This is a genomic window from Xanthomonas sp. WHRI 10207 (genome assembly GCF_040202975.1).
GTDB lineage: Bacteria > Pseudomonadota > Gammaproteobacteria > Xanthomonadales > Xanthomonadaceae > Xanthomonas.
The window spans coordinates 1-57,671 of the sequence record NZ_JBEGDX010000009.1 but is presented as its reverse complement, the minus strand read 5'-3'; the positions used below and the strand labels follow the sequence as shown (position 1 = coordinate 57,671).

The following is a 57,671-nucleotide window of genomic DNA, read 5'->3' as shown; positions in this document are numbered from 1 at the left end:
CATCGACGCGGCTCATGGTGTGGGCAGGTCCGTATCGAGCAGGCCGCCATCGCGCAAGCGCTGCCACAGTGCGGGCGGGATCGATGCCTGCAAGCGCGTGGCGGCCGATTGCACCTCGGCCAGGGTGCGCATGCCGGCCACCACGGTGGTCACCGCCGGATGCGCCAGCGGGAACTGCAGGGCGGCCGCGCCGATATCCACCTCGAACGCCGCGCACGCCGCATACAGCCGCTGCGCATGCTGCAAGGTGGCGGTGTCCACCGGGGCGTAGTTATAGGTGGCGCCGGGGCCGCGTGCATCGCTGAGCAGGCCGGAACTGTACGGGCCGGCCGACAGGATCGACACGCCGTGTTGCTGCGCCTGGTCGAGCAGCGCACGCGCGCCGTGCTGTTCCAGCAGGGTGTAGCGCCCGGCCAGCATCACGCAGTCGATCGGGAAGCGTGCCAGCACGTCCAGTGCCACGTCCTGCTCGTTGACGCCCAGCCCGATCGCCCCGCACGCACCGGACGCTTTCAACTCCGCCATGGCCGGCAAGGCCTCCTCCAAGGCCTGCTGCAGCACATGGGCGTGGTTGTCGCCGTGGGTCAGCGCACCGATGTCGTGCAATAGCAGCACGTCGATGTAGTCGGTGCCCAGGCGCTCCAGGCTGGAGGCGAACGCGCGCCGCACGCCGTCGGCGCTGTAGTCGAATGCGGCGCGGCGGCCGGCCACCGCAAAACCGTCGCGGCCGGCAACGGCCTGTGCGTCGTCGTAGACGCAGCGGCCGACCTTGGTCGACAGCGTGTAGGCAGCGCGCGGCACGCCGGCCAGGCCGCGGCCCAGGCGTGTCTCGCTGAGTCCGTAGCCGTAGTAAGGCGCGGTGTCGAAGTGGCGGATGCCGGCCTCGAACGCGCCTGCCACCGCCGCCAGTGCGTCTGCCTCGGCGACTTCGGTGTACAGGTTGCCGATCGGCGCAGCGCCGAAGCCCAGCGCCGACAGCTGCACGTCGGTGCGGCCCAGACGTTGCCGCGCCACGGCGCTCATGCGCCACGCTCCGCAAGGGTGGCGCAGGCGCGAAGGGAATCTGGAGGGCAGCTGGGCATCGCAACGTCCACCAGCCGGCAGGTGCCCGGCTGTTCGCATATGAATATCGCAATCATCAATGAACAGATCACGCTGCAGTGCAGCATGGCGAGCCAGGGCGGCTGACGGATTGAGCAATCGGCGCCGTGCGCGTCGCTTTCTCTCTGTTCGTGCGCGCATCGCTTGTGGCCGTCTGGTCCATTGGCCATCGGCTAACGGCTAACGGCAACACCGCATTCCGCTGGCTACTCGGATCTCTCGTGCGGCAGCGCCGTTGCGGCTGGTGGCACGGCAAGCGTGTGGAATCCATGACCCGGACACGCATGGTCTTCGCCCGTGCCCCCATTGCGAACTCGGTTGTCCGCGCGCGCTGGATAGATCGCCCTGCGGCTCTCCAGGCCAAGGGTAGCGCCGCGCTGATCGCGCGAGCACGCCTGCTTTCGCCGTCTGGATACCCGCACTACAGCGCAGCGGCGTGACCCCTCGCGTTGCAACGCACTCCATCCCGGCTATTTCAAAATCCGGGCCCCGCATCACTAGTTCCTATAACGCAGCCTGCGCGGTTGCCTCGCACCGGCGGCTAGGGCTAGATACCAGCCTTGATCCGATGAAACTGATGCATGCCAGACACGACACGGCGGGAGTTGTTCAAGGTGCTGGCCGCAGGCGCATTGGTCGCGCCGTTGCCTGCTGCCGCGCAGGCATCAGCCGTGCCATGCGCCGCGCAACCGCCGCCGTGGGCGCGCGGCATCGAGGGCCAGCGCAAGGCCGACCTGGGCAACGGCACCTATCTCAACCCCATCGTGGCCGGCGATCACCCGGACCCCACCATCCTCAAGGATGGCGACGACTACTACATGACGTTTTCGTCGTTCTTTTCGTACCCGGGCATCGTGCTGTGGCACTCCACCGACCTGGTCAACTGGACCCCGATCGGCCCGGCGCTGCGCCAGGAACTGGGCACGATCTGGGCGCTGGATCTGTGCAAGCACGACGGCCGTTACTTCATCTACATCCCGGCCAATCCGGACGACAAGGGCTGGTCGATCTTCGTGATCTGGGCCGATGACATCCGCGGGCCATGGAGCGCGCCGATCGATCTGAACATCGCCGGCTGCATCGACCCCGGCCATGTCGTCGGCGAGGACGGCAAGCGCTATCTGTTCGTCAACGGCATCCGCAAGATTGGCCTGCGCGACGACGGCCTGGCCACCGATGGGCAACTCGAACCGGCCTACGCGCCGTGGCGCTATCCCGACGACTGGGTGGTGGAGAACTTCGCGCCCGAAGGCCCCAAGCTCACCTGGCACAACGGCTGGCTGTATCTGGTCACCGCCGTCGGTGGTACGGCCGGGCCGGTGACCGGGCATATGGTCATCGCCGCGCGGTCGCGCTCGGTGCACGGGCCTTGGGAACACTGCCCGCGCAACCCGCTGGTGCGCACGCTGTCCGAACAGGAGCCGTGGTGGTCGCGCGGCCATGCCACGCTGGTGCAAGGCCCACGCGGCGACTGGTGGCTGGTCTATCACGGCTACGAAAACGGCTTCCGCACCCTGGGGCGCCAGACCCTGCTGGAGCCGATCGAGTGGACCGCCGACGGCTGGTTTCGCGCCACTGGCGGCGACCTGTCCAAGCCGTTGCGCACGCCGGCACGCGCTGCCACCGGCAGTGCGAATGTGGCCGCCGGCTTCGCGTTGTTCGATGACTTTTCCACTGACCGATTCGGCACCCAGTGGAGCCTGCACGCGCCCAAGCCCGGCGAGCAGGCGCGCGTGCGGCGGGCCAACAAGGCATTGACGCTGACCTGCGCAGGCACATCGCCGATAGATAGCGCACCGTTGACCTGCGGCGTACCCGACCGCGCCTACGCGGCTGAGGTGACGCTGGAGCTGGTCGGCAATGCCGAAGGCGGCCTCCTGCTGTTCTACAACCACAAGGCCTTCGTCGGCATCGGTTTCACCGCCGACACCATGAAGACCTACGAATATTCCGAAGAACTGGTGTGGGCACGCGCGCCCAACACGCATCGCCGCATCCGCGTGCGGCTGACCAACGATCGCCACATCGTGAGCTTTGCGTATTCGTTCGACGACGGCCGGCAGTGGACGCGTCATCCCACGCGCATGGAGGTGTCCGGATTCCACCACAACGTGTTCGGCGGCTTCTTGAGCCTGCAGCTGGGCGTGTATGCCGCGCAGCAGGGCGAGGTGGTGTTGCGCGATTTCAGCTATCGCGCGCTGGGCTGAGCGTGGCTGAGCACTGACGACTGACGCTGCGTGTTGTCAGTGTTTCGGTTTCAGGACGGCTGTCGGAGATACCGTCAGCCCGATCCGATGCTTGAAAGCAGAGGCCTTCGGAGACCTCTCAAGGCAATCCCGGCACCTGCCAAAACACATCGTGGAGACACCGGGTGTGTCTGCCACGTGGGGCCTTGTGTTGCCTTGCATGCCTGCGGCTTTCAATGCCGCGACGATGTGGGATTCACGCTATACCGTCATGGACCACAGAAACGGTCGATTGACGCATCCTAATTTGCAAGCGCAGTCAGCACGCTGACAGCGCCGCTGCGTATGCCGTGCAAGATGCCGAAGAGAAGCAGTGAGAAACCTCGTCAACTGATCCGCGACGCCGCACTGCACGCGGATTCGAGTGCATCAACGAGCAGATCGCGCTGGTCTTCCAGCAGTAACTTCAGCGGTTCTAAGCCGAGCTGGGCGCGTGCACGTCACCGCAGGGGGCGGGGCCTTGAGGGCCCCGCCGCTGGACTCAACCGCAGCAGTAGCAGACGTTGCCTTGCCCGAGGTCGCCACCGAACTCCGGACACTCGGCCTTGCAGGCCCATGCACTACACGACTCGGCTTTCGGCTGTGCGCCGTCCACGGCCATCACCTGGAACGCACCGAAGCCGGTGCTGGCCAGAAACGTCGCTGCCATCAACGCACTGCGCAAGCTTACCCAACGCTTTTTCATGCATTACTCCCTCAACGTTGCAAAAGCCGCTGGCGCATCCGTGCGGCCCAAGGCGGCGACCAGGTCCTGCACCCGCTCCGTGGTATCGAATACGCCAACATGGGAATGGCGCACGCGCCCGTCCCCATCGATGGCCATCAGCAGCGGCACGTTGCGCGCACGGAACAGCATCAGCGCGCGACGATCGGTCAACGTGACCACCGGAAAATCGAAGCCATGCACATGCGCATAGCGCGCGGCCTGCACCGCATCGCAATGGCACACACCCAGCAATTGCGGTCGGCCCGGCAGGTTGGCCTGCAACTGCCTCGCCGCGCGCAGCACGGTCGGTGCCGAGCGCTGGCAGTACGGACACGTGGTCGTAAAAAAGAACAGCACCTGCGCCGGCCCCTGCGGCGCACCCAGCAGATGGCGCTGACCGTCGGCGTCCATCGCCTCGATGCGCGGCACGTACATGCCCTCGTACGGCGTGCTGATGCGCGTCTGCAGCCATTGCTGTTGCACGCGCAGTTGTCGGTTTTGCCACGCCAGCGCCGCAATCAATGCACAGGCCATCAGCAGGCCGATCCATAGCCAGGGAAAACGTCGCGCCATGCCAGCTCCAAAGCGTCCTTGATGCCCGAGCCTTGCCCAGGCATCAGCTCATGGTCAATGGTGATATCTACAACTGCGATGTCGCGCGGTGCGCAGGTGTGGATGCGATCACGCCGGTGCGCTTGGGCTTGCCACCGTCGGGCAACGACATGCGTGCGGTTTGCGCAAGTAGTGCGGCAGGCAGGCCTTGCGACAGTAATGCACGCGGTAGTCGCGCCTTGTCATCTGCCGATGCGATCAGGCCGGTGCGCTTGGCCTTGCCATCGTTGGGCGATGACACACGGACGGTTTGCGCAAATAGTGCTGCAGCCAGGCCTTGCGACCGGTAACGCATGCGGCAGTCGCGCCATGTCATCTGCCGGTGCGATCAGGCTGTTTCGCTTGGGCTTGCCACCGTCGGGCGATGACATGCGGGCGGTTTGTGCAAGCGCGATTGCAGGCAGGCCTTGCGACCGGTAACGCACGCAGCAGTCGCGCCATGCCATCTACCGAAGCGATCAGGCTGTTGCGCTTGGGCTTGCCACCGTTGGGCGATGACATGCGGGTGGTTTGTGCAAGCGCGATTGCAGGCAGGCCTTGCGACCGGTAACGCACGCGGCAGTAGTGCCATGCCATCTACCGATGCGATCACGCCGGTGCGCTTGGGCTTGCCATTGGTGTGCGCTGACATGCGGACGGTTCGCGCAAACGCGGCTGCAGGCAGGTCTTGCGACAAGTGCGCGGCGTAGCTGTCGCGCGCTGCCATCTGCCAGTGCGCGGTGCATGGCATGCTGTGCAGTGCGGCGCGTCGGTACGTGCCGGTTTTGGGGGAGCGATGCACAAGGATTCAATGGCGCGCCGGCTGCTGCTGGCGGTGTTCGTCTGTGCGACAGCGCACGCCAACGACAGCAGTTTTGGCGACGACAACGGCACCATCCGGCTGCTGCATCAGCCCGACATCAGCATGGACAAGGAGGCGCTGCTGCTCAGCGAAGAACGCGTGCAGGTGGACTATGTGTTCACCAACAACAGCGAGCGCGACCTCAGCGTGCCGGTGGCCTTCCCGATGCCGCCAATGTATTTCGGCATGGCCGACCACAGCGAACTCACCGACTTCAAATTGTGGGTGGACGGCAAGCCGATCGCCACCACGCGCAAGCTGGTGGTGTTGCTGGACGACGGCAGCGACATCTCCAAGGCGTTTGCTGCCACCGGGTGGACCCAGGACGATGTGGAGGCCTTCACCGAATCCGGCACCCCGCCCAAGGCCCGCAAGCCACTGCCCGCGCGCTGGGTCGATGCCGACGCGCAGCCGCGCTTCACCCTCAACGAGTACTTCGTCTGGCAACAGCTATTTCCGGCGCGCCGCAGCGTGCAGATCAGGCATGCGTATGTGCCCAGCCTGTCCACGGGCGTACCGCAGCCCAGCACGTATCTGCTGGAGTCCTATGCAAAGGACACCTGTATCGAACCGGCCACCAAGACCAGCATGCAGCGCCGCGAAGGCCAGTCCGGTCTGGCCTGGGCCAACTTGCGCTACGTGCTCACCACCGGCAAGAACTGGAACGGCCCGATCAAGGACTTCCAGCTGACCATCCGCAAGCAGGCCGCCAGCGACATCCTGAGTCTGTGCTTCGACGGCGAGCTGAAAAAGATCGACCCGTTGACCTTCCAGTTCAAGCAGGCCAACTTCGTCCCGATGCGCGATCTGAACGTCTTGTTCGTGCGCGCGCCGGAGTAAACGCTACAAGCCCCACACGTAGGAGCGCACCCGGGCGCGATGGAGCTTTCCCGGTAACGCCCATCACAGTCGCACGTGCCAGTGCGCGTCAGGTTTCTGTTGCAAAACAAGCTTTACCGGTAACGCCTATCGCGCCCAGGTGCGCTCCTACGCTCGTGTCGTGTCGTGTCGTGTCGTGTTGCTTCGCGTTGCACGGCATAGCAAATCTATCGTGCCCACCAACGACGAAGGCAGACGTGGTGGGATCACACGTAGGAGCGCACCCGGGCGCGATGGAGCTTTCCCGGTAACGCCCATCACAGTCGCACGTGCCAGTGCGCGTCAGGTTTCTGTTGCAAAACAAGCTTTACCGGTAACGCCTATCGCGCCCAGGTGCGCTCCTACGCTCGTGTCGTGTCGTGTCGTGTCGTGTTGCTTCGCGTTGCACGGCATAGCAAATCTATCGTGCCCACCAACGACGAAGGCAGACGTGGTGGGATCACACGTAGGAGCGCACCCGGGCGCGATGGAGCTTTCCCGGTAACGCCCATCACAGTCGCACGTGCCAGTGCGCGTCAGGTTTCTGTTGCAAAACAAGCTTTACCGGTAACGCCCATCGCGCCCAGGTGCGCTCCTACGCTCGTGTCGTGTCGTGTCGTGTCGTGTTGCTTCGCGTTGCACGGCATAGCAAATCTATCGTGCCCACCAACGACGAAGGCAGACGTGGTGGGATCACACGTAGGAGCGCACCCGGGCGCGATGGAGCTTTCCCGGTAACGCCCATCACAGTCGCACGTGCCAGTGCGCGTCAGGTTTCTGTTGCAAAACAAGCTTTACCGGTAACGCCCATCGCGCCCAGGTGCGCTCCTACGCTCGTGTCGTGTCGTGTCGTGTCGTGTTGCTTCGCGTTGCACGGCATAGCAAATCTATCGTGCCCACCAACGACGAAGGCAGACGTGGTGGGATCACACGTAGGAACGCACCCGGGCGCGATGGAGCTTTCCCGGTAACGCCCATCACAGTCGTACGTGCCAGTGCGCGTCAGGTTTCTTCTGCAAACCAAGTTTTACCGGTAACGCCCATCGCGCCCAGGTGCGCTCCTACGCTGGTGCCGTGCCGTGCCGTGTTGCTTCGCGTTGCACGGCATAGCAAATGTATTGATTGCCCACCAACGGCGACGGCAAACGTAGCGGGATCACTCGCGGGATCACACGTAGGAGCGCACCCGGGCGCGACCGGGCTTTCCCGACCAACCCCAACTCCCGCAGACACACCGCTGCGCGCGTCAGTCGTCTTCCGGCGGCGGCAACACGATGCCGTCGGAGTCGATGGCGAGCTTGCCGGCCATCAGCACGGCCTGGGTACGGTTGGTGACGCCGAGCTTGCGCAGGATTGCGGTGACGTGCGCCTTGATGGTGGCTTCGGACACGCCCAGATCGTAGGCGATCTGCTTGTTGAGCCGGCCCGCGCCGAGCATCTGCAGTACGCGGAACTGTTGCGGGGTGAGATCGCGCAACCGCTGGCCAACCTCGCGCTCTTCGCTATCGGTGGGCGGCAGGTTCTGCGCTTCGGCCGGAATCCAGCGCTCGCCATCCAGCACCGTGGCCAGCGCGCGGCCGATGGTGTCGGAGTCGGCGGATTTGGGAATGAAACCGAACGCGCCATGGTCGATGGCACGCCGCATCACCGTGGGTTCTTCGCGTGCGGACACCACCACCACCGGCAACTGCGGATGCAGCGAGCGCATATGCACCAGGGCACTGAAGCCCTGTGCGCCCGGCATGTTGAGATCCATCAACAGCAGGTCCGCGTCCGGTTGCGCATCGGCCAGCGTGTACAACGCATCCACGTTGTCGGCTTCGAACAATTGCACGCCCGGCATGACCCGCTGCACCGCCCCGCGCAAGGCCTCGCGAAACAGGGGATGGTCATCGGCAATCAGCAGGGTGGTCATTGAGGGGCCGGGAGTGGGGAATCGGGAATCGGGAATCGCAAAGGCAACAGCAAACAGCAACAGCAACAGCAACAGCAAACAGCAACAGCAACAGCAAACAGCAACAGCAAACAGCAACAGCAAACAGCAACAGCAAACAGCAACGGCAAACAGCAACGGCAAACAGCAACGGCAAACAGCAACGGCAAACAGCAACGGCAAACAGCAACAGCAACAGCAACAGCAAACAACAACAGCAAACAACAACAGCAAACAACAACAGCAAACAGCAACAGCGTCGATGCGGTGACGTTGAAGATGAGAATTGGCAGCGATGAATAAATGTAGGGGTCGGGAACCCGCTTTTACGAATTCCCAATCCGACGATTTATTTCCCACTCCTCAGGGAACCGCTCTAACGATTCCCCAATCCCGATTCCCCATTCCCAACGCGCGTCAGCGCGTCAGCCGCTCATTGACCAGCGAATCCACCACCGACGGGTCGGCCAGGGTGGAGGTGTCGCCGAGTTGATCAGGTGCGTTTTCGGCGATCTTGCGCAGGATGCGGCGCATGATCTTGCCCGAGCGCGTCTTCGGCAGGCCGGGGGCCCACTGCAGGTGATCGGGCGAGGCGATCGGGCCGATCTCCTTGCGCACCCAACTCACCAGCTCCTTGTGCAGCTCTTCGCTGGGGTTCTCGCCGGCGATCAAGGTGACGTAGGCATAGATGCCCTGGCCCTTGACGTCGTGCGGGAAGCCGACCACCGCCGCTTCGGCGACCTTGGGGTGCGAGACCAGCGCGCTTTCCACTTCGGCAGTGCCGATGCGATGGCCGGAGACGTTGATCACGTCGTCCACGCGGCCGGTGATCCAGTAATAGCCATCGGCATCACGGCGGCAGCCGTCACCGGTGAAGTAGCTGCCTGGATAGGTGCGGAAGTAGGTGTCGATGAACCGCTGGTGGTCGCCGTAGACGCTGCGCATCTGGCCCGGCCACGAATCCAGCAGCACCAGGTTGCCTTCGGTGGCGCCGTCCAGGATCTTGCCTTCGGCATCGACCAGCGCCGGCTGCACGCCGAAGAACGGCAGCGTGGCCGACCCAGGCTTGAGGTCGACCGCGCCGGCCAGCGGCGAAATCAAAATGCCGCCGGTTTCGGTCTGCCACCAGGTGTCCACGATCGGGCAGCGGCTGTCGCCGACCACTTCGTAATACCAGCGCCAGGCTTCCGGGTTGATCGGCTCACCGACGCTGCCGAGCAGGCGCAGGCTCTTGCGCGAGGTCCGCTTGACCGGCGCTTCGCCATCGCGCATCAGCGCGCGGATCGCGGTGGGCGCGGTGTAGAACAAGGTGACCTGGTGCTTGTCGATCACGTCCCAGAAGCGCGAGACGTTGGGGTAGTTGGGCACGCCTTCAAACATCACCGCAGTGGCGCCATTGGCGAGCGGGCCGTAGACGATGTAGCTGTGGCCGGTGACCCAGCCCACGTCGGCGGTGCACCAGTAGATGTCGTCTTCGCGCAGGTCGAACACCACTTCGTGCGTGTAGCTGGCAAACAGCAGATAGCCGCCAGTGGTGTGCAGCACGCCCTTGGGCTTGCCGGTGGAACCGGAGGTGTAGAGGATGAACAACGGATCTTCCGCGTTCATGCGCTCGGGTTCGCACTCGGCCGGCTGGCCATCGACCACGTCATGGAACCAGCGATCGCGCGGCGCCTGCATGTCCACCGCGCCACCGGTATGGCGCACCACCAGCACGGTTTCGACCGTGTTGGTGCCGGGAATCTTCAGCGCCGCATCCACGTTGGCCTTGAGCGGAATCTTCTTGCCGCCGCGCAGGCCTTCGTCGGCGGTGATGATCAGCTTGCTCTGGCAGTCGATCACGCGGTCGGCGATCGAGTTGGCGGCAAAACCGCCGAACACCACCGAGTGCACCGCACCGATGCGCGCGCAGGCGAGCATGGCCACGGCCGCATCGACGATCATCGGCAGGTAGATGGTGACCCGGTCGCCCTTCTTGACGCCGAGGTTGCGCAGCGCGTTGCCGAGCTTGCAGACGCGCTCGTACAACTCGCGGTAGGTGACCGGGTAGGACGCCGCATCCGGGCTGTCGGGCTCGAACAGCAGCGCGGTCTTGTCGCCGCGCGTGGCGAGCTGGCGGTCCAGGCAGTTGACGCTGGCGTTGAGCTCGCCGTCGCCGAACCAGCGGATATGGAAGTCGTCCAGCGCAAAGCTGACGTCCTTGACCTGGGTGGGTTGCTTGAACCAGTCCAGCCGCTGCGCGGCCTTGCCCCAGAACTGCTCGGGATGCTCGATCGATTCGCGGTACAGCGTTGCGTACTGCTCGCCATTGACGCGTGCGCCCTTGGCGAACGCGGGATCGACGGGATAAACATCAGCCATGGCACCCTCACTTGCGATGAACTTGTTGGGAGAGGGCACGGCAGCTGCCCTCGGTAGGCGATCAGTGTGCCGCATCCATTCTGTCCCGGCGGTCAACGGCGCGTTAGACCATGGTCGTAACCTAAGGCGTGCGCTGGCGCACATCCATTGCGGGTCCTGGTGCGACCATCGGTCACCTTGTGGAATGCTGCGTTGCAGCTACGACCAAAGGCGAATAGGCTGCAAACCGCGGACTGCCTCACGCTCCGCACAGCATCGCCATCAAGCGCGAGGCCTTCATTGGGGAGAGGGTTCCATGAAACACCGTACTGCACCGTTGGTGCGCCATCCGTTGGCGGCCGCATTGTTCGTGGCCAGCATTCTGCCGGGCGTTGCGTTCGCGCAGACGGCAAAGGAAAAGGCGCTGGAAACACGTATTGCCGAGCTCGAGCGTCAGGTCCAGCTATTGGTGACCGCGCAACAACAACAACAGGGCCAGATTGCCCAGACGCAGACGCAGGTCACCGAGGTGCGCACCTTGCAGGCGCAGACTCCGCCCGCGCCAGCGCTCCCGGCCGGCAAAAAGCCGATCCAGCTGACCAGCATCACGCCGAACGCGTTGCCGGGGACAACGTTTCGTTACGGTGGTTTCATCAAGGCCGACTTCATGACCACCCGCACCAGCGACGGCGCCTTGCCTGAAGGTGCGGTGGGACGTTACCTGTACATCCCGACGCAGACGCCTGTCGGGGGACAGGCGTCGAGCACCGACACCGACTTCCATGCCAAGTTCTCGCGCTTCAACCTGGGCGTGGACACGGTGACCGAAAACGGCGACAAGCTGACTGGGTTCATCGAACTGGACTTCTTCGGCAACGCGCTGGCCAACCAGGTCAACAATCTGTACGGCGGCACCTTGCGGCACGCCTACATGAGCTGGAACAACTGGCTGGCCGGCCAGACCTGGTCCAACTTCGTCGACGCCACGATCCTGCCGGAAGCGGCCGACATCGTCGGGCCGACCGACGGCGCGCTGTTCAGCCGACAGACCCAGATCCGCTACACCCGCGGCGCTTTCAGCGTGTCGGCAGAAAACACCGAAACGCTGACCACGCCATACCGGGGCGGCAACACCATCCTGGCCTCGGACCATGGCGCGATGCCGGATCTGACCGCGCGGTACAACTGGAAGGGCACCTGGGGCACGTTCGGCCTGTCGGCGATCGCACGCCAGTACCGCACCCGCAGCGCGCTGACCAACGACACCGACTTCGGCGGCGCCATCGCCGGCGGCGGCCGCTGGATCATCAACTCCAGCAACGACCTGCGCTACCAGCTGGCCTACGGCGAAGGCCTTGGCCGCTATCTGGGCCTGGGCAACGGCTCGGACGTGGAAATCGACATCGACGGCAACATCCAGACCGTCAGCACGGTGGCCGGCTGGGTGGCTTGGCGGCACGACTACAACGCCAAGTTGCGCAGCACCATCATGTATTCGCGCGTGGATTACGACCATTCGCTGGCCAACACCGGCGGGCTGGCGAGCAAGTCGCAGCAGAGCATCCGCGCCAACGTCTTCTATTCGCCGCTACCCAAGGTGGATGTGGGCGCAGAGCTGATGTACGGCCGCCGCGAAGCCGAAAACGGCGATTCCGGCGACATCTCGCGCCTGCAGTTCACCACCAAGTACAGCTTCTAAAGGTTCACCCATCGGCCGCCCGCCACGCATGTGGGCGGGCCGTGCTGCCCGCACTCCAGGAGACAGACCATGACCGTCTCGAATGACGCATTGATCGCCAAGATCGATGCCAATCCGAAGTACCACGCGCTCAAGCGCCAGCGCAACACGCTCGGCTGGACGCTCACCGTGCTGATGTTGTTGGCCTATTTCGGCTATATCGGCCTGATCGCTTTCGACAAGGCATTTTTGGCCAAACCCATCGGCGATGGAGTGACTTCGATCGGCATTCCGATCGCGATCGGGGTGATGGTGTTCACCATCGTCATCACCGCCATCTACGTGCGTCGTGCCAACAGCACCTACGACCAGCTGACCGCGCAGATCCTGGAGGAAGCCCGCAAATGAGCAAGACTTCGCGCCTTCTTCTGATTTTGGCCGGCTTGCTGCCGGCAGGCCTCGCGCTGGCCGCCGGTGGCGACATGGGCCAGGTCGACAAGCAGCCCACCAACTGGGTGGCGATCGGCATGTTCGGCTTCTTCGTGCTGGGCACCTTGTGGATCACCAAATGGGCGGCGGCCAAGACCAAGTCGGCCGCTGACTTCTACACCGCCGGCGGCGGCATCACCGGCTTCCAGAACGGCCTGGCGATCGCGGGCGACTTCATGTCGGCGGCGTCGTTCCTGGGCATTACCGCGGCGGTGATGGCCAACGGCTACGACGGCTTGATCTATGCCATCGGCTTTCTGGTCGGTTGGCCGATCCTGACCTTCCTGATGGCCGAACGGCTGCGCAACCTCGGCAAGTACACCTTCGCCGACGTGGCCGGCTACCGCTTCGCGCCCACCGCCATCCGCAGCTTTGCCGCTTCCGGCACGCTGGTGGTGGTGCTGTTCTATCTGATCGCACAGATGGTCGGTGCCGGTGCGTTGATCAAGCTGCTGTTCGGGCTGGATTACTGGGTGGCAGTGACCCTGGTCGGCGTGCTGATGATGGTCTACGTGCTGTTCGGCGGCATGACCGCCACCACCTGGGTGCAGATCATCAAGGCAGTGTTGCTGCTGACCGGCGTGACCTTCATGGCCGTGGCGATCATGTGGCACTTCAACTTCAGCTTCGAGGCGTTGTTCGCCGAGGGCGTGCGGGTGAAGACCGCGATTGCGGCCAATGGCGGTGCATCGCCAGACGACGCGGCCAAGGCCGGCCTGTCGATCATGGGGCCGGGCGGTTTTGTGAAGGACCCGATCTCGGCGATCTCGTTCGGCATGGCGCTGATGTTCGGTACCGCCGGCTTGCCGCACATCCTGATGCGTTTCTTCACCGTTCCCGATGCCAAGCAGGCGCGTAAGTCGGTGCTGTGGGCCACCACCTGGATCGGCTACTTCTACATCCTGATCTTCATCATCGGCTTCGGTGCGATCGCCCTGGTGCTGACCAACCCGCAGTTTGCGGACGTCGCCACCGGCACCATCCACGGCGGCAAGGGTGCGGCCAACATGGCGGCGGTGTTGGTCGGCAATGCAGTCGGCGGCAACGTGTTCATGGGCTTCATCTCGGCTGTGGCCTTCGCCACCATCCTGGCGGTGGTTGCAGGGTTGACCCTGTCCGGTGCCTCGGCGGTGTCGCACGACCTGTACGCCACTGTGATCAAGAAGGGCAACCCGGCGCCGGGTTCGGAGCTGAAGGTCTCGCGTGCCACCACCCTGGTGCTGGGCGTGATCGCAGTGCTGCTGGGCATCGTGTTCGAGAAGCAGAACGTGGCCTTCATGGTGTCGCTGGCCTTCGCCATCGCCGCTTCGGCCAACTTCCCGGTGCTGATCCTGTCCTTGCTGTGGAAGAACTGCACCACGCGCGGCGCGGTGACCGGCGGTTTCCTGGGCCTGATCTCCTCGCTGGTGCTCACGGTGCTGTCGCCGTCGGTGTGGGTGGACACGCTGGGTAACGCGGCCGGGTCGGCGCCGTTCCCGTACACCTCGCCGGCACTGTTCTCGATGACCATTGGTTTTGTCGGCATCTGGCTGTTCTCGGTGCTGGATCGCAGCCCGCAGGCGGCCAACGAACGCGCGGCGTTCAAGGCGCAGCAGATCCGTGCCGAAACCGGCCTGGGTGCCAGCGGTGCGTCGGGTCACTGACCCATCGCGTAACCCACCGCTGTCAACGCAGAACGCCGGCCTTGTGCCGGCGTTCTGCGTTTTGGCAGAGGGTGAGACCGCGCAGCGAGGCGAGTCCGCCAGCGCCAGGGCCGGTCCGCAGCGATCGACGCTTGGCAGAGCGCAGAGGCAGGCAGCGATCCAACGCGGTGCTCACCAAGATGCGAGCGGCTTCAGATGTCGATACGCAGGACCCACCGTGCTGCGCGCGCATGCCGCCATCGCGGCGGCGTTGCGTGCCACTGCGCGATTGCGGTCGTCCACTTCGTTTTTCACGCAACGCCTGCGCGATCGCGAACAACCGCAACACCAGCGAAGAAATTAAGTCATGGAGAGTGACTAAATTGGCCCGCAAGCCGAACACTGATCACGCACGGCTTGGCCTCTCCCCGGTATCGACCGGCTGGCGAGTGCGCTGCAAGCGAGTTCGCCGGTTGCGTCGACCCATCGGCTCTCGTCCATCCCTTGCCCTTCCTGCACCTACGAACCGGGACACAGACACCATGCCTACCACCCTCGCTCCACATCCGCTGGCCCGCGCCTGCCGCCTGCTCGGCGCACTGGCCCTGCTGGCGGCACTGCCGCAGCTGGCACTAGCTGCCTGCAGCGACAGCTCCGACGTCAAGATGCAACGCATCTTGTTCAACTCCTCCAATACCGTCGTGCTGGCGCACCGTGGCTTATGGGGCAACTACGCCGGCATCGCCGACATGCCGGAAAACTCGCGTGGTTCGCTGCAGACTGCCAACGACCAATGCATGGATGGCGTGGAGCTGGACGTCAAGCTCACCAGCGATGGCGTGCCGGTGTTGCTGCATGACTACAACCTGGGGCGCACCACCACGGTGTGGCAGCACCATCCGGGGGTGAAGTACGACCCGATCACCAATCAGGGCGTCAACCCATCCGTGTTGGTCACCCCGTGGTCGGAAGTCAGCCAGTTGTTCCTGCTGGCGCCGAATCGTCGTACCACCACCGGCTATCACGTGCCGCGTGTGGATGAGCTGTTCGCCTATTACAAACAGCGCCAGCTGCGCACACCGATGGTGTTCGATATCAAGGACGCCAAAACCGTGCGTGCGGTCAGCAGTGCAGCCAATAAGGTGTTTGGCATCGCTTCCGGCAGCTACGTCGCCGCCAAGGTCAATGCAACGCTGTACACCAGTCGCGATGCTTACCGTGCCGATGGCAGCGGCATGGTCGGCATTCCGGTGTTCACCACCAACATGCTGGGCAAGATCAATGTGCGCCAGACGATCTCGGCATGGATGAACTCGGGTAACCAGACGATGGAGATCAACGTCAAGCAACTCGGCGGCTTGCTGCAGAGCGATGCCGATTTCATTCGCGAGCGTGGTTATCGCGTGGGCGTGTTCCAGGCAATTCCGGATGGCCCGTCTGCCGGCAAGTTCTATCAGAACAGCGGCGCTTGTTGCTACGCGCTGTCGGATCTGTATTTCTCTTACGGCGGTGGCCGCGACACGGCCGACAATCGCGGCAATCTGGATTTCATCGTGCGCGACGAGGCCTTCGGCCTGATCACCAGCGACAACCCGAAAGCGGCCATCGCCTACCTGCGTGCGCGCGGCAAGCACGACTAAGAGCGACTCACAACACCACTGCGCGGCCGCCAGGCGGGCGCGGACGGTGCTATGAATCGGCATGTACCACTCATACACGCCGGTTCTGAGCGCGCCGTCCACGCCCACCTGACGACCGCTCACTACGTTGTGTTAGCTGCTTCAAGCAGCTGTTACCGGCCCGCGCGGGCCGGCTGTCCTGGCGGCGGCACCTGCCGCCGCCGGGTTCATGCCATCACGGAGATTGCCCATGTTTTCCACACCGCATTTTTTCAAAGTGCTTTCGCTGAGCCTTGCCTGCTGCACGCCGCTGGCGCATGCCGCCACGGCCGATGCACACCTGCAGACTGGCCCGGCTTCCGTAAAGGTGCTGCAGATCGGGCAGCAGGCGTTCAGTGCGCCGGAATATCGCGCGCTGGCCCTGGCCGATTTGCCGCAAAACGCCAATCCGGCCGTTGCGGCCGACCCGAGTTTCGTTCGCGAATTCGCCGACCGGCTGCTGCTGGTGGACCAGGCGCGTCAGACGCATCTGCAAGACGACCCGGTGGTGGCCGCGCACATCCGTCAGGCCACCGATGCGATTCTTGCCGAGGCGATGCAGCGGCGCGCACGCGATGCCGCAGCGATCGACGCGACCCAAGTGCAAGCGCAGTTCGATGCGCATCCGCACGATTACGACGAGGTGCGCCTGAGCCATCTGTTCGTCGCGTTGCAGCCACAAGGCGATGCGCGGCGTGGCACACCGTTGACCGATGCGCAGGCGCTTGCACGCGCACAGCAGCTCAAGCAGCAGCTGGATGCCGGGACGCCCTTCGAAGAACTGGCGATGCGCGAATCCGACGATGGCAGCACCGCGGCCGAGGGCGGCCAGTTGTCATCGATTTTCCTGCGTAACGTGGCCGATGCCTTTGTTGCGCCGGTGGAGGGAATGGGCGTGGGGGAGGTGTCGGCCCCGGTGCGCGGGCCGGAGGGGTATCACTTGATCCGTATGGATGCGCGTAGTCCCGCCACGCTGGAGACAGCGCGCGGGCAGATCGAAGTGCAATTGCGCGACCAGGCCGCCACCGCTGCGCTGGAACGTCTGCGCCAGGCCCATCCGTTGCAGTTCGATCGTGCCGCGCTGGAAGCGGCGCTGCGTTGATGCCGGCGCCTGCGCTGAACGTGGGCACGCAGCCATGCCATCGGCCCCGGCTGCTCTGGCCGGTGGCGGGGGCGGTGTGTGTGATTGCAGCGGTGTTGGCAGCAGGGATCTGGAGCGTGCGCACGCCGGCTGCATCGCCTCTGCAGCGCAGCGTTGCTGCGCCCCAGTTGCTGCCTGCCGGCGTTGCGTCCACGCAGCCGCCTGCGCACGCCGCGCAGGGCCTGTTCGACAGCGCCATGCAACAGCTGGCCTGTCGCGAGCAGGGTGAGCAACGCGCGGCGCAGATCGCGCACGGCAGAGCGCCCAGGCCGTCGTTGGACGCGCGTCGCTGCGTCGCCGGCACGCCGTTGCAGATCGAGGCGCTGCTGCGCACGGCCGCAGCGCACGGCGATGCCGACGCGCAACGCTATCTGCTTGCCCAGCGCGTGAGCGAGTTGCTGCAACGTGCGGTGGCCGCCGCACCCGCCGGGATGCCCGCGCAACTGTCGGCGAACGACGAACAGGAGGTGGCCGCGACGGTGGCCGAGCTGGAAACGCTGGCGCTGGCAGGCCATCGCGATGCCATCGAGACCCTGGCGCAGGTGGTGGAATCACCGCTGTTGCACGCACCCGACCCGGTGTATGCGGCGGCCTGGCGGCTGGCCGCGCGGCAACCGCCGGGCCGCGCGCTGGATGCAGCTGCACCGTTGCAGGCAGAAGACGAGTTGCTGGAGTCGATGCCGCAACAACAGCAGCAACAGGCACGTGCGCTGGCGGTGGAATTATTCGGCTATTGCTGCCGAATGCCGGTTGCGGCAGCACGGTGATGCGCCCTCTCCAGCGCGGTCGCCGAGGGGGTGCGCGGTCGACGGCCAGGCAGCGTGCCTGCCAGCGCCAGCGCCGCTGTATCGCTGCCACCACTCAACGAAAGTAACGCGCCTTCAACGGCAGCGTAGCCGCGCCGATCGCACATGCATCGGCCGGTGCTTCGGCCGGCAGCAGCAGCGGCATCGGGCGGCCCTGGCCACGGCGCGGCTGGTTGTCGATCTGCACGGCGGCGATCAGCCGTTGCGCCAGATCCGCCGGCAGGCGACCGCCGAAGACGATGGCTTCCGGGTCGCACACCGCGGTGATCGCCGAGACGATCAGCGACACGCCCGGCGCGCTGCGTGCGATCCAGCGCTCGATTGCCGGCCATGCCGGGTCGTAGGCGGCCAGCAACGCACGCACGTCCGGCAGCGCGATGCCGTCTTCGGCCACAAGTTCGCGTAGCAACTCCAGCGTGGCGCGTTCGAGCTGCTGCGCGGGCAGCATGCCGGCGAACTCACCGGCGTTGCCGCGGGCGCCGCGCAGCACCTGGCCATCGACCACCAGCCCGCCGCCAAAGCCGTAACTGAGGTAGAGATAGGCAAAATCGCGATGCCGCCGGCCCACGCCCAGCATCGCTTCGCCTGCCGCTGCCACGCTGCCGTCGTTGTCCATCCACACCGGCTGGGTAAAGGCGTCGGCCAGCCACGGACACAGCGCGATCTGGCCCAGGGCGCGCAGCGGCTCGGGCGGATTGATGAAGGTGTCCACGCCGGTAAAAAAGCCGCTCATCGCCACCCCGATGCCCAGGCGCGGGCCGGCATCGTCGACGCTCGCCAGCAGCGCGGCATCGGCGGCCTGCAGCTGGGTCAGCACGCCGTACAAGGTGGTATCGGTCAGCGCGACCTCGTTGCCAGCCAGCACCGCACCGGAAAAGTCCATCAGCGCCAGGCTCAGCGCATCGGTGGCGATGGAGATGCCCAAGGTGTGGCCGTGCCCCGGGTTCAACGACACCGCCACGCCCGGCTTGCCACGCCCGGCGCGCGCGATGCTGCTGCCCATGTGCACCATGCCGCGCGCCTGCAGACCTTCGATCAGGCGCACCGCGGTCTGCACGGTCAGCCCGGTGCCGCGGCTCAGGTCGGCGCGGGTCAGCACCCCGGCCAGCCGCAAGCGGTCGAGCATGTCGCGCTCGTTGAGGCTCAAGCCGGGCAAGGTGGGCGTGTGTGGAGGCAGCGCAAAGGCGGCAGTGGAGGACATGGCGCGCGGTGTCACGGGGGAACCGCAAGCTTACCCGCACCGGACTGAAATAATTAATTCACAGGAAGTTATTAAATTAGCGGTCTCATCTTCGACTGGCCGCCCCATGTCCCGCTTCACTACCCGCCCGTGCCCCCGCCTGTGTCTGCTGGCCCTGTGCGTCAGCGCCAGCCTGAGCGCCCATGCCGCCGACGAGCCGGCGCCGTCCGCGGCGGCTCCCGCCAGCGACGTACCAGTGCAGCTGGATGCGGTACAGGTCTCCGGCCAGCATCTGTCGATCCGCCAGGCCATCGGTGCCAAGCGCGAGGCCGCAGTGGTGTCCGATGGCGTGGCCGCCGACGATATCGGCTCGATCCCCGACTTCGGGCTGGGCGAGGCGTTGCAGCGCGTGCCGGGCGTGTCGATGGTGGTCAACAACGGCCGCGGCGAGGCGCAGTTCATGAGCCTGCGCGGCTTCAATCCCGACTACAACACGGTGCTGATCGACGGGGTGGCGCTGCCGTCCACCGAAACCAGCCGGCGCGTGCAGTCGCTGGATCTGATTCCTGCATCGCTGGCGCAGCAGGTGGACATCTACAAGACCTTCAACGCCGACATGGACAGCAATGCCATCGGCGGCATCGCGTCGCTGCGCACGCGCAGCGCGTTCGATCACGACGGCCCGTTCTCCACCGTGCGCGCGAATCTGGCCGATTGGGAAAACCGCAGGCAGCTGCAGGGCAGCGGTCCGTCCGGGCAGGTGCAGGGCAGTTTCAGCAACACCTTCGGGCCGGACCATCGCTTCGGTGTGGTGCTGTCGGCCGATTATTTTCGTCGCGATTCGTCGTCGTTGAACACCGCCATCGACAGCTACAGCTACTACGCCAATGGCGCGCGGCAGACCCTGGTCCCCACGCTGGACACCAACGGCATGGCGATCGCCCCGGACCGCTTCCGCCCGCTCAGCTACGACAACGTGCGTCAGCGTCGCAGCGTGTTCGGCAAGCTGGAATACGACGATGGCGACGCGCTGAAACTGGCGTTGAGCGCCGGCTCCTTCGAACACGGCAACGACGAACAACGCCGCTCGCAGTGGATCAACCGCGTTGGCAACGCACTGGTGACCGATGCCGACGACGGCCGCTATGCACAGGGCAGCGCACAGACCGATGCCAACCGCTTCGACCAGACCCGCACGCTGCGCTATGCGCAAGTCAACGGCAGCTTCCGCCTCAATCCGCAGGGCCACATCGATGTGTTGTTCAACCGTGCCACCGGCAAGTATCGACAAGACACGCGCGAAGATGTGTTCACTGCGGCCGCCTCCGCACGGCTGGGATTCGGCTACGCGCTGGGCAACGACACGCGCCCGACCATCGCCCTGGTCGACCCCGGCTACTACAGCAACCCGGCCAACTACCTGCAGTCGTACTTTCTGACCCGGGTGGAAAAGAGCAGCACCGATACCACCACGGTCAAGGTCGACTACAGCCAGAACGCCGATGCCGATGCGCAGGGATGGGGGCTGCGTACCGGCCTGCAGTACCGCGATCTGCAGCAGCGCTACAACCTGGACGAAGTGCGTCGCAATCCGGTCGGGCGGGTCAGCCTGGCGACGGTAGGGACCGACGATGCGCGCATCTGTCCGTATGCCGATTTCAGCTGCCTGCTGCTGATCGACCCGGCGCGGGTGGCCGCGTTTGCGGCCGCTTCGCCAGGCGCCTACGTGCTGGCCAACACCAATGCGCGCAATAGCGCGATTGGCGATTTCCGTATCGACGAACGCAATGGCGCGGCCTACCTGATGGGTACCTGGCATGGCGAACGCACGCAGGCCACCTTCGGCCTGCGCAACGAGTACCTGCAGCGCGAGGTGCTCAGTGCGGTGCCGCAGCCGCTGAGCAGCACCACCAATTATCTGCAGCAATCCGACGCCAGCGACCGGCGCTTTCTGCTGCCATCGGCCAACCTTGCCTGGGACATCACTCCGGCGCTGAAACTGCGCATGGCCGGCAGCCGCACCATCGGTCTGCCCACCTACGGCGATATCGGCCAGAACAGCAGCCCGGTGGTCGATACCACAGGCTTGACCATCAACCGCAGCATCGCCAACCCGCAATTGCGTCCGCGCCGCGCCGACAATCTGGATCTGTCGCTGGAGTGGTACCCGGACCAGGATTCGCAACTGTCGATGGCCGTGTTCCACAAGCGCATCGACGACGAGATCGTGCGCGTCACCAATACCGATCTGCAGCGCGATCCCGGTGGGCTGGTCGGCACCTATCAGGTCACCACCACCCAGGCGATCAATACCGGCGCGGCCAGCGTGCGCGGCGTCGAGTTCACCGCCATCGATACGCGGTTCGATTTTCTGCCAGGTGTGTGGTCGCATCTGGGCGCGATGGCCAATCTGACCGTGCTCGACCCGCGCACCGCCGACGTGCAGATGAGCGATGGCAGCCTGCGCGCGCTGCCCGGCCTGATGGAATCGCCCAAGCGCAGCGCCAATGCCTCGCTGCTGTATGACATTGGCCGCTTCAGTGCACGCGTCAGCGCCAATTACACCGGTCTGCAATTGCTGTCCGCAGCCACCGACAATCGCGTCAATGACCGTTACTACGATGCCATCACCAGCTACGACGCACAGCTGGCATGGCGCTTCAGCAGCAAGCTGCGCATGACCGTGCAGGGCCGCAATCTCAGCAACGCGCGGCTGACCCGTGTCATCGGCGCCGATCAGCAATTGATGCGCGAGCAACTGGATAACGGCCGCGCGTATTACCTGGGAGTGGACTATGCGTTCTGATCGACGCAGCGCAGCGGCGCTGGGTATCTGTCTGATGGCCGCATGCATCGGCAATGCGTGTGCCGACCAAGCGGCCACGCCCGCAGCAACACCGCCGTTCGTGGCGATGGAGACCATCGTCAGCGGTGATTGCTGGGGCCAATGGCCCGGCGACGTGCTGGCGGCGGTAACCCGCTGCAAACCGGCCGAGCACAATCGTATTGCGTTGCAGGTGCTCGACGATGCCGACGGCCCGGCACGCGTGGGCAGCGACACTGCATCCTGCAGCGGTGCGCGCTGCGTCGGCCTGGCACAGCTGCTGCAGTCGGCACCGGCGCAAGCGCTGCTTTTGCGCACACCGCCGGCACGCATCGATGCGGTGCTGGCCGCGTTGGATCACGCGCAGGCGCGTGCGCGCGTGACCATCGAGCCGCTGGTGCAACCGGTGCCCGCACCTGCCGCGCCGGTCACCCTGGCGCCGGGCGTGCGCTATTGGCGCCAGCGCGTGGATGGGCCGCAGCAGGTGATGCTGCACATCGCCCAGATCGACCTGACCACGCCGGGCCTGCAACTGGTCGGCACGCACGGCGACCGCAGCGGCGGTGGCGAATTTCTCGCCAATCCCACCACTGCCTTCGTGCGCGATAACGGGTTGGCGCTGGCGATCAATGCCGACTATTTCCTGCCGTTCGATGGTGGTCATTTGTTCGACAAGGCGTTCGTCCCGGCAGCCGGGCAGGGCGTCACTGCCGAAGGCCTGGCCATCGACGATGGCCATCTCGATTCGGCCGCCGCAACCAGTGATGCGCGCGTCGATGCCGCTTTTTGCGTAAGCGCGCGCAACGCCGTGCGCATCGTGCGCGGCAGTTGCCCGTCCGGCACACGTGTCGGTGTGGGCGCCGGCCCGCTGCTGTTGCTCGATGGCAAGCGCCAACCACGCGAAGCCAGCCGCGCCGACTACTACGACGGCCCCGAACCGCGCAGCGCGCTGGGCCTGGACCGTGCCGGCAAGACACTGTGGATGGTGGTGGCCGACGGCCGCCAGCCCGGCTACAGCGCCGGCATGTCGCTGGACGTGCTGACCGCCGTGCTGCAGCAGCTCGGTGCCAACGCCGCCATCAACCTGGACGGCGGCGGCTCCAGCACCCTGGCCGCCCGCGTGGACGGTCGCGTGCGCACGCTCAACCGCCCTATCCATACCGGCATTCCGGGGCGCGAGCGCCCGGTCGCCAACCAGTTGGGTGTGCGGATCGCACCTGCCAATTGAGAGCAGCGAACAAAACGACGGTGCGCACCGCCAGCTGGGCGCGGCCGGTGCTCGGTGCGCATGTACCACGCGTACACACCGGTAACTGCGTGCCGTCCACACCCACCCGACGACTGCTCGCTATGTGTTGTTAGCCGCTCCAACAGCGACCGACACCTCTGCTGCGCGCCCGCCAGCCGGGCGCTGGTTTCCGGACGCGGCATGCGCGAGGTACACGCCGGTGTGCTTGCGTCGTACAGACGCTCTAGGTCTTCGCTCGCCACGCGCGGTGAGTCTCTCTGATGCATTCTTCCGCTACACGGCGGCGGCGTCGCATCGGTCTGCCGAGACGGCTATACCTGTGAAATCAGGCACTCGCCCGCTTGTCAGGCCGCTGGTCTGCGCTATGCTGCGCATGTCAGTATCGCTTGCATTCGCCGATCCATCGATTCGCCATCGCGGGTCGGCGGCAGAAACGCGCGGTACGGCGATCACCCTCACCGCGTCCGGACTGCGGACACGGCGCAACGGAGGCGCGCGTGAAGCCATCGCATTTGTTCATTCGGTTCTGCTGCATGGTGCTGCTGGTCATCACCGGCTGCTCGCCAGCGGCGCAATCGCGCTATCGGCCCGATCGTAACTTCACCGACCCCAAGGCCTTGGCGTTGGCGCTGGCGGCCGAGCAGGGCGATGCCGACGAAGTGCAGCGGCTGATGAAGGTGGAGGGCGTGAACCCGGACACGATCTTCTCCAAGGACGGATATCCATTGTTGTTCTGGCCGATCTTTACCCACAACCCGGCCGGATTGAAGGCGATGCTGGACAACGGGGCTGATCCCAACGCAGGACAGTTGCATCCTTTGCAAGAGACTACGCGGTTTAAAGGGCGTTACCGGAACCGCGCAATGGTGTGGGCCGCCGAGCAAGATGATCCTGTTTATCTCAAGCTGCTGCTCGATCACGGCGGGGATCCGAACACCTACAATTCAAACGGCGAGACACTGCTTTTTCATGCACTGATCAAACAGGACAAGTGGCCAAACATCCAGTTGTTAGTGGAGCGCGGCGCCGATGTGAATGCATTGGCGGGCATGGGAGGAACCCTTGTGGAGAATTACGCTGGCTCCGGTGGATTCGAGCGGGTTTTCTGGTTGATGGAACACAGTGCGGACCCGCGGATTGAGTATTCCGGAGGTGCCGCGACGAAGAAACTGGATTCACGCACGATCACATCGATCTATTGGCATCCTGGAAATCCCAAGGATCCAAGCTGGCAGCGCCAATGCCAGCAATGGTTGCTCACGCGTGGATACACGCGGCCTGCGATGCCGGACCACTACAAACGTATGCGTAAGGCCTTTCACTTCACCAACTGAAGAAAAAGAGATCCCGTTGCTTTGACCTCCATGCACAAGGATTGATCGCATGCAAACGCCCAACCAGCACGTACGCCGCTTCTGCCAGCCAGGAGTGCGAGCAAAGTGCAGAGCATGTCGCCGGAGCCAGGTAGCAAAATGCCCTACCATCCAATCCCTATGCATTCAGCCGCAACAGAGGCGCGCGTGAAGCCATCGCATTTTTTCATTCGGTTCTGCTGCATCGTGCTGCTGGCCGTCACCGGCTGCTCGCCAGCGGCGCAATCGCGCTATCGGCCCGATCGTAACTTCACCGACCCCAAGGCCTTGGCGTTGGCGCTGGCGGCCGAGCAGGGCGATGCCGAAGAAGTACAGCGGCTGATGAAAATCGAGGGCGTGAACCCGGACACGATCTTCTCCAAGGACGGATATCCATTGTTGTTCTGGCCGATCTTCACCCACAACCCGGCAGGGTTGAAGGCGATGCTGGACAACGGGGCCGATCCGAATGTGGCGCTGCCTTATCAAACGCTGGATCGAGGAGTTCGCAATAACTCGAATGCCATGGTCTGGGCAGCCGAGCAGGACGATCCGATCTATCTCAAGTTGCTGCTGGATCATGGCGGTGATCCGAATACGCGCAATGCAAACAACGAGAGCTTGTTGTTCCACGCATTTATCAAGCAAAACAAATGGGAGAACGTAAAGCTGCTTGTTGAGCGCGGCGCAGATGTAAACGCGCTTGCGGGAATGCTAAATAGCATCACAGCCGCCTACGCAATCCGCGGTGGCTTCGACTTCGTCTACTGGCTTCTGCAGCATGGAGCAGATCCAACCATCGAGTTCGCTTATGGAAAACCTGTCCATCTCAAAGACTCTGGAATAATTGAGGCCATATTTTGGCATCCAGGCAACCCCAAGGATCCGCATTGGCAGCGACAGTGTCAGCAATGGCTGTTGAAGCGGGGGTATGAACGCCCTCCATTGCCAGAGAATTATCGCAGTATGCGCAAGGCGTTCCATTTCCCGACGGAAGAGAAAGATATTCCGCTGCTTTGACCTGCATTCGCAAGGATTGATCGCATGCAAACGCCAGATTTGCACAGACAACGCGAGCAACTGTTGGAAGATCTGCGCGCTAGTGGCACTGCGGAGGCCGCATCGCGTGCTGCCGAGCTGCAACAGCTCTATCACGCGCATGAGATGGCTTCGTTGGCAGATGACGTTTACGACTCTGCGAAGGGAGATGGCCGGGCGCCGCATGGTTGGGCTCGCGGTAGCGAAGATTCTGACCGACTCCGTGGCAGCGTCCCACATGTGTCGAAGATAAGCGACGAGGAGCTGCGAAATCTTCTCCGACCGGAAAAATCCGGCTTCCGCGCCGAAATCTATCTCCCAGATCCGGCAATCCTCGGACCCGGCTACAAGCCCACCGTGGTCTATAAAGGTTCTGCAGGGGAAGTAAAAACCGCCAATGGCCTGCGTGACACCAGCGCCGAAGATTTTCTGGCCAACAACTTCCCGCAGTCGGTTGGCATGCAGACCGATTACTACGACCGTGCCATGCAGTTGGCAGCGACCTTGAAAGAGCAGAGAGTCGATTTCGAGATCGCCGGACATTCTCTCGGCGGTGGGATGGGCTCTGCTGCTTCGGCCGTCAGTGGCGCACCGGCCACCACCTTCAATGCAGCGGGCCTGCACCCGGCCACTGCGCAGCGATTCGCACTGGCAAATGGGTTGCCTACCTACGACACCGCCGACACCGTAGTGGCCTATCAAGTCCAGGGCGAGATGCTCAACAACGGCATCCAGGACAACATCCACCGGCTGGATGCGGCGCGGCGCCAGCAACTGGCGGCGGTGATGGGCGACACTGCCACCCTGCTGCGCACCTTGCCGGAGGGGCAGGCCTTGCTCGATAGCGCACTCACCCAGGATGTACCGGTGAATGCGCAGCCGGCGGTGCATGCGTTCGTGGACCGGCTGGCGCAGGGCGACACCGCCCACCTTCTGCAGCAGCTGCCGCTGGCCGCCGGCCGTATCGAGCCGGTGCTGCCGGCCAAGATGCAGGGCCAGGATGGCGCCTTGGTGGACCGTGCGCAGGCGCTGACCTTGCAGGAGAGCCTGTACCTGGCCGGCCCGGCGCTGGATGTGTTGCGGTCCGGTGCTACCGGCGCGCAGATCGGGCGCGGCCTGGGCGAGCAAAGTGCTGCACTCGGGCGGGCGGGCGATGCGGCGCTGGATGCGGCCGGCGACGGCGTGGCGCGCGGCCTGCAGATGGGTGGCGCGGCCGTGCGCCATGGCGGTAGCGCGACGGGTGCGGCACTCGAAGCCAGTGGCGACAGCCTGGGCCGTGGGTTGGCCGCAGGCCGTGCGGTTGCCGGCGAGCTGGATGCCAGCGCGCAACGCTGGGCGTTGCAGGCCCAGGCGCAAGCGCAGGACACCGCCGCCGACGCACTGCGCGGTGCCGCACGCTGGTTGCCCGATTCCGCACAGGCCACCCTGCTGGAGCAGGCCCAGGCCTTGGAACGCCAGGCCCAGGCGGACCGCCAGCAGGCCGAGCAGCAGGCCGCACAATTGCGCGAAGACAGCGCGCGCCAGGCCGAGGCCTTGATGCGCACCACCGCAGGCGCCGCAACGGCGGCCGCAGACCAGGTACGCAGCGCCGCGGCGCTGCCGCAGCAACTGCTGGACACGGTCGGCACGCGCCTGCAGCGCAGCCTGGATGCCAGCGGCGATGCGCTGGCCGCCCTCACCGCAAACGCGCCCAGCGCCGGTGCGCTGGAAGGTGCGGTACTGGGCGCCGGTGCCGCCACGCAACTTCGGTTTACGCCGAGCAACCCGTACAACCTGGGCAATGTCGCGCAGACGGCCACCTTGTCCGTGCACGGCCAACGCTCGCTGCACGAAGCGCTGGAACGCCACCTGATGACCGAGACGGTGGTGCCGAGCCTGCAGGCGCGGATCGATGCGGAAGAACAGCAGGCCCGTCAGGTCCTGGGCCAGGGCCGCACGGCCGCGCAGCAGCAGGACCCGCACACGCCGACGGCGCTGCGCACCGGCGACCCGGATATCGACGCAATGCTGCAGGCGCTGCGCAATCACGACGAAACGGCGGTGTTCAAGGCGGCCGAGCGGATCCGGCATTCGCCCGAAGGGCAGGCGCTGCTGCAGGAGGGACAGGTCTTGATGCAGCAACGCGAGCAGGAGGCGGTGACCAATCAGTTGGCCTGGACCCCGGCCGACATGCAGCCGGCCGATGTGCAGATGGCGCATGGACCGGTACGCGTGATGAGCCTGATGCAGCAGGGGCCGGCGATGGCCGCCGCGGATGCAGGGGGCGGTGGTGGCGATGGCGGAGGAGGGGGCGGTGGTGGTGGCGGAGGCGGGTAAGCGCCTGCGTGTTTTGCCAAGCGGAATGCACGGTGGGAATGCGCGGTGACGGAGACGACGGATGCGCGAAGAAGAGCTGAAAGACCTGGCCAGGGCGTTGGGCACGCTGGCCGCCACGATCGACGCGCGCGATCAGCGCCAGCACGCCGCGCTGGAGCAGGACATGGCAGCGTTGCGCACGCTAGCCGCGCGCAACGGGGATGAAATCAACCGCCTGATCGGCGGCGCGGTGCCGCAGCTGCAGCAGGCCTGGCAACAGGCGCTCGACAGCAGTCTCGCCCCCGCTTCGCGTCGGCTGGACGCGGTGATCTCACGTTCCGGCACGGCATTGCAGGCGGTGGAAACCGCGCACGAAGCGCTACGCAGCCGTTGGCTTACCCGCGCCTGGATCACCTGCGCCGGGCTGATCGTCGCGACGGTGCTGGCCTGTGCTTCGAGTGTTTACCTGCTGACCGAAGCGCGCCGCGACCTGACCCGATACCGGATCGACGCCAAGGTGCTGCAGGCCGTGGCCAACAGCGACGTGGTCCTGTGCGGAGACCGCTTGTGCGCCAATGTCGATCCGCGCGGAGCACGCAGCGGCACACGCAACCAATATCGGGTGGTCAGGCCGCGGCCCTGACGGGGCGCCCTGAGCGCCATGGCGGCGCAGGCGCGTCGGACCGACCGGCGAGGCCACGGTACCATTGGCGGTTTGGACCACGGCCCCCGCCATGAAGATCGCCTCCTGGAACGTCAACTCGCTCAACGTGCGCCTGCCGCACCTGCAACAGTGGCTCACCGACGTCGCGCCGGACGTGGTGGGTATCCAGGAAACCAAGCTGGAAGACCACAAGTTCCCGGACGCGGCGCTGGCCGCGCTTGGGTATCGCAGCGTGTTCTGCGGGCAGAAGACCTACAACGGCGTGGCGATTCTGTCGCGCGCGCCGGCGTTGGACGTGCAGATGGGCATCCCCGGGTTCGATGACGTGCAACAGCGCGTCATCGCCGCCACCGTCGATGGTGTGCGCATCATCAATCTGTACGTGGTCAACGGGCAGGACGTGGACACCGACAAATACGTCTACAAACTGCGCTGGCTCGATGCGGTGCACGCCTGGATCGCGCAGGAGCTGCAGCGCCATCCGCAGTTGGTGGTGCTGGGCGACTTCAATATCGCCCCGGACGCGCGCGACGTGCACGACCCGGTGGTGTGGAACGAGACCCACATCCTCACCTCCACCGCCGAGCGCGCCGCGCTGGAAAAATTGCTGGCGCTGGGCCTGCATGATGCGTTCCGTCTGCATCATGACGACGCCGAGCAATTCAGTTGGTGGGATTACCGCCAGGCCGCGTACCGCCGCAACCTGGGGCTGCGCATCGACCTGACCCTGGTGTCGGATGCGCTGCGCGCGCGCGCGGTGGCGTCGGGCATCGACCGCGAACCTCGCACCTGGGAACGCCCCAGCGACCACGCCCCGGCCTGGGTGCAACTGGCGGAGGCCGGCGCATGAGCGAGCGTCATCTGCGTCGCAGCACCCACAAGATCGGCGACGTGACGCTGGGGCCGGTCCACCGTTTGAGTTGCCATTGCGGCGCCGTGCAGATCGACCTGGAATTGCCGCATGGCCTGCTCGATCCACGCCGTTGCGATTGTTCGATGTGCCGCCGTCGTGGCGCCATCGTCGCCTCGGTCGCGCTCGATGGCCTGCACGTGCGGCAGGGCCAGGACGTGCTGCGCCTGTATCAGTTCAACACGCACGCCGCCGCGCACTATTTCTGCGGGGTATGCGGCATCTACACCCATCACCGGCGCCGCTCCAATCCCAACGAATACGGCTACAACGTCGGCTGCCTGGACGGCGTCAACCCATATGCGCTGAACATCGCGGTGCAGGTGGAAGACGGCGTCAACCATCCGGCAGATCGCGCCGCTGCCGGCAGCTGAAACGACACTGCCCGGGCAAGCGCAGGCAGTGCAGTCACCGATGTGGCGCGATTTCGGCTAACCAATCGACCGCGCAGTCGTCAGAGGCGCGGCCAGTGCCCGGAATCGGTATGCACCGCTCGTATGCTGCGGTTCTCCCGTGCTGTCCATTTCCACCGGCGGCTGCCCTTAGCCGTTTTGAAAGCCACCGGCAAAACAGCCAGGCGACTAACGGGTGGATGCGGCCGATGCCCGGAGGCGTATGCCGCGTACGCTACGATGACGCCGTGGTGTCCGCATGCACCTGACGGCCGCACCCACCGGTTTATAGGACGCTGTTAACGCACGCGGCCACGGGTAAACAGATTGACGATGGCCAGCAAAATCACCGCACCCACCAGCGACCAGACAAAGGTCATCAGCGTGATCGCCTGATTGATGCCGCCGCCTAAAAACCAGCCAGCGATCATTGCACCGACGATGCCGACCACCACATTGAGAATGATGCCCTGCTGTGCATCGCGACGCATGATGATGCTGGCCAGCCAACCCACGATGCCGCCGATGATCAACCAGATAATGATGCCCATGGTGCCAATCTCCTCGTTCACTTGCACCGGGAGCGGTGCATGGGCGCCATTGGACGCAGCGCGCCGTGAAGCAGCTGTCGAGCGCGATGCGCGTAATTTCCCTGCGTTGGGGTTGGTGTGCACGGCGTGACAGCGCACGTTGGGTGGCAGCATGGCCCGGTGCGGCTATGGCTGCGTCCGCATCGGCCCGGTGAGCGCGGTGAGCCGCAGGCGCGGCAGCTGCTTGGCCCGGCCCTGGCGATCGACCCGGCCGAGGTGCCGCTGCTGCGCGATGCGCGCGGCCGCCCGTCCCTGCAACCGGCGCTGCCCGACTGGGATACCGGCTGGAGCCACAGTGGCGACTATCTGCTGGTCGGGCTGGGACGCGGCGTGCGGCTGGGGGTGGATCTGGAACGCATCCGCGCACGCCCGCGCCTGCTGGACATAGCGCAGCGTTTCTTTCATCCGGACGAACTGGCGTTGCTGGCGGCGCTGGAGACTGACGCACAGCAGGCACTGTTTTTCCGTCTGTGGTGCGCCAAGGAAGCCTTGCTCAAGGCCTATGGGCATGGCCTGTCGTTCGGCCTGCATCGGCTTGCGTATGCCGTTGACTCGGATGGCGCATTGCACCTGCAATGGTGCGACCCCGAACTAGGTGATGCCGCACAGTGGCAGCTGCACGAATGGTGGGCCGCGCCGGACTGCCGCGCCGCGTTGGCGTTTTATCCTCAGCCCGCCGCGTGAGGCCCCGCGCCATACGGCAAGATCGGTTGACGGAACTGCGCCACGCCATCGAGATCGCGCAAGGTCACCGTCAACACGCCGCTGGCGCCATCGATCTCCACCTCGCCGAAGAACTGATACCCGGCCAACGGTGAGGTGTTCGGCGCGGGCGGCGCCTTCTGAAACACCACCGTCGGGCCGAAGGTGGCATCCAGCGCATTCGGCCCGAAGCTGCCGGCATTGAGCGGGCCGCCGACGAATTCCCAGAACGGCTCGAACTGCTGAAACGCGGCGCGGTCCGGGTGGTAATAATGCGCGGCGCAGTAATGCACATCGGCCGTCAGCCACACCGTGTTGCGGATGCGCGCGCGGCTGATGAAGCGCAGCAGCGCGGCGATCTCCTGCTCGCGTCCGCGCGGCGCGCCGTCATCGCCATTGGCGATCGCTTCCCAGCGCGGGCGCCCGTTGCCATCTTCGCCATCGGGGACCTGCAAACCGATCGGCATGTCGGCGGCAATCACCTTCCACTGCGCGCGTGAGCCGGCCAGCTCGCGCTGCAACCAGGCCAGCTGCTCGGCGCCGAGAAATGCGGTCTCCGCGCTCGGCGTGGGTTGCAGATTGTCGCTGTTGGCACCGCGATAACTGCGCATGTCCAGCACGAACACATCCAGCAGCGGGCCATAGCCGATCTTGCGATAGATGCGCCCATCGCCATCGGCACGCACGCCGCGCATCGGTGCGTATTCCAGAAACGCCTTGCGCGCACGCCTGGCCAGCACGCCGATGTCGCGCACCTGGTAGCGCGCATCCAATTGCTTGCCGGGCGACCAGTTGTTGGTGGTTTCGTGGTCGTCCCATTGCCACAGTTGCGGCACCTCGGCATTGAAGCGGCGCACATGCTCGTCGAGCAGGTTGTAGCGGTAGTTGCCGCGAAATTCGTCCAGCGTTTCGGCCACCTTGCTCTTGGCCGCGGTGGTGAGATTGCGCCAGCGTTTGCCGTCTTCCACGGTGAGTTCGGCCGGGATCGGGCTGTCGGCATAGATGGTGTCGCCGCTATGCAGAAAGAAATCCGAGTTGCGTGCGCGCATCGCGCTGTAGATGCGCATGCCGCCGATGTCGGGATTGATGCCGAAGCCCTGGCCCACGGTGTCGCCGCTCCAGACAAAACGTACATCGCGGCGCGTCTGCGGTGCACTGCGCAGATGGCCATGCACCGGCGCACTCAGCACACCGCTGTCGGCGTCTTCGAAGCGCACCCGATAGAAAATGTCCTGATCGCACGGCAGCCCGCCCAGATCCAAGCGCGCGGTGAAATCGTGGGCGGGTACCGCCATGCCTCCCTCCACGCGACGCGCCTGGCGCAGGCTGGGTCGCGTATCCCATTCCACCCGCATCCGCGCCGGGCGGTCCGCGCGGCTCCATAGCAGTGCGCGACCGTCGCGCACATCGCCGCTCTGCACGCCATCGGTGATGATCGGTCGCCCGGAGGGCGCGGCCAGACTGCGTGCAGACCAAGCGCCGGCCGCCGGCAGCAACAGCCCGGCGCCCAAGCCTTGCAACACGCAGCGGCGCGCGGGATCGGAAGCGGTCATGGGGTGTCCTTCGCGCAACGGGGGAGCCTGCAGATGTAGCGCCACTGTCTTACCGCTGCGTGTCCGGCACCGGCACGGCTCCAGGCCGCGTGACCGGGATCACGCCGATGCCGGTAAGCGATGCGCCCGCATCGCCGGACACGCCGCACCGCACGCCCGCGATGCGTTGCCGTATCGCGGCCGCCAACCAATGCCGTGAAGTGGCGGCCGACTGCGTCGACGCACGCTCCGTTTGAATCCTGCTTCAGATCATTCCTGCGAGCATCGACGATTCCCGATTCCCGATTCCCGATTCCCGATCCCCGATCCCCGATTCCCGATTCCCAATCCCCAATCCCCAATCCCCAATCCCCAATCCCCAATCCCAATCCCAATCCCAATCCCGCCACGCCACGCCACGCCCACCTGCGATAATCGCGCCATGAACGATGCCGCACTTCCCCCCGATGTCTCCGCCGCGCTGGCGCATGGCCTGCAGGCCCAATCCCTGGATGCGGATTTTGCCGCGCCGTTGCTGCGCTATCTGACGCTGCTGGTGCGTTGGAACAAGACCTACAACCTCACCGCCGTGCGCGACCCGCGCGAGATGGTCACTCGCCATCTGCTCGATTCGCTGGCCATGCAGCCCTACATCGCCAGCGGCACCCTGGCCGATCTGGGCACCGGCCCCGGCCTGCCCGGCATCCCGCTGGCGATCACCCGCCCGCAGCTGCAGGTGACCCTGGTGGAAAGCAACGGCAAGAAGGCGCGCTTCATGCGCGAGGCCTTGCGTCACCTGGCGCTGGGCAATGCGCGCGTGGCCGAGTCGCGCGCCGAAGCGCTGGACGAGCCGGCTGCCTACGACCACCTCACCGCCCGCGCGCTGGATACGTTGGCCGGCATCATCGACGTCGGTGGTCACCTGCTGCGCCCGGGCGGCAGCCTGCTGGCGATGAAGGGGATTTATCCGCACGAGGAAATCGCCGCGCTCCCGGCTGGCTGGACGCTGGCCGAGGTACACCCGCTGCAGGTGCCTGGCCTGGATGGCGAACGGCATCTGGTGGTAGTGCGTAAGGCCTGAGCCGAAGCCACGTTTATCGGCCTCGAGCGGCCCTCACTCCGACTCTCTCCCGCAAGCGGGAGAGGGGGCGATACTGCCCTCGCCAAGCACGTCACGTCCTTTACCTCCGGCGAAGAGGTGACGACCGGCTTCTGACAAGCCCGCCACGTCCCTTCCCCCGCCTGCGGGGGAAGGTGCCCGCAGGGCCGATGGGGGCAGTCCCTGACTCGCCCCGCCATATCAATCCAGCCGCCGACACTCCAGCTACACCCGTGCGCCGGCCCGCGTTGGGACTTCCGGCCCATGGCAGCGCCCCCGGGGGCTGCCATGATCGGGCGTTCGCTCCAGATCAGGCTCTCCGCACGTGACCTCTCCCCTTGCCGCCGCACTCTCGCTCGCCCTGCTGGGCCTGTCCTTCGGCGCTGTCGCCGCTCCGTCCGTCGCCGCTCCGGCCACGCTGACTGCCGAAGCACCTGCCGACGCGCGCTTCCGCGCGATCTACGAAAAAGAGTGGGCATGGCGCCAGGCCGAAACCGGCCAGGCCGATGAAGACACCGACACCACCGGCGACAACACCAAGCTGCCGGACGTCGGCGCTACCGCGCAGCAGGCGCGTCTGACGGTGTGGGAGGGTGTGCTCAAGCAGCTCGACGGTATCGACCCCAAGCAGCTCTCGCCGGCCAACCAGATCAACCTTGCGATCTATCGCCCGCAGGTGGAAAACCTCGCAGCCGAAGTGCGCCTACGCCTGTACGAGATGCCGTTCAATTCCGACAGCTCGTTCTGGTCCAACCTGGGCTTCATGGCGCAGCGGCCAATGAAGACCGCCGCCGAGTACCGCGCCTACATCGCGCGCTTGAACGATGTGCCGCGCTATTTCGACCAGCAGATCGTCAACATGCGCACCGGGCTGGCGCGCGGCTTCAGCGTGCCGCGCGCTGTGCTGGACGGGCGCGATGTCTCCATCGCCACCGTCGCCGAGGTCAAGGACCCCGCCGAGTCCACCTTCTACGCGCCGTTCAAGCAACTGCCGGCGCAGATCCCGGCCGCCGAGCAGGCGCAGTTGCGTGCGCAGGCCAAGGCCGCGGTCAGCGGCGCGGTGCTTCCGGCCTACGCCAAGTTGCTGACCTTTTTCCGCACCGACTACATGCCCAAGGCGCGCACCACCCTGGCCGCCGAAGCGCTGCCCGATGGCAAGGCGTTCTACCGGCAGCAGATCCGCGAATACACCACGCTGGAATTGACGCCCGAGCAGATCCACCAGATCGGCCTGGACGAGGTGGCGCGCATCCAGACCCAGATGAACGCCATCATTCAGCAGGTAGGGTTCAAGGGCAGCTTCGCGCAGTTTCTCACCTTCCTGCGCACCGACCCGCAGTTCTACGCCAAGACCCCGCAGGAGCTGCTCGATCGCGCCGCATGGATCTCCAAGCGCGTGGACGGGCAGGTGGGCAAGTTCATCGGCACGCTGCCGCGCGGGCGCTTCACCATCAAGCCGGTGCCGGCCGATATCGCCCCGTTCTGGACCGCCGGGCGCGGCGGCGCCACGACCTATTGGGTCAACACCTACAACCTGCCGTCGCGGCCGCTGTACAACCTGCCGGCGCTGACCTTGCACGAGTCTTCGCCCGGGCATTCCTTACAGGGCTCGCTCGCATTAGAGCAGGGCGAGCAGCCGGCGTTCCGGCGCGAAAACTACATTTCCGCCTATGGCGAAGGCTGGGCGCTGTACACCGAAAAGCTTGGCCAGGAGATGGGTATCTACGAGACCCCGTACGAGGAATTCGGCCGGCTCACCTACGAAATGTGGCGCGCCTGCCGGCTGGTGATCGACACCGGCGTGCACCACGACGGCTGGACCCGCGAACAGGCGCTGGCCTATCTGCGCGACCGCACCGCGCTCAGCGAGCACGAAGTCACCACCGAAGTGGACCGCTACATCTCCTGGCCCGGCCAGGCGCTGAGCTACAAGCTGGGCGAGATCACCATCGTCAAGCTGCGCGCCGAAGCCGAACGCGAGCTGGGCGAGCGCTTCGACATCAAGGCCTTCCACGACGTGGTGCTGAAGCAGGGCTCGGTCACCCTGCCGGTGCTGGAGCAGCAGGTGCGTGCGTTTATCGCCGAGAGCAAGGCGCGCCCGGCCAAGCTCAAGTCAACCGCTGCCGCCGCGCCCTGAGCGATGCCGGCGATGCGGCCAAGGCCGCGCCTACGTCGACCGCGTCGACCGGGTTGTGACCGCATCGCGGCCAGGTCCGCTCCTACAGGCGACGGAGCCGGCTGATTGTGCCAAAGCCAAGCTATCGTAGGAGCGGCCCCGGCCGCGATGCCGTACCGACTTCCTCAACACCGCGACGCGTGATCGGCCATTTGGCACACCAGACACCGCCTCGACGGTCCATCCGCCTCCTTCCGGTGGCCGTGAATCGTTCGGGACTGCGTCGCGGCCAGGTCCGCTCCTACAAGTCATCAGGACCAGCCGATTTTGCCGAAGCCAAGCTGTCGTAGGAGCGGCCCCGGCCGCGATGCCGTCCCGACTTCCTCAACGCCGCAACGCTTGATCGGCCATTTGGCACACCAGACACACCGCCTCGACGGTCCATCCGCCTCCTTCCGGTTAGCGTGAATCGTTCGGGACCGCATCGCGGCCAGGTCCGCTCCTACGACGGTTGCCGGTGAGCGCCTTGCGATCCGGACCGGCCACTGCGCTCCCGGATGCGATTGTGTAACTGCCCTGGCCCCGATACGCTGCGTGCCATGCTATTTCGACGCGCCCGCTTATTGCACCCTCTGTTGCGCCTGATGGCGCTGGCAGTGTTGGTGTTGGGCGTGCTGGTCGCGCCGGTGGCCTGTGCACTGGGCGATGTGCATGCGCTGGCGCATGACCAGGCGCATCTGGACGACAGCGCGCCGCACGGTCACGACGGCGCCGATGAAGACGATGCCGGCGAGCGCGATGGTGCCGGCCTGCTGCATGCCTTGATGCACAGCGGTTATTGCCATGGGCATAGCCCGGCGATGCTGCCTGCCATCTCCTGGGGTCCACTGCCGATGCGCGCACACGCGCAGCCGGCCGCGCTGACCTCCGACTACCGTTCGCATCTGATCGATACCTTGCTGCGGCCCCCGATCGCGGCCTGATGCCTTGCCGGCGGCTGCCGGCCTGTCCATCGATCCCGATTCGCGGAGATACCCTCATGTGGTTGCGACTGGCGGCACTTGCCGCCCTCGCGGTAGTGCCGTGCGCCATGGCGCAGGACGTACCGCCCCAAACTGTGCTGACCCTGGACGACGCCATCGCGCGCGTCGCCGCCCAGCACCCCGATCTACGGCTGGCCGACGGCCAGCAGGCCGTGCTCACCGCCGAGGCGCAGCGCGATGCGTTGCGCCCGCCGCTGCGCATCGGCGCGGAGATCGAAAACGTATTCGGCAGCGGACCGACCCGCGCGCTGGACCAGGCCGAACTCACCGTCACCCTGGCCAGCGTGCTGGAGCGCGGCGGCAAGCTGGATGCGCGCCGCACCCTGGCGCAGGCGCGCATCGATGCGCTGGCTCCGCAACGTGCCATCGCGCGGTTGGACGTGCTGGCCGACGTGGCGCGGCGCTATCTGGCCATCACCGCCGCCCGCCAGCGCCACACCATCGCGCTGGAAACCCTGGCGCAGCGCCAACGCACCGTATCCGCCGCCCGCCAGCGGTTGCAGGCCGGCGCATCGCCCGAATCGGTCCTGCTCACCGCACAGGCCCTGCAGGCGCGTGCGGAACTGGACCGCGACCGCGCGCAGCTGGAAGTGGCCACGGCACGTCGGCAACTGGCGCTGCTATGGGGCGCGCGCAGCATCGAGGCCGACCAGATCAGCGGCGATGCCTTGCAACTGCCGGCTATTCCCGAGTTCGAGGTGCTGGCGCAGTTACTCGACAGCACGCCGGAGCTGGCACGCCTGAACAACGAGCAGCGCCTGCGCGATGCGCGGCTGCAGCTGGCCCGCAGCCAGGCCAGCCCGGACCTGGACTGGCAAGTGGGCGTGCGCCGGCTCGAAGGCAACAACGCCACCGCGCTGGTCGGCAGTGTGTCGCTCGCACTGGGCAGCGCCGGTCGCGCGCAGCCGGACATCCGCGCCGCGCAGGCCGAGCTGTCGCTGCTGGATATCGAACGCCAATCGCAGGCCTTGCAGCTGTACGCCACCTTGGCCGATGCGCATGGGCGTTACCGCGCCGGCCAGCTGGAAGTGGCGCGCATGCGCGAGGAGGTGCTGCCCGCGCTGGCACGCGCCGATACCGCTGCAGAGCGCGCTTACCGCGCCGGTGCCACCAGTTATCTGGATTGGGCGCAGCTGCAGGCGCAGCGCAGCGATGCACGGCAGCAGCAACTCGCTGCCGCAGTGGAAGCGCAGAGCGCATTGATCGAAATCCAGCGGCTGACCGGGCAACCGTTTGTGGTCACGGCGGAGACGACTCCATGACGACGACCATCCAGATGTACGCGCGGTTGCACACACCGTTGCACGCCATCTCGCCCACACCGCTAGCCGCAACCTGCACCGCAGACGCCGCAGACGCCACTCACGTGGGCACTGTTAAGTACACGGAGCCGCCGCGCACGCCGCGCCGCGCCTCACTCGCTGCATCACTCGGCGCACTTCACGCGGGCAGTGCTACGTGCACGCAGCCGCAGCGCACGCCGTGCCGCATCTCACTCGCTGCACCGCTCGGCGCAGTGCGCCGGCATTCCAAAGGATCTCGTTCGATGACGCCATACATTTTTACGCCGCTACTGCTGGCGCTGTTGCTCGGCGGTTGCGGCCGCGCCGATGAAGACGCCCACGGCCATGCAGGCAGCGAGGCTGGCCATGCCCAAGAGGGCGGCGGTGGCGAGCACGCCGACGAGGCCAAAGGCAAACACGGCGGCCGGCTGCTGAGCCAGGACGGCGACAGCGTAGAGCTTGCGATTGCCGAAGATGGCCGCCCGCCGACGTTCCAGGCCTGGCTGTATCGCGATGGCAAACCAGTGCCGGCCAGCGCCGGCAGCGTGGAGGTCAAGACCACGCGGCTGGGGGGCAAGGTCGACACCTATCCGCTGCGTGCGCAGGCCGACGGAAGCCTGCTGGCCGCCAGCGAAGTAGGCGAGCCGCATTCGTTCGATGTGGAAGTGCGCGCCAGCGTGCAGGGCAAGACCCATCGCTGGACCTATTCCAGCTATGAAGGCCGCACCACGATCGCCGCCAAGATTGCGCAGGACGCCGGTATCCGCATGGCGCCGGTGGGTGCCGGCAGCATCGCCGATCAGCACGAAGTGCAAGGCCTGCTGACGCCGGCAGAAGGTGCGCAGGCGCAGGCGACCGCGCGCTTTCCCGGGCCGGTACGCAGCTTGCGCGTCAACGTCGGCGATCAGGTGCGTGCGGGCCAGGTGCTGGCCACGGTGGAGAGCAATCTCAGCCTGACTACCTACTCGGTCACCGCGCCGATCGGCGGCACAGTGCTGGCGCGTAACGCCAGCTTGGGCAGCAACGCGGGCGAGGGCCAATCGCTGTTCGAGATCGCGGATCTGTCGAGCCTGTGGGTGGATCTGCACATCTTCGGTGCCGACGCCGGGCATATCGCCGCCGGCGCGCCGGTGACGGTGACGCGCATCAGCGATGGCGTGATGGCACAGACCACCCTGGAGCGCGTGTTGCCGGGCACGGCCACGGCCAGCCAGAGCACGGTGGCGCGCGCGGTGTTGCGCAATACCGACGGGTCATGGCGACCAGGCTCGGCAGTGAAGGCGCGGGTGACGGTGGCGCAGCAGCCGGCAGCGATGGTGGTGCCGGTGGGGGCGTTGCAGCAGTTTCGCGACTGGAATGTGGTGTTCGTGCGCGTGGGCGATGTGTACGAGGCGCGGCCGGTGACGTTAGGGGCGCGCGATGCGCAGCAGGTGGAGCTGGTCGCGGGCGTGTCGCCGGGCGACACGGTGGTGGTGGAGCAGAGTTATCTGGTGAAGGCCGACATCGAGAAGTCGGGGGCATCGCATGATCATTGATCGCGTTGCGGTGGGCGGCATTGTGTCGTCGAGGGAGGGCGTTTGTTGGGTGCAGGGGGATGCGCCACGTCCAAGGCGTTCGCGCCCTTCCAGGCTAAAGCAAAGGCCTTTGCGCCCTATCGGGCTAGGGCAAAGGCTTTCACGCCCTGTCGGGCGCGAGTTACTTTTCTTTGCTTGTGCAAGAAGCGCTTTACGGCAGCCGCAGGCTGACCAAAGTAACCAAAAGAAAGCACACCCCGTCCTCGCGCCCTCCGCCCCTACGGCGCTGCGGGTCCGCAAGTCCGGCAGAAATTTTTGTAAGGCACATCCATGTCCCTTACAAAAACGTCGCGCATCCATGCGCGCCGCCCTGCGGGTTGTATCTGCCGGCCTTGCCGCTGCGGTATGGGGCCCCAAACGCAAACAGCAACAGCACCAGCAACAGCACCAGCACCAGCACCAGCAACAGCAACAGCAACAGCAACAGCAACAGCAACAGCAACAGCCTTGGTGCTGGTGTGCGGATGGGCGTTTGTTTGGCGTGCTGCGTCGCACCGCGATAGGGAGGCCGCGTTGTCGGTCGGTGGCACCACGAGGGTGGCGCGCGGCGCAGTGCGGTGCCAGGAATGCACGGAGGGGCCTGTCATGCTGACCAATATCATCCGTTTTGCGATCGCGCAGCGCTGGTTGATGCTGGCGTTGACCGGGGTATTGATTGCGATCGGGGCGTGGAGTTTTTCGCGGTTGCCGATCGATGCCACGCCGGACATCACCAATGTGCAGGTGCAGGTCAATACCGCAGCACCGGGGTATTCGCCGCTGGAATCGGAGCAGCGGGTGACGTTTCCGTTGGAGACGGTGCTGGCCGGATTGCCGGGGCTGGAGTCGACGCGCTCGCTGTCGCGCTATGGCTTGTCGCAGGTGACCGCCGTGTTTGCCGATGGCACCGATCTGTACTTTGCGCGGCAGCAGGTGGCCGAGCGTTTGCAGCAGGTCAAATCGCAGTTACCGGCCGAGCTTGAGCCGCAACTGGGGCCGATCGCCACCGGCCTGGGCGAGATCTTCATGTACACCGTGGAGGCCAAGCCCAATGCACGCAAACCCGATGGCACCGCGTGGACGGCGACCGATCTGCGCACCCTGCAGGATTGGGTGGTGCGGCCGCAGTTGCGCAATGTGCCCGGCGTCACCGAGGTCAACACCATCGGCGGCTACGCGCGGCAGATCCATATCACCCCGGATCCGGCGCGTCTGGTCGCGTTGGGCTTTACGCTGGATGACGTGGCGCAGGCGGTAGAGGCAAATAATCGCAATATCGGTGCCGGCTATATCGAACGTAACGGGCAGCAGTTTCTGGTGCGCGTACCGGGGCAGGTGGATGACATCGCGCAGATCGGCGCAATCGTGCTGGATCGCCGCGAAGGCGTGCCGATCCGGGTGCGCGATGTGGCGCAGGTCGGCGAAGGTCGCGAGTTACGCACCGGGGCCGCCACGCAGGACGGCACCGAAGTGGTGCTCGGCACGGTGTTCATGCTGGTCGGTGCCAATAGCCGCACCGTGTCGCAAGCCGCTGCCGAGCGCCTGAAAGTGGCCAACGCCAGTTTGCCGGCCGGCGTGCAGGCGGTGCCGGTGTACGACCGCACCGCGTTGGTCGACCGCACCATCGTCACCGTCGCCAAGAACTTGATCGAAGGCGCCTTGCTGGTGGTCGTGGTGTTGTTCCTGCTGATGGGCAATGTGCGCGCGGCGTTGATCACCGCGGCGGTGATTCCGTTGGCGATGTTGTTCACGCTCACCGGCATGGTGCGCGGTGGCGTGTCCGGCAATCTGATGAGCCTGGGCGCGCTGGATTTCGGCTTGATCGTCGATGGTGCGGTGATCATCGTGGAGAACTGCCTGCGTCGCTTCGGCGAAGCGCAATTGCGACTTGGGCGTGTGCTCGATCGCGACGAACGCTTTGCACTCACTGCCGAGGCCACCGCCGAGGTGATCCGTCCCAGTCTGTTCGGCCTGGGCATCATCACCGCGGTGTATCTGCCTGTGTTCGCGCTCACCGGCATCGAAGGCAAGATGTTCCACCCGATGGCCATCACCGTGGTGCTGGCGCTGAGCGGTGCGATGCTGTTGTCGCTGACCTTTGTGCCGGCGGCGATCGCCTTGCTGCTCGGCGGCAAGGTGGCCGAGCATGAAAACCGCGCAATGCGCTGGGCGCGCGGTGTGTATGCGCCCTTGCTGGATCGCGCGCTGCGGCACGGGCGCTGGGTCGGCATTGCAGCGCTGGTCACGGTGGCGCTGTGTGCGGTGCTATCCACACGGTTGGGCAGCGAATTCATCCCCAATCTGGATGAAGGCGATGTCGCCCTGCATGCCTTGCGCATTCCCGGCACCAGTCTGGAACAAGCCATCACCATGCAATCCACCCTGGAAAAACGTATCAAGCAATTTCCGGAAGTGGCGCATGTGTTCGGCAAGCTCGGCACCGCCGAAGTGGCCACCGACCCGATGCCGCCATCGGTGGCCGACACGTTCTTGATCATGCATCCGCGTGCGCAATGGCCGGACCCGCGTAAGCCCAAGGCGCAGTTGGTGGCCGAGATCGAAGCGGCGGTGAAGCAACTGCCGGGCAACAACTACGAGTTCACCCAGCCGATCCAGATGCGCATGAACGAGCTGATTTCCGGCGTGCGTGCGGATGTGGCGATCAAGGTCTACGGCGACGATCTGGCCACGCTGGTGAAAGTGGGGCAGCGCGTGCAGGAGATCGCCAGCAGCGTGCCCGGCGCAGCCGACGTCAGCCTGGAACAGGCCACCGGCCTGCCGATGCTGGCGGTGGTGCCCGACCGCGCTGCACTGGCCGGCTACGGGCTCAATCCCGGTGTGGTGCAAGACACCGTGGCCGCTGCGGTGGGCGGGCAGGAGGCCGGGCAATTGTTCGAAGGCGACCGCCGTTTCGACATCGTGGTACGGCTGCCGGAGGGCTTGCGTCAGGACCCGGCCGCCTTGGCGGATCTGCCGATCCCGCTGCGCGGCGATGGCGAGCGTGGCGATGCCGACGAATCCAGCCGCGCGGCCGGCTGGCGCAGCGGCGAGCCGACCACCGTGCCGCTGCGTGAGGTCGCCAAGATCGAGACCGTGCTTGGCCCGAACCAGATCAATCGCGAAGACGGCAAGCGCCGCATCGTCATCACCGCCAACGTGCGCGACCGCGATCTGGGCGGTTTCGTGGCGGAGGTGCAGCAGCGTGTGCAGGCGGAGGTCGCCTTGCCCACCGGTTACTGGATCGGCTACGGCGGCACCTTCGAGCAACTGATCTCTGCCGGCCAGCGCCTGGCCTGGGTGGTGCCAGGCACCTTGTTGCTGATCTTCGCGCTGTTGTACTGGTCGTTCGGTTCGTTGCGCGATGCGGTGGTGGTGTTCAGCGGCGTGCCGTTGGCGCTGACCGGTGGCGTGGTGGCATTGGCCATGCGCGGGTTGGCGTTGTCGATCTCGGCCGGTGTCGGCTTCATCGCGTTGTCGGGCGTGGCGGTGCTCAACGGCTTGGTAATGATCGCCTTCATCCGTGGCTTGCGCGCCGACGGCATGCCGTTGGAGCAGGCCCTGCGCGAAGGCGCATTGTCGCGCCTGCGGCCGGTGTTGATGACCGCATTGGTCGCCGCGCTGGGCTTCGTGCCGATGGCCTTCAACGTCGGCGCCGGTGCGGAGGTGCAGCGTCCGCTGGCGACAGTGGTGATCGGCGGCATCGTCTCGTCCACCTTGCTCACCTTGCTGGTGTTGCCGGTGCTGTATCGGTGGCTGCATCGGGAGCGATCGGGGCGATCCAGAGCTGTTGTCGCGGCAACGCCACGCGGAGACGGCGCATGAGCAAGTCCTGTTGCGGGTGTGGCAAGACACTGGATGTGGCAGCGATGCAGGCCCGTCAGCGGCGCGTGCTTTGGTGGGTGTTGGCGATCAATGTCGGCGCCTTTGCGCTGATGCTGGCAGGTGCGCTGCACAGTGGCGCCGCCTCGCTGCTGTCCGGCAGCCTGGATAATCTGGGCGATGCGCTGACGTACGCACTGAGCCTGGCGGTGGTGGGCGCGAGCCTGGCGGCCAAGGCGCGGGTGGCCTTGCTCAAGGCCGGGTTGATCCTGCTGGCAGCGCTGGCGGTGGCGGCGGAGATCGGCTGGAAACTGGCTCACCCGCAGCTGCCGTTATTCCAGAGCATGGGCGTGGTGGCGGCGCTGAACTTTGCCGCCAATCTGGCATGCCTGCGCCTGCTGTGGCCGTACCGCAACGGCGACATCAATCTGGCGTCGGCCTGGGCCTGCTCGCGCAACGATGTCTACGAGGGCATTGCGGTGCTGGCTGCCAGTGCGGCGGTGTGGGCGTTCGGCAGCGGTTGGCCCGACCTGATGATCGCGGTGGCGTTGCTGCTGCTGTTCCTGCGCTCGGCCTGGCAGGTGGCGCATGCAGCCCTGGCGGAGTTGCGCCAGGTCACTGCGATGGTGCAGGCCGGGGGCGGCTGATCGACGCCTGCGCACGCGCCGGGCAACGGCGTTGCCCACGTCAACGGGCTCGCCGTAAGTGCTTGCGATACAAGGAATTGCCGTGCATAATGCGCGGCTCGCTGTGCCCGGATCGCTCCGGATGGCGGCACCCAGCGCGATGGGGTTGCCGGCTCGTTCCCAGCGTAAGTTCTTGATTCCCAACGTTGCGTGGCAGCTTGATGCTGTCGGGGCCGCCGCTCCCCAGGCTATGGGTGGCAATTCATTTATCGAGGTGCGTAATGTCCCGCGTATGCCAAGTGTCCGGCAAGCGTGTGCAGACGGGTAACAACGTCTCCCACGCAAACAACAGAACCCGTCGTCGCTTCCTGCCTAACCTGCACGAGCGCCGTTTCTGGGTCGCCAGCGAAAACCGCTGGGTGAAGCTCCGTGTCTCCGCGCATGCATTGCGCACCATCGACAAGAACGGGATTGATGCCGTTCTGAAAGAGCTGCGTGCGCGCGGCGAAAAGGTCTGAGGAGTAAGCAGTCATGGCAAAAGGCAAGCGTGACAAGATTCGTATGATTTCCTCGGCCGCTACCGGCCACTTCTACACCACGGATAAGAACAAGAAAAACACTCCGGGGAAGATGGAAATGATGAAATACGACCCCGTCGTGCGTAAGCACGTGATGTACAAGGAAGGCAAGATCAAGTAATCCACCGATTACACGATCTGCATCCAAGCAAACACCCGCCGAAAGGCGGGTGTTTGCGTTTGGGGAATCGATCGCGACATTCTCGACTGCCGTAACGCGTTTGATCGGCATACGTTGATGCATGTTATTGTGTTGCGCTGAGCAAACGTTGGGATGCAGCTTGGTTTGCTGCACTCCCTTCCCTGTGTGGCAGAGAGTGAAGGGCGAAGCAGTTGGCGTTTCATTGCTGAAGGCGCGTGGCGACGCGTTTGATATCGCAGGCAGTGACCACTCTCCGAGGCGCCCCCTCATCCGCCCCGTCGGGGCACCTTCTCCCGGAGGGAGAAGGAAGAGCTATAGCCCACGCGCGCGCAATTGCGCGTCCAGGCGTGGATACACGCGCCGTGCATTGCCTTCGAAGACCTTGCGCTTGTCTGCATCGGAGATTGCCAGTGCATCGATATAGCGTTTGGTGTCGTCGAAATAGTGCCCTGTCTGCGGGTCGATGCCACGCACCGCGCCGACCATTTCCGAGCCGAACAGGATGTTGTCGATGTCGATTACCTCGAACAGCAGGTCGATCCCGGGTTGGTGATACACGCAGGTGTCGAAGAACACGTTGCGCATCACGTGCGTGGATAACGGCGGTTTGCCCAACATGTCGGCCAGGCCGCGGAAGCGACCCCAGTGATACGGAACGGCGCCACCGCCGTGCGGGATGATGAAGCGCAGCTGCGGAAAATCGGCGAACAGGTCGCCTTCCAGAAACTGCATGAAGGCAGTGGTGTCGGCGTTGAGGTAATGCGCGCCGGTGGCGTGGAAATTGGCGTTGCAACTGCCCGACACGTGCACCATCGCTGGGACATCCAGCTCGACCATTTTTTCGAAGAACGGGTACCAGGCGCGATCGGTCAACGGCAGGCCGGTCCAGTGGCCACCGGATGGATCGGGATTGAGATTGCAGCCGACAAACCCGAGCTCGGTGACACAACGTTCCAGCTCCTTGATCGAGTGCGCGATCGACACGCCCGGCGACTGCGGCAGCTGGCACACGCCGATAAAGGTGTGCGGATATAGCTGCACCACGCGGCCGATGAGGTCATTGCAATGCCGCGTCCAGACCTGGCTCACGGCTTCATCGCCGATGTGGTGCGCCATGGTGCTGGCACGTGGCGAGAAGATCGTCATGTCCGCACCGCGCTCGCGCAGCAGGCGCAATTGATGCTGCTCGATGCTGTCGCGCAGCTGGTCATCGGAAATGTGCGGATACACCGGTGCCGGCACGCTTGCGTCGGTGTAATGCGCAATCTGCGCCTTGCGAAACGCATCGTGTGCAGCAGGTGCGGTGGTGTAATGGCCGTGGCAGTCGATGATCATGGCGATGCTCGTTGAAGTGCGGGTCGGATCCGTCGGACGCGTTCGGGTGAAGGCGTGCAGCGTGTGACAGCGGCCACTGCTGCGTCTGCGTCTGCCCAGCCGCCAGTCGCACGCAGTCGCTGAGTGGGTGTGCCATCGCGATCGCCATCCATCACGGCATCTCCGGAATGCGTTTTTCGCGGTGCGCGGCGAACCGACGGCACTGCATCAGTACGTGCATGCCACTGCAGGTGCATCGTTTCCTGCTTCAAGCTGCCCCCCAGGCCGTCCGACGCGCCCACCACGTAGGAGCGCACCCGGGCGCGACCGGCATTCGATCCGCGGCAGGTGCTGCTTCCCGTCTGCCACGCATCTGCCTGGCCGGCAAGGCGTTGCCGAGATGCAATGGGACGTTGCGCCGATGTGCGATTCGCAGCGGCGCAAGCACACGCTCTCGCATGACGACGCAGACGATACCGTGCAGCGCATCGATGATCGGACGAGTGCAGTGCGCACGCCGCAATCTCCCAGCTCGAACCAGCCTGACGCTGGCAACACAGCGCGAGACTGGCAGTGCTTACCCAAACAACACCCCATCGAATAATTTGCGTGCCGTCCTGACCACCGCGGCGTGCACCACCGCGCCATGTGCATCGCGTTCGATGACGCAGCCGGTCATGCCGCTGGGGTGCTCCACGTCCACCTGCTGGATGCTGCCGCCGGGCAGCTGCGCCAGCGCGTGCGCGGGCGACTCCGGCAGCAGGCAGGCGGTGGCGACGGTGACAGCGCCGAGCACACCGATCGACGCATGGCAGCGGTGCGGGATAAACGAACGCACGCTGATTGCGCCACCGTTGCGCGGTGCGGCCACCAGCATCATCTTCGGCACTGTCGCTGCACTGACATCGCCCAACTGCATCAAGGGGCCGGCCTGCAGGCGAATGGATTCCAGCCGTGCTTTGAGTGCGTCATCCGCATCCAGCGTGGCACGGTCTTCATAGCCGCTAATCCCGACATCGGCGGCGCGCAGCACCACGCACGGCATGCCGTTGTCGATCAGCGTCACCGCCACGCCATCGAGCAGGTCCACGGCGCGCCCGGTGGGCAACAGCGCGCCGCAGGAGGAACCTGCGATCTCAGCAAATGCCAGCGTAATGGGTGCGGCAGTGCCCGGCACGCCGTCGATGCGCGCGTCGCCCGCATACGTGACCCGGCCGCCGGGCGTGTGCACGCTGGCCGTTGCCAGGGTGCCGGTGTTGCACATGAAGATGCGCACGTCGGTCTGCCCATCGTGCGTGGGTAGCAGGCCGCGCTCCAGCGCGAAGGGCGCCACGCCGGCCAGCATGTTGCCGCAATTCTGCGCATCGCTGACCTGCGCCTGTTCGACCGCCACCTGCAAAAACAAATAGTCCACATCGGCATCGGCGCGTGTGGAGCGCGACACCACCGCGACCTTGGAGGTGAGCGGGTCGGCGCCGCCCATGCCATCGATCTGGCGCAGGTCCGGCGAGCCATAGGCGCGCAGCAGCAAGGCATCGCGTACGGCAGTGTCGGCGGGCAAGTCGTCGGCCAGAAAAAAGCCGCCCTTGGAGGTGCCGCCGCGCATCCACATCGCGCGCACCTGCTCAGACATAGCGCAGCCCCTTGGCCGCCAAACGCTCGCGCATGGCGTAGATATCCAGGCCCAGTTCGCCGCGCGCCAGACGTTCGCGCTTGATCAGTTCGCGCGCTTCGCGGGCCTGCGCTTCGGCCAGCACGTCGGCCGCGGTGGCGCGCGGCACCACGCACACGCCATCGTCGTCGGCCACCACCACATCGCCGGGCTGGATCAGTTGCCCGGCGCAGACCAGCGATACGTTGACCGAGCCCAGCGTCTCCTTGATGGTGCCCTGCGCGCAGATGGCGCGGCTCCAGGCGGGAAACTGCATGGCGGTGAGGTCGCGCACGTCGCGCACGCCGGCATCGATGATCAGCCCGCGGCAACCGCGCGCCTGCGCCGAGGTGGCCAGCAAATCGCCGAAGTAGCCGTCGCAGCAGTCGCTGGTGGGCGCCACCACCAGCACGTCGCCGGGCTGCAACTGTTCGATGGCCACATGCATCATCCAGTTGTCGCCGGGCGGTAACGACACCGTGACCGCGGTGCCAGCGATGCGGCAGCCGGCGTAGATCGGGCGCAGCCGGTGATGCAACAGACCGCTGCGGCCTTGCGCCTCGTGCACGGTGGCCACGCCGGCCTGTGCCAGCCCGTCAACGAGGGCGATCGGGGTGCGCGCAACCTGGGTGACGACCTGACTCATCTATCCATCCTCGTTAGTACTGCGCCGAGTCTGAGCGGCGAGAGTCAATCAGCTCAAGATTCATTTGAGGTATGCGTATTGATTTTGCTTATAGTTAGAGCATGCCGCCGATGCCCGAGCCGAACCTGCGTCATCTGTATGCCCTGGTCGTGGTGCACCGGCTGGGCAGCATCAGCGCGGCCGCGCCGCAGGTGAATCTGTCGCAGCCGGCCTTGACCCAGGCGGTGGCGCGCCTGGAACAACAACTGGGCGTGCGGTTGTTCGAGCGTCAGCCTGGCGGCATGGCCGCCACCGAGGCCACCCAGCTGGTGGTACCTCGGATCGAGCGCGCCTTGGCGCATCTGGGCCGGGGCATCCTGGTGGCGCGGCGTGCGCTGCGGCTGCCGGCGCGCCCCGGTCTGGAGCGACGGGTGTCGTTGGGCCAGCTGCAGGCGCTGGTGGCGGTGGATGTGGCAGGCAGCTATTCGCTGGCTGGGGTACAGCTGGGTGTGTCGCAGCCGGCGGTCTACCGCGCGGTGCAGGCGCTGGCCGATGTGATCGAGGTGCCGCTGACCATGCGCCGCGGCAAGGCAATGCAGCCCACGCCGGTGGCGGAGCGGTTGCTGCGGCAGGTGCGGCTGGCGCTGGCGGAGATACGTGCCGCGCTCGATGAAGTGGCCGCCCTGCGCTCGCAGCACGCCGGGCGGGTGGTGGTGGGAGTGATGCCGCTGGCGCGGGCGATCCTGTTGCCGCAGGCGTTGGCGCGGTTTGCGCGTGCGCACCCGGCCGCCAGCATCAGCGTGGTCGAAGGCCCGTATGCGGAGTTGCTGGCGCATCTGCGCGAGGGCGGGCTGGATTTGCTGATCGGTGCGTTACGCGACCCGCTGCCGGTGCGCGACGTACTGCAGGAGCCGCTGTTCGACGACGAGCCGGTGATCGTGGCGCGTAGCGGGCACCCGTTGGCTGGAACGGCGTACGCGTTTGCGCAGCTGCTCGACTACCCATGGGTGATGGCCGCGGCGGGCACGCCGGTGCGCGAGCGCTGGGAACGTATGTTCCGCGATCGGCAGCTGGAGCCGCCGCCGCTGCGTATCGAATGCGGCGCCGAGCTGACCGTGCGCGGCCTGTTGCTGGAAGACGATTGGCTGACCCTGATGTCGCGCGACCAGTTCCTGTTCGAGCGCCGCGCCGGCCTGCTGCGCGAGATCGGCAGCGCCGGGCCGCGTTTGCGTCGGCAGATCGGCATGACCACGCGCAGCGACTGGCACCCCACGCGCGCGCAGACCGCCTTCGTGCAGACACTGCGGCAGGTGTGCGCCGAGCGCGTGCATCCGGCAGCAGCAGATGCCGGCCCGTTTCGCCATTGCATCCAACCGGTGGGGACCGCGTCGTTGCGTTTACACGCGGCCGGGTCAGAATCGGCTTCCTCATGAGAACGGAGCGCTGATGCTGCCCGACTGGTTGCAAGGGACCTGGCTGTTGGCGCTGGACTGGGTGATCCGCCTGGCCGCGCTGCTATGGATTCCTACCCGCACCACGCCTGGCGCGGCGCGCAGCTGGTTGCTGCTGATCGGCTTTGTGCCGGTGGTCGGCCTGCCGCTGTATCTGTTGCTCGGCCACCCGTGGTTGTCGCGGCTGCGCGTGGAGCGGCAGGCCACCGCCTCGCAGGTGATCCGCGAACAGCAGCTGCCGTTGCATGCGCTGCGCTGGACGCCGCCGCCCGATACCAGCAGCGCCGAGGTGGTGCCACTGATCGAACGGCAGGGCGACTTCATGCCCACCTTAGGCAATGCGGTGGAATTGCTCGATGACTACGCGCAGTCGCTGCAGGCGTTGATCGTCTCGATCGATGCGGCCGAAAAGCGCGTGCATCTGCTGTATTACCTGATGTTCGACGATGCGGTGGGCGATGCGGTGGTGGCAGCGCTGCAGCGGGCAAGCGCGCGCGGCGTGCGCTGCCGCGTGCTGCTCGATGCGGTGGGCGCCAAGCGCGGCCTGCGGCGCTATCGCAAGCGGCTGCAGGCCGACGGCATCGAGGTGCTGGCGGTGCTACCCGGTGGGTTGCGCTGGCGCCGCAGCGGGCGCATGGATCTGCGCAATCACCGCAAGATTGCGGTGATCGATAACCAGGTGGGCTTTGTCGGCTCGCAGAATCTGGCCGACGCCGGCTTCATCGACGGCGTGCCCAATCGCGAGCTGGTGGCGCGGGTGCGCGGGCCGGTGGTCAATCATCTGGAAGCGGTGTTCGCCAGCGACTGGTTCACCGAAACCGGGCAACGCCTGGATGTCTGGCCGGATGCGCCGGTCTGCGAGGCCAATATCGCCACCCAGTTGCTGCCCAGCGGGCCGGCGTACCCCTTCGAGAACGCGCGCGATGCGATCAATGCAGTGATCCATCTGGCGCGACGAAAAGTGGTACTGGTGACACCGTACTTCGTGCCGGACGAGGCCTTGCTGAGCGCCTTGCGCATCGCCGCGGTCTCGGGCGTGGATGTGCAGCTGATCCTGTCCGAGCGCAACAACCAGCGTCTGGCAGCGTGGGCACAGGAAGCGTATTTCGACGAGCTGCTGCGCTGTGGGGTGAAGATTGCGCTGTACCGCCCGCACTTCCTGCATGCCAAGCACCTGAGCATGGATGAAAACATCGCACTGGTGGGCTCGATCAATCTGGATATCCGCTCGTTCGCCCTCAACGCCGAGATCGGCATGGTGTGCTACGACACCGGCGTGGTGCAGCGGTTGCGCGCGATCGAACAGGACTATCTGGCCAACGCACGTCAGCTGGATCTGCAACAGTGGCGGCGACGCCCGGCCTGGCGACGCAGTCGCGAGGGCATCGCGCGGCTGGCGGATGCGTTGATGTAGTGGCCTGCGCTCAGTCCGGGCGCATCACCTGGAACACGTTTCCCTCCGGGTCGCGGCCGTCGTACATCTGGTAAGCGAAGCCCGCATAGCGTTTGAGTTCATCCACACGCACGCCTGCGCTGCGCAGTTGCTCGCGATGGGCGGCCAGATCGGAGGTGATGGCGAACACCAACTTGGTGGTCGAGCCTGCCGCCGGTGCCGCATCGGATGCGGGCGATGACGGCTGCTGTCGGTACCTGTCACCCATCAGGTGCAGCGCCAGTTCGATCTGGCCCGCCGCCAGGACGACCCACTGATCGGCGATCTCCTCGATGACGGGAAGCGCGAAGTGGGTCTGGTAGAACGCCTTGGCCGCAGCGACGTCGCGGACATAGATGATGAGCCTGACCAATGCGATGGACATCCTGTGGGCCTCCCGCGGCGTTTACCGAGCGTGCGCGGCTGATCGTACGTGCTTCTGATGCCGGGGCGCATGGCAGACGTTCCCACCCTTGCGGTGGCGGCGACGCACCTTCGCAGAGGGTGATGCGGTGACCGAGGGGTCTGGTCAGCCATCGCCTACAATGCCGCAATGAACACATTGCGTGATCCCGACGTTGCAGCGATCGCCATCGTCGGAGGCGGCGCTTCCGGTGTGCTGGTGGCCTTGCAGCTGCTGCATCAGGCGACCATGCCGCTGCAGATCGTGTTGATCGAGCCGCACCCGGTGCTGGGCGAGGGCGTGGCCTATTCCACCGCGCGGCCCGAGCATCTACTGAACGTGCCTGCCGCGCGCATGAGCGCGCTGGCCGATACGCCGCAGGATTTTGTCGACTATCTGCGCATGCACGCATGCTGCCCGGAGCTGGACGACGCGCAGCTGCCGCAACAGTATGTTGGGCGCAGGCATTACGCCCCGTACCTGCGCGAGCGCTTGCAGGCCGCGCGTGCAAACAGTCCTGCGACCTTGAGCGTGCACACCGCACGCGTGCAGACCCTGCAGCCCAACGCAGACGGCGCGCTGTTGCAGCTGGATGACGGACACACCGTGCAGGCCGCCGCCGTGGTGTTGGCGGTCGGTAATGCGCTGCGTCCGTTGCCGTTGCGTGGTGCCACCGGCCTGTCGGCGGCGCAACGGGTGGAAGCCTGGGATACCGAGGCGGTGGCCGCGCTACCGCAGGACGCCGCCGTGTGCATCGTCGGCTCGGGGCTGAGCATGGCCGACACCGTAGTGACGCTGGCCGCGCAAGCCCATCGCGGCGCGGTGCATGTGGTGTCGCGGCATGGTCTGCTGCCCTTGCCGCATGCGCATGGCGCTGCCGCCGACTTCGATCCGCAACCATTGCTTGCCTTGTCGTTGCGCGCACGGATGCGTGCGTTACGCCAGCACACCCGCGCGGCGCTGGCACAGGGGCTGCCGTGGCAGAGCGTGATGGAACGCATCCGGCCATTGAGTCAGGCCTTGTGGCAGACCTTGTCGGTGGCCGATCAACGCCGTTTCCTGCGGCATGTGGTGCGCTACTGGGATGTGCATCGGCATCGCATTGCCGCGCCGGTGCATGCGCAGTTGCAGGCGATGCAGACGCGTGCGCAACTGCAGTTGCATCGTGCACGGCTGGATGTGGCCTTCGAGGTAGGTGCCTGCGTGCGTGTGAGTGCCGGCGCCGCCAGTGCCGGGCATGCGTTGCAGCTGGATGTGCAGACGCTGGTCAATGCCACGGGCGTTGAAATGCGCGTACAGGCGATGCGTAACCCGTTGCTGCAGCAGTTGCTGGGGCAGGGCATTGCGACGGCCGGCCCGCATGGGATCGGCGTGGACACCGCTGCCGACGGCAGCCTGCTCGATGCCGACGGGCGCGCCAACCCGCGGCTACGGGTGATCGGCAGCCTGCGGATCGGTTCGTTGTGGGAGAGCCTGGCAGTGCCGGAGTTGCGCGAACAGGCAGCGGCGATTGCGCGGGATGTGTTGGTGCAGCTGGAGCGCCGATAGGCGTGTCGGGAACAGAAAGGGAGCTTGGCTGCCTTCTCCGGCCGCGACATTGGCCTCTTCGAGGGGCGAAGGCGACCGGATGAGGGTGCGAGCGAAGCCTCGGGTGACCCGCACAATGCGTCGTGGCTGCGCCTCGTGCCCTCACCCCAACACCGGCTCCGTGCCCCGGCCCGCGCCGCAAGCGCGGGCCGTGCCTTCTCGCCCCGCAGGCGGGAGAGGGGCCCTGCCATGGCGAGCACTGCCTGATCTCTAGCAGGCGGGAAAACAATCAACATCCTGCCTTCTCAGGCAGGCGTCAGAGCAACCAACATCCTGCCTTCTCAGGCAGGCCGCAGAGCAATCAACGTCCTAAGCTCCTCTGGCAGGCGGCAGAGAAGCCAGCATCCTGCCTTCTCCCGCCTGCGGGGGAAGGTGCCCGAAGGGCGGATGGGGGCAGCAATCCCAAACCGCTTCATCGCAATCTCAGCCGCAGCGACGTCACAACCGGTAAAATGCGCCGGTGGATGTCTCTCATTTGCTCGATCATTTAAACCCCGCCCAGCGCGAGGCCGTTTCCGCACCGCCGGGGCATTACCTCGTGCTTGCCGGCGCCGGCTCCGGCAAGACGCGCGTGCTGATTCATCGCATTGCCTGGCTCAACGAAGTCCAGGGCGTGCCCAACCACGGCATCTTTGCGGTGACCTTCACCAACAAGGCCGCCGGCGAGATGCGTCACCGCACCGACCTGCAGCTGCGGAACGGCAGCCGCGGGATGTGGATCGGCACCTTCCACGGGCTGGCGCATCGGCTGTTGCGCCTGCATTGGCATGACGCGCGGCTGCCCGAAGGCTTCCAGGTCATGGACAGCGACGACCAGCTGCGGCTGGTCAAGCGCGTGGTGCAGTCGCTGGAGCTGGACGAGAGCAAGTATCCGCCCAAGCAGATGAGCTGGTGGATCAACGAGCAGAAGGACGAAGGCCGTCGTCCGCAGCATATCCAGCCCGAGCCCAACGACGATTGGACCGAGGTGCGCCGGCAGGTGTATGCGGCCTATCAGGAACGTTGCGATCGCTCCGGGCTGCTGGATTTCGCCGAGCTGCTGCTGCGCGCGCACGAACTGCTGCGCGACACCCCGGCATTGCTGGCGCATTACCGCGCGCGCTTTCGCGAAATTCTGGTGGACGAGTTCCAGGACACCAACGCCATCCAGTACGCCTTCGTGCGCGTGCTGGCCGGCGAGACCGGGCATGTGTTCGTGGTCGGCGACGACGACCAGGCCATCTATGGCTGGCGCGGTGCCAAGGTCGAGAACGTGCAGCGGTTCCTCAAGGATTTCCCCGGCGCGCAGACGGTGCGGCTGGAGCAGAACTACCGTTCCAGCGCCAATATCCTGGGCGCGGCCAATGCGGTGATCGCGCATAACCCGGACCGCATCGGCAAGCAGCTGTGGACCGATTCCGGCGATGGCGACCCGATCGATTTATACGCGGCCTATAACGAAGTGGACGAGGCGCGCTATGCGGTGGAGCGCGCGCGCCAGTGGGTGCGCGATGGCGGCAGCTACGGCGAAGTGGCGGTGCTGTATCGCAGTAATGCGCAATCGCGCGCGCTGGAAGAAGCGCTGATTTCCGAGCAATTGCCGTATCGCGTGTATGGCGGCATGCGCTTTTTCGAGCGCGCCGAAATCAAGGATGCGTTGGCTTACCTGCGCCTGCTTACCAACCGCAGCGACGATGCTGCGTTTGAACGCGCGGTCAATACGCCCACGCGCGGCATCGGCGACCGCACGCTGGACGAAGTGCGCCGGCTGGCACGCGCCAATGCGTTGTCGTTGTGGGAAGCGGCAATGCTGGCCACGCAGGAAAACAGCCTGGCCGCGCGTGCGCGCAATGCCTTGGCGACCTTCCTGAGCCTGGTCGGCCAGTTGCACGCCGAAACCGGCGAGATGGAACTGGCCGAACGCATCGACCACGTGCTGATGCGCTCGGGCCTGCGCGAGCATTGGGCCAAGGAAAGCCGCAGCGGGCTGGATTCGGAATCGCGTACCGAGAACCTGGACGAACTGGTGTCGGTGGCCTCGCGCTTCACCCGGCCGGACGACGAAGACAGCCAGGGCATGACCGAGCTGGTTGCGTTTCTGGCGTACGCCTCGCTGGAAGCCGGCGAAGGCCAGGCGCAGGCAGGCGAAGAAGGCGTGCAGTTGATGACGCTGCATTCGGCCAAGGGTCTGGAGTTTCCGATCGTGTTTCTGGTCGGCCTGGAAGATGGCTTGTTCCCGAGTGCGAGGTCGCTGGAAGAAAGCGGCCGGCTGGAAGAAGAACGGCGTCTGGCGTATGTGGGCATCACTCGCGCACGGCAGAAGCTGGTGCTGTGCTACGCCGAGTCGCGCCGCATCCATGGTCAGGACAACTACAACGTCCCGTCGCGATTTTTGCGCGAGATCCCGCGCGAGTTGTTGAACGAAGTGCGCCCCAAAGTGCAGGTCTCGCGCACCGCCTCGTTGGGCGCAGCGCGTGGCGGCCCGGTGCACGGAATTGTGGAGACCGCGCCGATCAAACTCGGCGCCAACGTCGAGCACCCCACCTTCGGCGGCGGCGTGGTTGTCGATTACGAAGGCAACGGTGCGCATGCGCGCGTGCAGGTGCAGTTCGACGAGGTCGGCGCCAAATGGCTGGTGATGGCGTACGCGAATCTGACGGTGATGTAGCTAGGCGATGGCGCGCTTTCTCCTCTTCCTGCAGGCAGGTGTGGCGCGCAGTTCTGGATGAGGGTGGGTCGCGGTGACGGAGCGTCATCTTCGTGTCCAGGCCGTTCCAGAACCGTATCGCGCCGTTGTGCGCTGCCCGATGCATTGGCCACAGCATTCGTGACACGCTGCGGTCGAACCGACTGCATGAAGACACACGGCCCGATGCGCACCGAAAAACAGAAAATGCTCGCAGGCGAGCTGTACAACGCTGCCGATGAAGCACTGCAGGCCGATCAGGCGGCCGCTGCCGAGTGGATGGTGCGTTACAACGCAGCTGCCCTGCAGACGGCTGAGCAGCGGCACGCGCTCTTGCGCGAGCGGTTGGCGGACGTGGGCGCGGGCGCGGTGATCCGTGCGCCGTTTCATTGCGACTACGGGTACAACATCCGTCTGGGTGCGGGCGTGTTCCTCAACTTCAATTGCGTGATTTTGGATATCTGCGAAGTCAGCATTGGCGATGGCACGCAGATCGGCCCTGGCGTCCAGCTTTACGCTGCCGATCATCCGCGCGATGCGGCCGGCCGTGCCAGCGGTCTGGAATTTGGACGCCCGATCCGCATCGGGCGCAACGTGTGGATTGGCGGCGGGGCGATCATCCTGCCGGGCGTGAGCATTGGCGACGATGCGTTGATCGGCGCAGGCGCGGTGGTCACCCGCGATGTCCCCGCAGGTGCGACGGCAGTGGGCAATCCGGCGCGCGTGCGCGAGATGCGGCCTGATCCGGATGCCGTAGCGACGGATTGAGCGCAGTGAAAGACGTGTTGCGTGCGATGTGAGCGATCTTGCATGCGTTGGACGTAGGAGCAAAAACACCACGAGTCGCCACACTAGCAATTGCAGCATTGATCCACATCAAGGCAGCCACCACCAGCGCCTGTCACCGTGAGTCTGGCACTACCCTTTGGCAGCACTGCCACCCTTGCAGGAGGTCACCATGTACAAACGTATTCTCATCGCCATCGATGCATCCGAGCTGTCGCATCGCGGCTTGTTTCAGGGACTGGAATTGGCCAAGGCGACCGGTGCCAAGGTCGACATCGTCACCGTGTCCGAGCCGTGGGCGATGGGCATGTACGACGCGATGGGCTGGAGCGTGGGATACGAGGCGAGCCCGGAATATCGTAATGAGCGCGAAGCCGCTGCCGAAAAGATTCTGCGTCCTGCACTGGAGCTGGCGATAGCTGCAAACATCAAGGCGACCTCGCGGCATGTGCTGGACCGCTTCGCTGCCGAGGGCATCGTGCAGATCGCAGAAGAATGCAGAAGCGATCTCATCATCATGACCTCGCACGGGCGACGTGGCGTGCGCCGCATGCTGCTCGGCAGCCAGACCGTGGAAGTGCTCACGCACAGCACGATCCCGGTGCTGGTGATTCGTTGAGGCCGATGCCGATATCAAGTTGTTGATGAGCAGGCATGCAGACGGCTCATCGGGTTGTGACACGTAGGAGCGCACCTGGGCGCGACTGGCGTTCCCTGTAATGCCAGTCGCGCCCAGGTG

47 protein-coding genes, 2 other RNA genes and 1 pseudogene (1 of these 50 running past the window's edge) are annotated in these 57,671 nt (G+C 65.5%); 35 read left to right on the top strand and 15 right to left on the bottom strand.

All coding sequences use genetic code 11. The features are described from left to right. Nucleotides 1-16 carry the 5' end (the start) of an amidohydrolase family protein gene (locus ABQU90_RS21840; protein ID WP_323523316.1) on the bottom strand. Its footprint begins 857 nt before the window's first position, so only the first 16 of its 873 coding nucleotides appear in the window; its start codon is at nt 14-16; its stop codon lies beyond the left edge, outside the window. Beyond that, complete coding sequence (locus tag ABQU90_RS21835; protein ID WP_323523317.1) at nt 13-1,023, bottom strand: aldo/keto reductase; 1,011 nt, start codon at nt 1,021-1,023, stop codon at nt 13-15. Before ABQU90_RS21835 ends, ABQU90_RS21840 begins: the two co-directional genes overlap by 4 nt. A gap of 659 nt (nt 1,024-1,682) precedes the next feature. Here ABQU90_RS21835 and ABQU90_RS21830 point away from each other — a divergent pair. Further along, nucleotides 1,683-3,308: a family 43 glycosylhydrolase gene (locus ABQU90_RS21830; protein WP_323523318.1), complete on the top strand. Its 1,626-nt coding sequence runs from the start codon at nt 1,683-1,685 to the stop codon at nt 3,306-3,308. A gap of 520 nt (nt 3,309-3,828) precedes the next feature. Here the strand turns inward: ABQU90_RS21830 and ABQU90_RS21825 are convergent. From ABQU90_RS21825 to ABQU90_RS21815, 3 genes are all read right to left on the bottom strand, one after another. Next, nucleotides 3,829-4,032, bottom strand: coding sequence for a hypothetical protein (locus tag ABQU90_RS21825; RefSeq protein WP_039421648.1), 204 nt, complete (start codon nt 4,030-4,032; stop codon nt 3,829-3,831). A gap of 3 nt (nt 4,033-4,035) precedes the next feature. Next, entirely contained in the window at nt 4,036-4,599 is a 564-nt protein-coding gene (locus ABQU90_RS21820; RefSeq protein WP_323523335.1) for a peroxiredoxin family protein, read from the bottom strand. Nucleotides 4,600-4,693: 94 nt separating this feature from the next. Next, nucleotides 4,694-4,960 carry a hypothetical protein gene (locus tag ABQU90_RS21815; RefSeq protein WP_323523319.1) on the bottom strand — a complete coding sequence of 89 codons (267 nt, stop codon included), beginning with the start codon at nt 4,958-4,960 and terminating at the stop codon, nt 4,694-4,696. Nucleotides 4,961-5,440: 480 nt separating this feature from the next. Here ABQU90_RS21815 and ABQU90_RS21810 point away from each other — a divergent pair, with 480 nt between their 5' ends. Beyond that, entirely contained in the window at nt 5,441-6,346 is a 906-nt protein-coding gene (locus tag ABQU90_RS21810; protein ID WP_323523320.1) for a DUF4424 domain-containing protein, read from the top strand. A 1,264-nt stretch (nt 6,347-7,610) separates the two neighbouring features. Here the strand turns inward: ABQU90_RS21810 and ABQU90_RS21805 are convergent. Next, entirely contained in the window at nt 7,611-8,279 is a 669-nt protein-coding gene (locus ABQU90_RS21805; RefSeq protein WP_055850166.1) for a response regulator transcription factor, read from the bottom strand. Here ABQU90_RS21805 and ABQU90_RS21800 point away from each other — a divergent pair. Further along, a complete protein-coding gene (locus ABQU90_RS21800) occupies nt 8,272-8,568 on the top strand; it encodes a hypothetical protein (protein ID WP_323523085.1) in 297 nt (98 codons plus the stop codon). The genes ABQU90_RS21805 and ABQU90_RS21800 overlap by 8 nt on opposite strands. Before the next feature lie 146 nt (nt 8,569-8,714). On the opposite strand, the gene acs is transcribed toward ABQU90_RS21800, so the two are convergent. Further along, entirely contained in the window at nt 8,715-10,658 is a 1,944-nt protein-coding gene (gene acs / locus ABQU90_RS21795; RefSeq protein ID WP_055846763.1) for an acetate--CoA ligase, read from the bottom strand. A gap of 295 nt (nt 10,659-10,953) precedes the next feature. On the opposite strand from acs, the gene ABQU90_RS21790 reads away from it, so the two are divergent. The 7 genes from ABQU90_RS21790 (at nt 10,954) to ABQU90_RS21760 (ending at nt 17,992) form a co-directional block, all read left to right on the top strand. Next, nucleotides 10,954-12,336, top strand: coding sequence for a DcaP family trimeric outer membrane transporter (locus ABQU90_RS21790; protein ID WP_055846766.1), 1,383 nt, complete (start codon nt 10,954-10,956; stop codon nt 12,334-12,336). Nucleotides 12,337-12,405: 69 nt separating this feature from the next. Next, nucleotides 12,406-12,723 carry a DUF485 domain-containing protein gene (locus ABQU90_RS21785; protein ID WP_055846769.1) on the top strand — a complete coding sequence of 106 codons (318 nt, stop codon included), beginning with the start codon at nt 12,406-12,408 and terminating at the stop codon, nt 12,721-12,723. After that, the gene (locus ABQU90_RS21780; RefSeq protein ID WP_323523086.1) at nt 12,720-14,447 is read left to right on the top strand and encodes a cation acetate symporter; all 1,728 of its coding nucleotides are present in this window, start codon (nt 12,720-12,722) and stop codon (nt 14,445-14,447) included. Before ABQU90_RS21785 ends, ABQU90_RS21780 begins: the two co-directional genes overlap by 4 nt. A gap of 644 nt (nt 14,448-15,091) precedes the next feature. After that, the gene (locus ABQU90_RS21775) at nt 15,092-16,066 is read left to right on the top strand and encodes a glycerophosphodiester phosphodiesterase family protein (protein ID WP_193552646.1); all 975 of its coding nucleotides are present in this window, start codon (nt 15,092-15,094) and stop codon (nt 16,064-16,066) included. 61 nt (nt 16,067-16,127) lie between these two features. Continuing rightward, nucleotides 16,128-16,204: non-coding RNA, sX9 sRNA (locus ABQU90_RS21770), on the top strand. A gap of 91 nt (nt 16,205-16,295) precedes the next feature. Next, the gene (locus ABQU90_RS21765; protein ID WP_323523087.1) at nt 16,296-17,186 is read left to right on the top strand and encodes a peptidylprolyl isomerase; all 891 of its coding nucleotides are present in this window, start codon (nt 16,296-16,298) and stop codon (nt 17,184-17,186) included. After that, nucleotides 17,186-17,992, top strand: a complete 807-nt coding sequence (locus ABQU90_RS21760; RefSeq protein WP_407078796.1) for a hypothetical protein — start codon at nt 17,186-17,188, stop codon at nt 17,990-17,992. The genes ABQU90_RS21765 and ABQU90_RS21760 overlap by 1 nt, the downstream gene beginning before the upstream one ends. A 94-nt stretch (nt 17,993-18,086) precedes the next feature. Here the strand turns inward: ABQU90_RS21760 and ABQU90_RS21755 are convergent, their stop codons facing one another. After that, the gene (locus ABQU90_RS21755; RefSeq protein WP_115563384.1) at nt 18,087-19,232 is read right to left on the bottom strand and encodes an ROK family transcriptional regulator; all 1,146 of its coding nucleotides are present in this window, start codon (nt 19,230-19,232) and stop codon (nt 18,087-18,089) included. A gap of 106 nt (nt 19,233-19,338) precedes the next feature. Here ABQU90_RS21755 and ABQU90_RS21750 point away from each other — a divergent pair, with 106 nt between their 5' ends. From ABQU90_RS21750 to ABQU90_RS21710, 9 genes and pseudogenes are all read left to right on the top strand, one after another. Further along, nucleotides 19,339-22,017: a TonB-dependent receptor gene (locus ABQU90_RS21750; protein WP_323523089.1), complete on the top strand. Its 2,679-nt coding sequence runs from the start codon at nt 19,339-19,341 to the stop codon at nt 22,015-22,017. Continuing rightward, nucleotides 22,007-23,263 carry a phosphodiester glycosidase family protein gene (locus tag ABQU90_RS21745; protein ID WP_323523090.1) on the top strand — a complete coding sequence of 419 codons (1,257 nt, stop codon included), beginning with the start codon at nt 22,007-22,009 and terminating at the stop codon, nt 23,261-23,263. The genes ABQU90_RS21750 and ABQU90_RS21745 overlap by 11 nt, the downstream gene beginning before the upstream one ends. Before the next feature lie 60 nt (nt 23,264-23,323). After that, nucleotides 23,324-23,399, top strand: a non-coding RNA gene (locus ABQU90_RS21740) — sX9 sRNA. Between the two features lie 249 nt (nt 23,400-23,648). Further along, a pseudogene (locus ABQU90_RS21735) lies at nt 23,649-24,643 on the top strand (ankyrin repeat domain-containing protein). A gap of 134 nt (nt 24,644-24,777) precedes the next feature. Then, entirely contained in the window at nt 24,778-25,656 is an 879-nt protein-coding gene (locus tag ABQU90_RS21730) for an ankyrin repeat domain-containing protein (protein ID WP_349780895.1), read from the top strand. Between the two features lie 24 nt (nt 25,657-25,680). Next, nucleotides 25,681-27,990, top strand: a complete 2,310-nt coding sequence (locus ABQU90_RS21725) for a Tle-like phospholipase domain-containing protein (protein WP_407078795.1) — start codon at nt 25,681-25,683, stop codon at nt 27,988-27,990. A gap of 61 nt (nt 27,991-28,051) precedes the next feature. Beyond that, the gene (locus ABQU90_RS21720; RefSeq protein WP_323523092.1) at nt 28,052-28,612 is read left to right on the top strand and encodes a hypothetical protein; all 561 of its coding nucleotides are present in this window, start codon (nt 28,052-28,054) and stop codon (nt 28,610-28,612) included. Between the two features lie 91 nt (nt 28,613-28,703). Continuing rightward, nucleotides 28,704-29,483: an exodeoxyribonuclease III gene (xth, locus tag ABQU90_RS21715; RefSeq protein WP_323523093.1), complete on the top strand. Its 780-nt coding sequence runs from the start codon at nt 28,704-28,706 to the stop codon at nt 29,481-29,483. After that, nucleotides 29,480-29,917, top strand: coding sequence for a GFA family protein (locus ABQU90_RS21710; RefSeq protein ID WP_115514283.1), 438 nt, complete (start codon nt 29,480-29,482; stop codon nt 29,915-29,917). Before xth ends, ABQU90_RS21710 begins: the two co-directional genes overlap by 4 nt. Before the next feature lie 317 nt (nt 29,918-30,234). On the opposite strand, the gene ABQU90_RS21705 is transcribed toward ABQU90_RS21710, so the two are convergent. After that, complete coding sequence (locus ABQU90_RS21705) at nt 30,235-30,486, bottom strand: GlsB/YeaQ/YmgE family stress response membrane protein (RefSeq protein WP_323523094.1); 252 nt, start codon at nt 30,484-30,486, stop codon at nt 30,235-30,237. A 126-nt stretch (nt 30,487-30,612) separates the two neighbouring features. Between ABQU90_RS21705 and ABQU90_RS21700 the strand changes: the two genes are divergently transcribed. Further along, complete coding sequence (locus tag ABQU90_RS21700) at nt 30,613-31,209, top strand: 4'-phosphopantetheinyl transferase family protein (protein WP_323523095.1); 597 nt, start codon at nt 30,613-30,615, stop codon at nt 31,207-31,209. On the opposite strand, the gene ABQU90_RS21695 is transcribed toward ABQU90_RS21700, so the two are convergent. After that, nucleotides 31,194-32,780, bottom strand: coding sequence for an alkaline phosphatase D family protein (locus tag ABQU90_RS21695; protein WP_323523096.1), 1,587 nt, complete (start codon nt 32,778-32,780; stop codon nt 31,194-31,196). The genes ABQU90_RS21700 and ABQU90_RS21695 overlap by 16 nt on opposite strands. Before the next feature lie 421 nt (nt 32,781-33,201). On the opposite strand from ABQU90_RS21695, the gene rsmG reads away from it, so the two are divergent. The 5 genes from rsmG to ABQU90_RS21670 all read left to right on the top strand — a co-directional run bounded on the left by rsmG (nt 33,202) and on the right by ABQU90_RS21670 (nt 39,835). Continuing rightward, a complete protein-coding gene (rsmG, locus tag ABQU90_RS21690) occupies nt 33,202-33,840 on the top strand; it encodes a 16S rRNA (guanine(527)-N(7))-methyltransferase RsmG (RefSeq protein WP_055846806.1) in 639 nt (212 codons plus the stop codon). A 343-nt stretch (nt 33,841-34,183) separates the two neighbouring features. Next, complete coding sequence (locus ABQU90_RS21685) at nt 34,184-35,995, top strand: DUF885 domain-containing protein (protein ID WP_323523097.1); 1,812 nt, start codon at nt 34,184-34,186, stop codon at nt 35,993-35,995. Nucleotides 35,996-36,573: 578 nt separating this feature from the next. Further along, nucleotides 36,574-36,957: a DUF2946 family protein gene (locus tag ABQU90_RS21680; protein ID WP_311240555.1), complete on the top strand. Its 384-nt coding sequence runs from the start codon at nt 36,574-36,576 to the stop codon at nt 36,955-36,957. 56 nt (nt 36,958-37,013) lie between these two features. Continuing rightward, nucleotides 37,014-38,279 (top strand): TolC family protein, encoded by a 1,266-nt coding sequence (locus tag ABQU90_RS21675; protein WP_323523098.1) that lies wholly within the window; start codon nt 37,014-37,016, stop codon nt 38,277-38,279. A 284-nt stretch (nt 38,280-38,563) separates the two neighbouring features. Then, nucleotides 38,564-39,835, top strand: a complete 1,272-nt coding sequence (locus ABQU90_RS21670) for an efflux RND transporter periplasmic adaptor subunit (protein WP_323523099.1) — start codon at nt 38,564-38,566, stop codon at nt 39,833-39,835. Between the two features lie 316 nt (nt 39,836-40,151). On the opposite strand, the gene ABQU90_RS21665 is transcribed toward ABQU90_RS21670, so the two are convergent. Next, on the bottom strand, nt 40,152-40,316 hold the full coding sequence (locus tag ABQU90_RS21665; protein WP_323523172.1) for a hypothetical protein: 165 nt from the start codon (nt 40,314-40,316) through the stop codon (nt 40,152-40,154). A gap of 143 nt (nt 40,317-40,459) precedes the next feature. Here ABQU90_RS21665 and ABQU90_RS21660 point away from each other — a divergent pair, with 143 nt between their 5' ends. The 4 genes from ABQU90_RS21660 (at nt 40,460) to rpmG (ending at nt 44,997) form a co-directional block, all read left to right on the top strand. Next, a complete protein-coding gene (locus ABQU90_RS21660; protein WP_323523100.1) occupies nt 40,460-43,675 on the top strand; it encodes an efflux RND transporter permease subunit in 3,216 nt (1,071 codons plus the stop codon). Continuing rightward, nucleotides 43,672-44,319, top strand: a complete 648-nt coding sequence (locus ABQU90_RS21655; RefSeq protein WP_323523101.1) for a cation diffusion facilitator family transporter — start codon at nt 43,672-43,674, stop codon at nt 44,317-44,319. Before ABQU90_RS21660 ends, ABQU90_RS21655 begins: the two co-directional genes overlap by 4 nt. Before the next feature lie 260 nt (nt 44,320-44,579). Then, nucleotides 44,580-44,816, top strand: coding sequence for a 50S ribosomal protein L28 (gene rpmB / locus ABQU90_RS21650; RefSeq protein ID WP_002809459.1), 237 nt, complete (start codon nt 44,580-44,582; stop codon nt 44,814-44,816). Nucleotides 44,817-44,829: 13 nt separating this feature from the next. Beyond that, nucleotides 44,830-44,997, top strand: a complete 168-nt coding sequence (gene rpmG / locus ABQU90_RS21645) for a 50S ribosomal protein L33 (protein ID WP_002809462.1) — start codon at nt 44,830-44,832, stop codon at nt 44,995-44,997. A 333-nt stretch (nt 44,998-45,330) separates the two neighbouring features. On the opposite strand, the gene ABQU90_RS21640 is transcribed toward rpmG, so the two are convergent. The 3 genes from ABQU90_RS21640 to ABQU90_RS21630 all read right to left on the bottom strand — a co-directional run bounded on the left by ABQU90_RS21640 (nt 45,331) and on the right by ABQU90_RS21630 (nt 48,629). Continuing rightward, nucleotides 45,331-46,353: an amidohydrolase family protein gene (locus ABQU90_RS21640; protein WP_323523102.1), complete on the bottom strand. Its 1,023-nt coding sequence runs from the start codon at nt 46,351-46,353 to the stop codon at nt 45,331-45,333. Between the two features lie 556 nt (nt 46,354-46,909). Then, nucleotides 46,910-47,965, bottom strand: a complete 1,056-nt coding sequence (locus ABQU90_RS21635) for a 4-oxalomesaconate tautomerase (protein WP_323523103.1) — start codon at nt 47,963-47,965, stop codon at nt 46,910-46,912. Further along, on the bottom strand, nt 47,958-48,629 hold the full coding sequence (locus ABQU90_RS21630; protein ID WP_323523104.1) for a 4-carboxy-4-hydroxy-2-oxoadipate aldolase/oxaloacetate decarboxylase: 672 nt from the start codon (nt 48,627-48,629) through the stop codon (nt 47,958-47,960). The genes ABQU90_RS21635 and ABQU90_RS21630 overlap by 8 nt, the downstream gene beginning before the upstream one ends. A 101-nt stretch (nt 48,630-48,730) precedes the next feature. Here ABQU90_RS21630 and ABQU90_RS21625 point away from each other — a divergent pair, with 101 nt between their 5' ends. Continuing rightward, nucleotides 48,731-50,041, top strand: coding sequence for a LysR family transcriptional regulator (locus ABQU90_RS21625; RefSeq protein ID WP_323523105.1), 1,311 nt, complete (start codon nt 48,731-48,733; stop codon nt 50,039-50,041). A gap of 13 nt (nt 50,042-50,054) precedes the next feature. After that, nucleotides 50,055-51,473 (top strand): cardiolipin synthase, encoded by a 1,419-nt coding sequence (gene cls, locus ABQU90_RS21620; RefSeq protein ID WP_323523106.1) that lies wholly within the window; start codon nt 50,055-50,057, stop codon nt 51,471-51,473. A 10-nt stretch (nt 51,474-51,483) separates the two neighbouring features. Here cls and ABQU90_RS21615 read toward each other — a convergent pair whose 3' ends face one another. Continuing rightward, on the bottom strand, nt 51,484-51,876 hold the full coding sequence (locus ABQU90_RS21615; protein WP_323523107.1) for a VOC family protein: 393 nt from the start codon (nt 51,874-51,876) through the stop codon (nt 51,484-51,486). 168 nt (nt 51,877-52,044) lie between these two features. Here ABQU90_RS21615 and ABQU90_RS21610 point away from each other — a divergent pair, with 168 nt between their 5' ends. From ABQU90_RS21610 to ABQU90_RS21595, 4 genes are all read left to right on the top strand, one after another. Continuing rightward, the gene (locus ABQU90_RS21610; RefSeq protein WP_323523108.1) at nt 52,045-53,442 is read left to right on the top strand and encodes an FAD/NAD(P)-binding protein; all 1,398 of its coding nucleotides are present in this window, start codon (nt 52,045-52,047) and stop codon (nt 53,440-53,442) included. 499 nt (nt 53,443-53,941) lie between these two features. After that, entirely contained in the window at nt 53,942-56,128 is a 2,187-nt protein-coding gene (gene uvrD, locus ABQU90_RS21605; RefSeq protein ID WP_323523109.1) for a DNA helicase II, read from the top strand. Nucleotides 56,129-56,332: 204 nt separating this feature from the next. Further along, nucleotides 56,333-56,914, top strand: a complete 582-nt coding sequence (locus tag ABQU90_RS21600) for a sugar O-acetyltransferase (RefSeq protein WP_323523168.1) — start codon at nt 56,333-56,335, stop codon at nt 56,912-56,914. Between the two features lie 190 nt (nt 56,915-57,104). Next, entirely contained in the window at nt 57,105-57,551 is a 447-nt protein-coding gene (locus tag ABQU90_RS21595; RefSeq protein ID WP_055850174.1) for a universal stress protein, read from the top strand. Nucleotides 57,552-57,671 lie beyond the last annotated feature (120 nt).

Bases quoted from the DNA above. Each gene is read 5' to 3' on its own strand.
- ABQU90_RS21635 (WP_323523103.1), bottom strand. From the start codon at position 47,965: ATGTCTGAGCAGGTGCGCGCGATGTGGATGCGCGGCGGCACCTCCAAG.
- ABQU90_RS21595 (WP_055850174.1), top strand. From the start codon at position 57,105: ATGTACAAACGTATTCTCATCGCCATCGATGCATCCGAGCTGTCGCAT.
- ABQU90_RS21670 (WP_323523099.1), top strand. From the start codon at position 38,564: ATGACGCCATACATTTTTACGCCGCTACTGCTGGCGCTGTTGCTCGGC.
- ABQU90_RS21725 (WP_407078795.1), top strand. From the start codon at position 25,681: ATGCAAACGCCAGATTTGCACAGACAACGCGAGCAACTGTTGGAAGAT.
- ABQU90_RS21695 (WP_323523096.1), bottom strand. From the start codon at position 32,780: ATGACCGCTTCCGATCCCGCGCGCCGCTGCGTGTTGCAAGGCTTGGGC.
- ABQU90_RS21745 (WP_323523090.1), top strand. From the start codon at position 22,007: ATGCGTTCTGATCGACGCAGCGCAGCGGCGCTGGGTATCTGTCTGATG.
- ABQU90_RS21760 (WP_407078796.1), top strand. From the start codon at position 17,186: ATGCCGGCGCCTGCGCTGAACGTGGGCACGCAGCCATGCCATCGGCCC.
- ABQU90_RS21790 (WP_055846766.1), top strand. From the start codon at position 10,954: ATGAAACACCGTACTGCACCGTTGGTGCGCCATCCGTTGGCGGCCGCA.
- ABQU90_RS21775 (WP_193552646.1), top strand. From the start codon at position 15,092: ATGCAACGCATCTTGTTCAACTCCTCCAATACCGTCGTGCTGGCGCAC.
- rpmG (WP_002809462.1), top strand. From the start codon at position 44,830: ATGGCAAAAGGCAAGCGTGACAAGATTCGTATGATTTCCTCGGCCGCT.
- ABQU90_RS21835 (WP_323523317.1), bottom strand. From the start codon at position 1,023: ATGAGCGCCGTGGCGCGGCAACGTCTGGGCCGCACCGACGTGCAGCTG.
- ABQU90_RS21830 (WP_323523318.1), top strand. From the start codon at position 1,683: ATGCCAGACACGACACGGCGGGAGTTGTTCAAGGTGCTGGCCGCAGGC.
- ABQU90_RS21660 (WP_323523100.1), top strand. From the start codon at position 40,460: ATGCTGACCAATATCATCCGTTTTGCGATCGCGCAGCGCTGGTTGATG.
- rsmG (WP_055846806.1), top strand. From the start codon at position 33,202: ATGAACGATGCCGCACTTCCCCCCGATGTCTCCGCCGCGCTGGCGCAT.
- ABQU90_RS21765 (WP_323523087.1), top strand. From the start codon at position 16,296: ATGTTTTCCACACCGCATTTTTTCAAAGTGCTTTCGCTGAGCCTTGCC.
- ABQU90_RS21825 (WP_039421648.1), bottom strand. From the start codon at position 4,032: ATGAAAAAGCGTTGGGTAAGCTTGCGCAGTGCGTTGATGGCAGCGACG.
- ABQU90_RS21730 (WP_349780895.1), top strand. From the start codon at position 24,778: ATGCATTCAGCCGCAACAGAGGCGCGCGTGAAGCCATCGCATTTTTTC.
- ABQU90_RS21815 (WP_323523319.1), bottom strand. From the start codon at position 4,960: ATGCGTTACCGGTCGCAAGGCCTGGCTGCAGCACTATTTGCGCAAACC.
- ABQU90_RS21600 (WP_323523168.1), top strand. From the start codon at position 56,333: ATGCGCACCGAAAAACAGAAAATGCTCGCAGGCGAGCTGTACAACGCT.
- ABQU90_RS21675 (WP_323523098.1), top strand. From the start codon at position 37,014: ATGTGGTTGCGACTGGCGGCACTTGCCGCCCTCGCGGTAGTGCCGTGC.
- ABQU90_RS21810 (WP_323523320.1), top strand. From the start codon at position 5,441: ATGCACAAGGATTCAATGGCGCGCCGGCTGCTGCTGGCGGTGTTCGTC.
- ABQU90_RS21805 (WP_055850166.1), bottom strand. From the start codon at position 8,279: ATGACCACCCTGCTGATTGCCGATGACCATCCCCTGTTTCGCGAGGCC.
- ABQU90_RS21705 (WP_323523094.1), bottom strand. From the start codon at position 30,486: ATGGGCATCATTATCTGGTTGATCATCGGCGGCATCGTGGGTTGGCTG.
- ABQU90_RS21610 (WP_323523108.1), top strand. From the start codon at position 52,045: ATGAACACATTGCGTGATCCCGACGTTGCAGCGATCGCCATCGTCGGA.
- ABQU90_RS21655 (WP_323523101.1), top strand. From the start codon at position 43,672: ATGAGCAAGTCCTGTTGCGGGTGTGGCAAGACACTGGATGTGGCAGCG.
- ABQU90_RS21750 (WP_323523089.1), top strand. From the start codon at position 19,339: ATGTCCCGCTTCACTACCCGCCCGTGCCCCCGCCTGTGTCTGCTGGCC.
- ABQU90_RS21640 (WP_323523102.1), bottom strand. From the start codon at position 46,353: ATGATCATCGACTGCCACGGCCATTACACCACCGCACCTGCTGCACAC.
- ABQU90_RS21680 (WP_311240555.1), top strand. From the start codon at position 36,574: ATGCTATTTCGACGCGCCCGCTTATTGCACCCTCTGTTGCGCCTGATG.
- ABQU90_RS21720 (WP_323523092.1), top strand. From the start codon at position 28,052: ATGCGCGAAGAAGAGCTGAAAGACCTGGCCAGGGCGTTGGGCACGCTG.
- cls (WP_323523106.1), top strand. From the start codon at position 50,055: ATGCTGCCCGACTGGTTGCAAGGGACCTGGCTGTTGGCGCTGGACTGG.
- ABQU90_RS21615 (WP_323523107.1), bottom strand. From the start codon at position 51,876: ATGTCCATCGCATTGGTCAGGCTCATCATCTATGTCCGCGACGTCGCT.
- rpmB (WP_002809459.1), top strand. From the start codon at position 44,580: ATGTCCCGCGTATGCCAAGTGTCCGGCAAGCGTGTGCAGACGGGTAAC.
- ABQU90_RS21710 (WP_115514283.1), top strand. From the start codon at position 29,480: ATGAGCGAGCGTCATCTGCGTCGCAGCACCCACAAGATCGGCGACGTG.
- acs (WP_055846763.1), bottom strand. From the start codon at position 10,658: ATGGCTGATGTTTATCCCGTCGATCCCGCGTTCGCCAAGGGCGCACGC.
- ABQU90_RS21785 (WP_055846769.1), top strand. From the start codon at position 12,406: ATGACCGTCTCGAATGACGCATTGATCGCCAAGATCGATGCCAATCCG.
- ABQU90_RS21755 (WP_115563384.1), bottom strand. From the start codon at position 19,232: ATGTCCTCCACTGCCGCCTTTGCGCTGCCTCCACACACGCCCACCTTG.
- ABQU90_RS21630 (WP_323523104.1), bottom strand. From the start codon at position 48,629: ATGAGTCAGGTCGTCACCCAGGTTGCGCGCACCCCGATCGCCCTCGTT.
- xth (WP_323523093.1), top strand. From the start codon at position 28,704: ATGAAGATCGCCTCCTGGAACGTCAACTCGCTCAACGTGCGCCTGCCG.
- ABQU90_RS21780 (WP_323523086.1), top strand. From the start codon at position 12,720: ATGAGCAAGACTTCGCGCCTTCTTCTGATTTTGGCCGGCTTGCTGCCG.
- ABQU90_RS21625 (WP_323523105.1), top strand. From the start codon at position 48,731: ATGCCGCCGATGCCCGAGCCGAACCTGCGTCATCTGTATGCCCTGGTC.